Source organism: Pseudoalteromonas sp. SG43-5, assembly GCF_014164345.1.
Taxonomy (GTDB): domain Bacteria; phylum Pseudomonadota; class Gammaproteobacteria; order Enterobacterales; family Alteromonadaceae; genus Pseudoalteromonas; species Pseudoalteromonas distincta.
Genome location: NZ_JACJFA010000019.1, coordinates 1 through 57671 on the forward strand (window position 1 = coordinate 1; position 57671 = coordinate 57671).

At 37.0% G+C, this 57671-nt stretch carries 47 protein-coding genes (1 of these 47 running past the window's edge); 33 read left to right on the forward strand and 14 right to left on the reverse strand.

What is annotated here, in order from left to right:
- The first annotated feature begins 48 nt into the window (after nucleotides 1-48).
- The 8 genes from H5161_RS16565 (at nucleotide 49) to wecA (ending at nucleotide 8860) form a co-directional block, all read left to right on the forward strand.
- The gene (locus H5161_RS16565; protein WP_182769686.1) at nucleotides 49-1014 is read left to right on the forward strand and encodes a Wzz/FepE/Etk N-terminal domain-containing protein; all 966 of its coding nucleotides are present in this window, start codon (nucleotides 49-51) and stop codon (nucleotides 1012-1014) included.
- Nucleotides 1015-1101: 87 nt separating this feature from the next.
- On the forward strand, nucleotides 1102-2532 hold the full coding sequence (locus H5161_RS16570; RefSeq protein ID WP_182769687.1) for a lipopolysaccharide biosynthesis protein: 1431 nt from the start codon (nucleotides 1102-1104) through the stop codon (nucleotides 2530-2532).
- Nucleotides 2529-3428 carry a glycosyl transferase gene (locus H5161_RS16575; RefSeq protein ID WP_182769688.1) on the forward strand — a complete coding sequence of 300 codons (900 nt, stop codon included), beginning with the start codon at nucleotides 2529-2531 and terminating at the stop codon, nucleotides 3426-3428. The genes H5161_RS16570 and H5161_RS16575 overlap by 4 nt, the downstream gene beginning before the upstream one ends.
- Before the next feature lie 378 nt (nucleotides 3429-3806).
- A complete protein-coding gene (locus H5161_RS16580) occupies nucleotides 3807-4610 on the forward strand; it encodes a hypothetical protein (RefSeq protein WP_182769689.1) in 804 nt (267 codons plus the stop codon).
- Nucleotides 4611-4623: 13 nt separating this feature from the next.
- Complete coding sequence (locus tag H5161_RS16585; protein WP_259398714.1) at nucleotides 4624-5697, forward strand: EpsG family protein; 1074 nt, start codon at nucleotides 4624-4626, stop codon at nucleotides 5695-5697.
- A gap of 13 nt (nucleotides 5698-5710) precedes the next feature.
- Nucleotides 5711-6484, forward strand: coding sequence for a glycosyltransferase (locus tag H5161_RS16590; RefSeq protein WP_182769691.1), 774 nt, complete (start codon nucleotides 5711-5713; stop codon nucleotides 6482-6484).
- A gap of 119 nt (nucleotides 6485-6603) precedes the next feature.
- Entirely contained in the window at nucleotides 6604-7356 is a 753-nt protein-coding gene (locus H5161_RS16595) for a glycosyltransferase family 2 protein (RefSeq protein WP_182769692.1), read from the forward strand.
- Nucleotides 7357-7789: 433 nt separating this feature from the next.
- Nucleotides 7790-8860, forward strand: a complete 1071-nt coding sequence (wecA, locus tag H5161_RS16600) for a UDP-N-acetylglucosamine--undecaprenyl-phosphate N-acetylglucosaminephosphotransferase (protein WP_182769693.1) — start codon at nucleotides 7790-7792, stop codon at nucleotides 8858-8860.
- A 137-nt stretch (nucleotides 8861-8997) separates the two neighbouring features.
- Here wecA and H5161_RS16605 read toward each other — a convergent pair whose 3' ends face one another.
- The gene (locus tag H5161_RS16605) at nucleotides 8998-10371 is read right to left on the reverse strand and encodes an MBL fold metallo-hydrolase RNA specificity domain-containing protein (RefSeq protein ID WP_182769694.1); all 1374 of its coding nucleotides are present in this window, start codon (nucleotides 10369-10371) and stop codon (nucleotides 8998-9000) included.
- 582 nt (nucleotides 10372-10953) lie between these two features.
- Here H5161_RS16605 and rfaH point away from each other — a divergent pair.
- From rfaH to H5161_RS16710, 21 genes are all read left to right on the forward strand, one after another.
- The gene (rfaH, locus tag H5161_RS16610) at nucleotides 10954-11439 is read left to right on the forward strand and encodes a transcription/translation regulatory transformer protein RfaH (protein ID WP_182769695.1); all 486 of its coding nucleotides are present in this window, start codon (nucleotides 10954-10956) and stop codon (nucleotides 11437-11439) included.
- A gap of 529 nt (nucleotides 11440-11968) precedes the next feature.
- Nucleotides 11969-13084 (forward strand): polysaccharide export protein, encoded by a 1116-nt coding sequence (locus H5161_RS16615; RefSeq protein WP_182769696.1) that lies wholly within the window; start codon nucleotides 11969-11971, stop codon nucleotides 13082-13084.
- An 11-nt stretch (nucleotides 13085-13095) separates the two neighbouring features.
- A complete protein-coding gene (locus H5161_RS16620) occupies nucleotides 13096-13530 on the forward strand; it encodes a low molecular weight protein-tyrosine-phosphatase (protein ID WP_007582278.1) in 435 nt (144 codons plus the stop codon).
- A 15-nt stretch (nucleotides 13531-13545) separates the two neighbouring features.
- Nucleotides 13546-15795, forward strand: coding sequence for a polysaccharide biosynthesis tyrosine autokinase (locus tag H5161_RS16625; RefSeq protein ID WP_182769697.1), 2250 nt, complete (start codon nucleotides 13546-13548; stop codon nucleotides 15793-15795).
- Between the two features lie 368 nt (nucleotides 15796-16163).
- Nucleotides 16164-16859: a cytidylyltransferase domain-containing protein gene (locus H5161_RS16630; protein ID WP_182769698.1), complete on the forward strand. Its 696-nt coding sequence runs from the start codon at nucleotides 16164-16166 to the stop codon at nucleotides 16857-16859.
- A complete protein-coding gene (locus H5161_RS16635; RefSeq protein ID WP_182769699.1) occupies nucleotides 16859-19111 on the forward strand; it encodes an N-acetylneuraminate synthase family protein in 2253 nt (750 codons plus the stop codon). Before H5161_RS16630 ends, H5161_RS16635 begins: the two co-directional genes overlap by 1 nt.
- Before the next feature lies 1 nt (nucleotide 19112).
- Entirely contained in the window at nucleotides 19113-20330 is a 1218-nt protein-coding gene (locus tag H5161_RS16640; RefSeq protein WP_182769700.1) for a lipopolysaccharide biosynthesis protein, read from the forward strand.
- Nucleotides 20331-20370: 40 nt separating this feature from the next.
- Nucleotides 20371-20820, forward strand: coding sequence for an acyltransferase (locus H5161_RS16645; RefSeq protein ID WP_310737017.1), 450 nt, complete (start codon nucleotides 20371-20373; stop codon nucleotides 20818-20820).
- 48 nt (nucleotides 20821-20868) lie between these two features.
- The gene (locus H5161_RS16650) at nucleotides 20869-21909 is read left to right on the forward strand and encodes a hypothetical protein (RefSeq protein ID WP_182769702.1); all 1041 of its coding nucleotides are present in this window, start codon (nucleotides 20869-20871) and stop codon (nucleotides 21907-21909) included.
- A gap of 2 nt (nucleotides 21910-21911) precedes the next feature.
- Nucleotides 21912-23081, forward strand: a complete 1170-nt coding sequence (locus H5161_RS16655) for a glycosyltransferase family 4 protein (RefSeq protein ID WP_259398715.1) — start codon at nucleotides 21912-21914, stop codon at nucleotides 23079-23081.
- On the forward strand, nucleotides 23074-24285 hold the full coding sequence (locus H5161_RS16660) for a hypothetical protein (RefSeq protein ID WP_182769704.1): 1212 nt from the start codon (nucleotides 23074-23076) through the stop codon (nucleotides 24283-24285). The genes H5161_RS16655 and H5161_RS16660 overlap by 8 nt, the downstream gene beginning before the upstream one ends.
- The gene (locus H5161_RS16665; protein WP_182769705.1) at nucleotides 24272-25258 is read left to right on the forward strand and encodes a glycosyltransferase family 1 protein; all 987 of its coding nucleotides are present in this window, start codon (nucleotides 24272-24274) and stop codon (nucleotides 25256-25258) included. The genes H5161_RS16660 and H5161_RS16665 overlap by 14 nt, the downstream gene beginning before the upstream one ends.
- A gap of 3 nt (nucleotides 25259-25261) precedes the next feature.
- Nucleotides 25262-26356: a glycosyltransferase family 4 protein gene (locus H5161_RS16670; protein WP_182769706.1), complete on the forward strand. Its 1095-nt coding sequence runs from the start codon at nucleotides 25262-25264 to the stop codon at nucleotides 26354-26356.
- A gap of 36 nt (nucleotides 26357-26392) precedes the next feature.
- Nucleotides 26393-27799 carry a mannose-1-phosphate guanylyltransferase/mannose-6-phosphate isomerase gene (locus H5161_RS16675; protein WP_182769707.1) on the forward strand — a complete coding sequence of 469 codons (1407 nt, stop codon included), beginning with the start codon at nucleotides 26393-26395 and terminating at the stop codon, nucleotides 27797-27799.
- A gap of 307 nt (nucleotides 27800-28106) precedes the next feature.
- Entirely contained in the window at nucleotides 28107-29522 is a 1416-nt protein-coding gene (locus H5161_RS16680; RefSeq protein ID WP_182769708.1) for a phosphomannomutase, read from the forward strand.
- Nucleotides 29523-29620: 98 nt separating this feature from the next.
- The gene (locus tag H5161_RS16685; protein WP_220493558.1) at nucleotides 29621-31033 is read left to right on the forward strand and encodes an undecaprenyl-phosphate glucose phosphotransferase; all 1413 of its coding nucleotides are present in this window, start codon (nucleotides 29621-29623) and stop codon (nucleotides 31031-31033) included.
- Nucleotides 31034-31224: 191 nt separating this feature from the next.
- The gene (gene galU / locus H5161_RS16690) at nucleotides 31225-32145 is read left to right on the forward strand and encodes a UTP--glucose-1-phosphate uridylyltransferase GalU (protein ID WP_182769709.1); all 921 of its coding nucleotides are present in this window, start codon (nucleotides 31225-31227) and stop codon (nucleotides 32143-32145) included.
- 522 nt (nucleotides 32146-32667) lie between these two features.
- Nucleotides 32668-34119 (forward strand): capsule assembly Wzi family protein, encoded by a 1452-nt coding sequence (locus H5161_RS16695; RefSeq protein ID WP_182769710.1) that lies wholly within the window; start codon nucleotides 32668-32670, stop codon nucleotides 34117-34119.
- 104 nt (nucleotides 34120-34223) lie between these two features.
- Nucleotides 34224-35078, forward strand: coding sequence for a 3-deoxy-8-phosphooctulonate synthase (gene kdsA, locus H5161_RS16700; RefSeq protein WP_182769711.1), 855 nt, complete (start codon nucleotides 34224-34226; stop codon nucleotides 35076-35078).
- 190 nt (nucleotides 35079-35268) lie between these two features.
- The gene (locus H5161_RS16705; protein WP_182769712.1) at nucleotides 35269-36435 is read left to right on the forward strand and encodes a nucleotide sugar dehydrogenase; all 1167 of its coding nucleotides are present in this window, start codon (nucleotides 35269-35271) and stop codon (nucleotides 36433-36435) included.
- 499 nt (nucleotides 36436-36934) lie between these two features.
- Entirely contained in the window at nucleotides 36935-38176 is a 1242-nt protein-coding gene (locus H5161_RS16710) for a hypothetical protein (protein ID WP_182769713.1), read from the forward strand.
- Nucleotides 38177-38472: 296 nt separating this feature from the next.
- On the opposite strand, the gene H5161_RS16715 is transcribed toward H5161_RS16710, so the two are convergent.
- The 9 genes from H5161_RS16715 to lptD form a co-directional block, all read right to left on the reverse strand.
- Nucleotides 38473-39747, reverse strand: coding sequence for a PrsW family intramembrane metalloprotease (locus H5161_RS16715; RefSeq protein ID WP_182752382.1), 1275 nt, complete (start codon nucleotides 39745-39747; stop codon nucleotides 38473-38475).
- Nucleotide 39748: 1 nt separating this feature from the next.
- Entirely contained in the window at nucleotides 39749-40948 is a 1200-nt protein-coding gene (locus H5161_RS16720; RefSeq protein WP_182769714.1) for an RDD family protein, read from the reverse strand.
- Nucleotides 40949-41992: 1044 nt separating this feature from the next.
- The gene (locus tag H5161_RS16725) at nucleotides 41993-44008 is read right to left on the reverse strand and encodes a methyl-accepting chemotaxis protein (protein ID WP_182769715.1); all 2016 of its coding nucleotides are present in this window, start codon (nucleotides 44006-44008) and stop codon (nucleotides 41993-41995) included.
- A gap of 137 nt (nucleotides 44009-44145) precedes the next feature.
- Nucleotides 44146-44964, reverse strand: coding sequence for a symmetrical bis(5'-nucleosyl)-tetraphosphatase (locus H5161_RS16730; protein ID WP_182769716.1), 819 nt, complete (start codon nucleotides 44962-44964; stop codon nucleotides 44146-44148).
- 8 nt (nucleotides 44965-44972) lie between these two features.
- Complete coding sequence (gene apaG / locus H5161_RS16735) at nucleotides 44973-45362, reverse strand: Co2+/Mg2+ efflux protein ApaG (protein ID WP_002960839.1); 390 nt, start codon at nucleotides 45360-45362, stop codon at nucleotides 44973-44975.
- A complete protein-coding gene (gene rsmA, locus H5161_RS16740) occupies nucleotides 45346-46152 on the reverse strand; it encodes a 16S rRNA (adenine(1518)-N(6)/adenine(1519)-N(6))-dimethyltransferase RsmA (RefSeq protein WP_002960838.1) in 807 nt (268 codons plus the stop codon). The genes apaG and rsmA overlap by 17 nt, the downstream gene beginning before the upstream one ends.
- Nucleotides 46149-47141 carry a 4-hydroxythreonine-4-phosphate dehydrogenase PdxA gene (gene pdxA, locus H5161_RS16745; protein WP_024589800.1) on the reverse strand — a complete coding sequence of 331 codons (993 nt, stop codon included), beginning with the start codon at nucleotides 47139-47141 and terminating at the stop codon, nucleotides 46149-46151. The genes rsmA and pdxA overlap by 4 nt, the downstream gene beginning before the upstream one ends.
- A gap of 2 nt (nucleotides 47142-47143) precedes the next feature.
- Nucleotides 47144-48439: a peptidylprolyl isomerase SurA gene (surA, locus tag H5161_RS16750; RefSeq protein WP_182769717.1), complete on the reverse strand. Its 1296-nt coding sequence runs from the start codon at nucleotides 48437-48439 to the stop codon at nucleotides 47144-47146.
- Nucleotides 48440-48469: 30 nt separating this feature from the next.
- Nucleotides 48470-50722 (reverse strand): LPS assembly protein LptD, encoded by a 2253-nt coding sequence (gene lptD, locus H5161_RS16755; protein ID WP_182769718.1) that lies wholly within the window; start codon nucleotides 50720-50722, stop codon nucleotides 48470-48472.
- A gap of 100 nt (nucleotides 50723-50822) precedes the next feature.
- On the opposite strand from lptD, the gene H5161_RS16760 reads away from it, so the two are divergent.
- Genes H5161_RS16760 through djlA form a run of 3 tightly spaced genes read left to right on the forward strand, consistent with a single transcriptional unit; the run spans nucleotide 50823 to nucleotide 53375 of the window.
- The gene (locus H5161_RS16760) at nucleotides 50823-51824 is read left to right on the forward strand and encodes an aminoglycoside phosphotransferase family protein (RefSeq protein WP_182769719.1); all 1002 of its coding nucleotides are present in this window, start codon (nucleotides 50823-50825) and stop codon (nucleotides 51822-51824) included.
- A complete protein-coding gene (gene murU, locus H5161_RS16765) occupies nucleotides 51821-52477 on the forward strand; it encodes an N-acetylmuramate alpha-1-phosphate uridylyltransferase MurU (RefSeq protein ID WP_182769720.1) in 657 nt (218 codons plus the stop codon). Before H5161_RS16760 ends, murU begins: the two co-directional genes overlap by 4 nt.
- Nucleotides 52478-52508: 31 nt before the next feature.
- Nucleotides 52509-53375, forward strand: coding sequence for a co-chaperone DjlA (djlA, locus tag H5161_RS16770; protein ID WP_165724335.1), 867 nt, complete (start codon nucleotides 52509-52511; stop codon nucleotides 53373-53375).
- Here the strand turns inward: djlA and H5161_RS16775 are convergent.
- From H5161_RS16775 to rsuA, 3 genes are all read right to left on the reverse strand, one after another.
- A complete protein-coding gene (locus tag H5161_RS16775; RefSeq protein WP_182769721.1) occupies nucleotides 53358-54308 on the reverse strand; it encodes a DUF3530 family protein in 951 nt (316 codons plus the stop codon). The genes djlA and H5161_RS16775 overlap by 18 nt on opposite strands.
- Nucleotides 54309-54389: 81 nt before the next feature.
- The gene (gene rluA / locus H5161_RS16780) at nucleotides 54390-55043 is read right to left on the reverse strand and encodes a bifunctional tRNA pseudouridine(32) synthase/23S rRNA pseudouridine(746) synthase RluA (RefSeq protein WP_182769722.1); all 654 of its coding nucleotides are present in this window, start codon (nucleotides 55041-55043) and stop codon (nucleotides 54390-54392) included.
- Between the two features lie 383 nt (nucleotides 55044-55426).
- Complete coding sequence (gene rsuA, locus H5161_RS16785) at nucleotides 55427-56125, reverse strand: 16S rRNA pseudouridine(516) synthase RsuA (RefSeq protein WP_138488517.1); 699 nt, start codon at nucleotides 56123-56125, stop codon at nucleotides 55427-55429.
- Between the two features lie 59 nt (nucleotides 56126-56184).
- Here rsuA and zapE point away from each other — a divergent pair, with 59 nt between their 5' ends.
- On the forward strand, nucleotides 56185-57294 hold the full coding sequence (gene zapE, locus H5161_RS16790; RefSeq protein WP_182769723.1) for a cell division protein ZapE: 1110 nt from the start codon (nucleotides 56185-56187) through the stop codon (nucleotides 57292-57294).
- Between the two features lie 211 nt (nucleotides 57295-57505).
- Here zapE and H5161_RS16795 read toward each other — a convergent pair whose 3' ends face one another.
- Nucleotides 57506-57671 carry the final stretch of a lipopolysaccharide assembly protein LapB gene (locus H5161_RS16795; RefSeq protein WP_182769724.1) on the reverse strand. 1262 nt of this gene lie beyond the right edge of the window, so the window shows 166 of its 1428 coding nt (coding positions 1263-1428); its start codon lies off the right edge, out of view — the gene reads right to left on this strand; it ends in the stop codon at nucleotides 57506-57508.

A 57671-nucleotide genomic window follows, 5' to 3' on the forward strand; every position in this document is an offset into this window, starting at 1 on the left:
TTTGATAGCTGATAGCTGATAGCTGATAGCTGAACTTATGAGATCTAAATGGAAAACAACTCAAATAACCTAAAGCAAGTAAATGCTCCAGTGGCTAATAACATTGCCGACGACGAAATAGACCTACGCGAACTATTTACCGTTATTTGGCAAGGCAAGTTGATAGTTATTGCTTTAACCACTTTATTTTCTGTGGCATCAGTTTTTTACGCTATTAGTCTTCCGAATATTTATAAATCTGAAGCATTACTAGCACCTGCAGAGCAAGATAAGCAAAGTGGTTTAGGTGCACTAGCGGGCCAGTTTGGTGGGTTTGCTAGTTTAGCTGGTGTTAACTTAGGTGCCGGTGGTGGGGTTGATAAAACTCAATTGGCGCTAGAGGTACTAAAATCACGCAAGTTTACTAGCGAGTTTATTCAAAAGTATAATATTTTGCCAAATTTAATGGCTGCTAAAACTTGGGACCGTGAAACTAATACCGTTGTTTATGATGAAGAACTTTATCTTGCTGATCAAGATAAGTGGATACGTGAAGTTAAAGCCCCTTTTAAAGCAGAGCCCTCAATGCAAGAAGCTTATAAAGAATTTAAAAAAGCTATTTTTACAAATGTTGATACAGAAACGGGAATGATAACAATTGCAGTCGAGCATGTATCGCCTTATATTGCAAAGCAATGGGTAAAATGGTTAATTCAAGATATAAATGAAACCATGAAAGCGCGTGATGTGTTAGAGGCAAATAAAAGCACTGAATTTTTAACCCAGCAATTAGAGCAAACTAAAATTGCTGATATACGTGCGGTGTTATATAAACTAGTGGAAGAGCAAACAAAGACCATTATGTTCGCAAATGTGCGAGATGAATATGTATTTAAAACGATAGATCCTGCACTAGTGTCGGAGGAAAAGTTCAAACCTAAACGTGCGCTTATTAGTATATTTGGTGCTTTATTAGGATGTTTTATCGGTGTTACAATCGTGCTTATTAGGCTTTACATTCCTAAAGGCAAATAAAACAATTCAATGTAATGAATCTCTTAATTAAAATTTATTTTAATTATTATTCTATAACGTTAAAGCGAAACACTAGAGAAAATAATATTGTTTAAAGTTAAAGATTTATTACATTATACAACTGGTCCAGTGACGAGTGCATTTCTAGGCTTACTAATAACTCCTTTGCTAGCATGGACTTTTTCTATGGAGGATGTAGGCAGGGTATCTATTTATCACTTGATTAGTAATTTAGTTGTAATGGTTTTAACTCTTGGATTAGATCAATACTACATGAGAAAGTATTACAAAGCTGAAAAGGCAAACTTGCTAATTACCTGTATTACACCGAGTATCATTGCCCTTTGCATATTCTCTTATGTCTTTTATATGTATAGAGTCAGTATTCTACAGTATCTTTTTGAAATGAAGAATGATGCTATTGCAATCATACTTGTTTCGTCATTTATGGTTACTCTACTTAATCGGTATCTTTCACTGAACCTAAGGATGGAGGGTAAGGCACTCAAGTTTTCTTTTTCACAAATAATACCAAAGTTAGTTATTTCATTAGCCCTTATAAGTATATTTTACTTAGAAGATATTATGTTTGATGACCTTTTATATATATATCTTTTATCTAATGTTGTATTACTGGTTTATCTACTTATAGAAAATATTAAAGTCTATAATTTTTTAAATTTATTTGAAATATATAAATTAAGTTTTAAAAATTTAAAGGATGCTTTTAGCTTCGGACTACCACTGATTTTAAGCGGCTTAGCATTTTGGGGGTTGACAAGCATAGATAAATTAATGATTAAAGACTTATCATCCTTAAACGAGTTGGCTCTATATAGTGTTGCTGTTAGTTTTGCATCGGCTGTTGTTATAATAAGATCTGTTTTTAGTACTATATGGGCACCTGCTGTTTATAAAAATGAAGACCACCCAGATATAGAGAAAAATATTAGATCGGTTGTTAGTTTAATGGGAGTGGTTATATTTTATCTATTTTGTATTGTAGGTATTTTCTCTCCATTAGTTTCAATTATACTGCCTGATAATTATGAATTGGTATCAAGTATAATTATTTGTTGTGTTGGATACCCCCTTTTTTACACGATGTCAGAAGCTACATCAATGGGTATCAATGTAAAGAAAAAAACGTATTATTCTATGCTTATATCAATACTAACTTTAGGTGTTAATTTTGTTTTAAATTACCTTTTAATACCTTATTTAGGTTCGGGCGGGGCTGCAGTAGCTACGTTGATCTCGTTTTATATTTATTATGTATTGAGAAGCGAAATTTCTTCAAGAATTTGGGTTTCATTCCCTAGATTTAGGCAATATTTTGAATTTTTAATTGTAATCTCACTATGTACATTACAGGTGGTTTTTCATGACTTTTCACCTTTTTTGAAAGTCTTAGTGTGGTTGACACTATTAATTTTTTATACTTTTTTTTATCGCAGCTATTTATACTTACAATACTCTAAGCTAATTAAATTATTAAATAAGAGGGTAAAAGTGTGAGTGCTTTTTTTAAACACCTTCGTGCATTGCTGAAAATGCCATTTTTAGTTAATAACATGGATAATGTTATTAAACTCGAAGCCAGAAAAGTCCAACTAGACTTAGCTGACTTCAAAGAATATAAAAAGTTTGCAGACATAAGGGATAAAAGTGTAATTGTATCATTCACTACATATGGGGAACAAATTCATGAAGTTCACTATGTAATAAAGTCAATATTATCACAGACGATTAGACCTAATAAGATTGTTTTATGGTTAGATGAATCTGAGTTTTCAGAGAGTGATATACCATTAACACTATCGAATTTATATGAATTTGAGTTGGAAATTGAGTTTGTTTCTAATATTAAATCGTACAAAAAGTATATTCCAACTGCAAAGAAATACCCAAATGACATTATTATAACTATCGATGATGACTTTATTTACCCACGAGACATGATTGAGAGTCTTCTGCGCGAGCATTTAGTATTACCTAACGTAATACTGGGGACTAGAGCGCATAGAGTGAAGTACAATAAAAAAGGAAAAATACTTCCGTATAACAAATGGGAGTATGAGGCTAATTGCTTCTCTTTAAAGGAAGATGTATTTTTGACTTCTGGTGCTGGCATGCTTTTCCCTCCTGGCCTGCTGAGCAACGAAGTTTTTAATGAAAAAATATTTATGGGGCTGGCTGATAGCGCTGATGATATATGGTTTAAAATAATAGCCCACATTAGTGGAGTAGACTGTAAAAAAATTAATGATAAGCGAGATTGGCCCACCAGATACCTTCAATTAAGCACTGGCTACAACCAATCACTAAGCTCTTTGAATGTAGGAAGGTCTAGAAATGATACACAGTTGTCTGCTCTATTAAATTTCTACAATTTACATTCACTAAGACGATAAAGTCTATTGTATTAATCTTATTTATTGTTTTATATATTTTCGATAGAGAAGTTAAATCAATCCTCTTTTTATCTCTAAATTATATAACGAGTATGTGGGACTAACTATATTAAGTGAATTGAAATGTGTTACTGAGCATCAGTTTTATTTAAAAAGAAATAAAAAAATCAGGCCTTTTATATTAAGTGTCATTATTATTGCGAGGCTTGAATGCTTATTACGCATAGTAAGTAGAGTCTAGTATAATTATAGTGAGGTTACATATGCAATCATGCTCTAATTATTTAAAAAGAGAATGTTTTAGCTTTTCATATAATAAAACTCACTGTAATTATATTTAGATATTAAGAATTAATAGTATAGAAAAATGGGTATTAAATGTTGGCAGAAATAAGATCGTTATGGATTGGTGGTGCTTTATCTAGATTAGAGAGGGTTTGTTTAACCTCTTTTTTGCGTGCAGGGCATAAGGTGTATTTATATACCTACGATAAAGTATTAAACATACCAGAAGGTGTAGAGGTGTTAGATGCTAATGTCATACTGCCAAAAAATAAAATTTTTACTTATGGTTCTGTGACTGGTAAAGGTAAAGGTAGTTACGCTGGATTTGCTAACCACTTTAGGTACGAAATGCTTTTAAAGTGTAGCAATACCTATTGGGTTGATATGGACGTTATCTGTCTATCTCCATTTTACATTGAGAACGAGCTCGATTTTGGCTTTGAGAATGATACTTATATAAATAATGCCGTAATTGGAACTCAGGAATCTGGTAACAAGCTTTTCTCTAACCTAAGCGATTATTGCGATAATCCTTTCCAATTTACAAGCTGGGATACATTTAAATTTCTAATAAGAAAATTTATTGGAAGAACATGGGGGCGAGGAGACTTTTCATATTTGCCGTGGGGTATTACCGGGCCCAAAGCTCTTACCGGTTTTGTAAAGAAAGGCAAGCTATTAAACTTCGCAGCACCTGTACAAAAATACTACCCTATTTCATCAGCGGACTGGAAGAAAATTTTCTTTGCCAGCGATGAACACATTAATCTTGAAGGAGCCCAGGCAGTCCATCTGTGGAACGAGCAACTACGAAGAGATAATTTAGATAAAAACACTGTATTCGATAAAGAGTCCTTATATGAAAGGCTTATTTCAGAGCTGAAGCTTGATGAATAGTGTTTTCTGAGAAATGATTTATCTTATACTTGTTGTCGTACTTACACTTTTTTCGTACTCATCTATAGCAAAAAAAGACTACAGCTTTTTAGGCTATTTTTTAGTGCTGATACTTGCCTTGTTTGCGGGTTTGAGACATGAAGTTGGTGCTAAGCCTGATTGGGAAGTGTACCATCAGGTATTTTATGATGCTCCAGAGTATATTTCTAACTTATTTATCTATTTTTCTGATAATAATCGCTTAGAAAAAGGTTACTTAACTTATAATTTTATTATTCATTCTATTACTGATGATTTTAATTTTTTTCTCGTTGTTACAGCTTTAATCACAATAGGTCTGACCTACAAGAGTGTATCTATTTACACTCCTATGACTATCTTCGCACTGCTAATTTATATGCGTTATGGTTATTTTCAATTTAATATGATGTTTCTAAGGCAAGGTTTAGCTGTCGCAATATTCCTTTATTCAATACAGTTTATAAAGTCTAGAAACGCTTATGCTTATTTTTTATTAAATTTAATAGCTATTACTTTTCATGTGAGCTTGATTGTAGTTTTCCCCCTGTACTTTTTTATAAATAAAAAATTTAAACCGCGCGTTTTTATATTTATTTTAATTAGCACGCTATTTTTGCAAGGTGTTAATATAATTAAATTAATAGCGGATTTTTTACCTAACTCAAATGTTATTTTTTACGCGTTTAAGTCTTATGTCTCTGCTGGGGAACCAAAACCTTTTTCTTTCTCATTTATAGAAAAACCGTTAATGTTTTTTATTTTACTTTATTATTATGAGAGATTAGCAAAAAGGTTCGAGTATTTTGATCTATTCTTTAACCTAAGCTTTGTTGGGCTTATTTTAAGTATTTTGTTTATGCAGTTTGAAGACTTAAGTGATAGATTTGTGATTATTTTCAATATATCTAATATTGTGCTTTTAACATATTTAATGCGAGTGTTTAAAGGTGGGGGGAAGTTAACTTACCTAATTATCGTATCCTTAATAATTATGTTCTTTGTTTTCAAAATGACAAATTCAGAGCAATACATACCCTATAATATATTAGGGAAAATTAATCTTTAATAGTAAGGCCTTTATGTTAACAATTGCTATATCAACAGTTGCAGCTTCTTTAAATAAGTTGACAGAATATCTTCATAAAAATATTGATAAAATAGACCATAGAATCGATTTTTTAATATGTTCACAAAGAGAACCTACTAATACTGTAACCCACCTATCAGATAGGGTTAAAGTAATAAAAACGACTGAATCTGGATTAAGTCGCAGCCGTAATATGTTGCTTATGAATAGCCAGAGTAAGTGGTTGTGGGTACAAGATGATGATATTGAATTAGAATTTGACGCCCTACAACAGTTAGTCAATATACTTCAAAATTCCAATGCTGAACTTCACTTTATAAAAGTTAAGTCATTAGAGAGTCACAATGAATTTTATAAGAATTATGCTTTTCATCGCTCTCATAAGCTAACAAATTCTTTAAAGATATCTTCTATTGAAATCATTGTAAGACGAGAGTTTGTCAATGCTAAAAATATTAAGTTCGATACTAACCTGGGTTTAGGGACACAGCTTCCTTGCTGTGAAGAAAATAAATTTGTATTAGATTTATTTAAGGTTAATGCAAAAGTAAGTTATTTAGATCTAGCTACTTGTTACCACACGACTAATATAGAAAGTCGAGATATAGATCATGCGGGTCGATTCTGTGCTAGAGGTTACTTATTGCGCTTTTACCCTTTTTATATTCGGTTTGCACTAATGCTACGGTGGGCAATAAAAATTCCTGCAGAGTTATCTTTCTACGAAAAAATGAAGCTAATGTTAAAAAACTACATTAGAAAATGATTATTTCATTTCTAAAGCTTTAATCTAAGTTTTATCTCTATATACTATGCAGGATTTTTTAAACAGATATATCTTAGCAAAATTCACTATAAAAGTGTTTTTCAAACGAAGAGTTAAATATGTACCTTATTTCAATTATTACGGCAACTTATAATTCTTGTTCAGAATTGCTCGAAACTTATAAGTCTCTATCCTCACAAACGCTAGATAATTGGGAATGGCTAGTAACTGATGACTGCTCATCTGATTCAACATATCAATTGCTGCAAGAGATATCAGAAAAAGATCAAAGAGTAAAAGTTTTTAAAAATGCCGTTAATTCAGGTGCTGCTGTCGCCCGTAATAGTTCATTGAGTCATGCTAAAGGTGAATTTATCGCGTTTATTGATAGTGATGATTGTTGGCTTCCTAATAAACTTGAAAAGCAAGTTGCCTTCATGCGGGATAGCATCGACTTTTCCTTTACTGCCTATACCTTAATAGACCATTGCGGAGAGTCAATAAATAAAACTGTAGATGCAACTCAAACTGGCTTTTTTACATATGAAGACATGCTAAGAAAAAAAGCAACCTTAGGTTGCTCTACTGTGATGTTAAGGCGTAATGCTTTTTCTGATATTACTATGCCATTACTAAGAACAGGGCAAGATTATGCAACATGGCTAAAGTTATTAAAATCGGGGAAAAACGCTTACCTATTAAATGAGATACTAACGTGTTACAGAATAATGCCTAACTCAATTTCAAGAAACAAATTAAAAAAGGCTAAGCGGCAGTGGCAAATTTATCGTGAAGTAGAAAAGCTACCTTTTATAAAAGCAGTTACTTGCTTTGCCTATTATGCATGGAGAGCTGTGTTTCGTAAGTCGTGATACCTATAAAAGCCTAAGTGTTTAAATCTTACTCTCGGAATAGATCTTTAGTTTATATGTGTATTCAATGCGCGTTCAGAGTTCAGCCATAGAATAATGGACTAGCGTATTGCTAATCAAAAAAATGAATAATAAAATATATCTATTGTGTATTTGTATAATACAAAACTATTTAATTTACTCATTGTTGTTTAGAAAGGCTCTAAATAACCCAAAATACTTAGATGCTTTACTAGCTCATTAAACTTTGAGTTTTTTTATAGGCAAGTGTTATATTGTTTTCGCCAAGGAGTACATGAGTGTGTTTAGGGAAATTCTTACTTTAGCTGTAATTATTTACAAATTCAGAAAGCACACATTAAATTTTTAAGTGCTTTAAATCAACTGAAACAACCAGATTAAGTTAACTTAGCTAGTTAACACGGAACTTTATATGATTTTAGATCTTCTATTTACCTTTGTTATTGCCTTCGCAATGCTATTCCTAATGCGAAAAGTAGCACACAATATTGGACTTGTAGACATTCCCTCAGGCAGAAAAGCTCATACAGGTAATATTCCCCTAGTTGGCGGCGTGGCAATATGTATCACAATAGTTCATTACATTTATTCTCACCCAGGTATGATTAATCACGAAAACCTATTTATGCTTTGCATAACTGCGCTTACAGCAATCGGTGTTCTTGATGATAAATATGATTTAAGCGTTAAGTTTAGGATCATCATACAAACGGCTATCTCTATAGTTATGATTTACTTTGCAGGTGCTCAAATGCAGTCTTTGGGTAATATGTTCGGTATTGGAGAAATTTTTCTCACATGGCTTGGTCCTGTGATTACCGTGTTTGCAGTGATCGGCTGTATTAATGCTTTTAATATGGTTGATGGTATCGATGGGCTTCTTGGTGGTTTATCAATTGTTACATTTGGCAGCATAGCTATTTTATTATCTTTGTCGGGTGAGCAAAAACTTAGCTATTTATGTATATTGTTGGTAATTACTATGATCCCTTATATTATAATGAACTTGGGTTTATTCGGTCGTGCTAGAAAAGTATTTATGGGTGATGCAGGTAGTATGATGATAGGCTTTACTGTAATTTGGCTTTTAATTGGCGCTAGCCAAAATCCAGGTAGCCCAATGATCCGTCCTGTAACAGCATTATGGTTAATCGCAGTCCCTTTAATGGATATGGTTGCAATAATGATACGTAGAATTAAACAAAAAAAATCACCATTTAAGCCTGATAGAGAGCATTTACATCATATCTGCCAAAGAATTGGCTGCTCTCCGATGCAAACATTGGCGTTAATTTGTTTTATAGCCTCGGTGTTTGCTTCGGTGGGGATGCTGGGAGAAGTGTATAATATCCCAGAGTACTATATGTTTTATTGCTTTCTAGTAGTATTTAGTCTTTATTTATATGCACTTGCAAACTATTGTAAAGTAATTAACTACATAAGGTGTAAGCTTGGGTTCCCTGAACTTGCAGTACAAGAATAACTTGATTGTTGTATTATAGAACAAAATAAAGTTACATAAATACCTTCAAATCCAAATGGCACTTAAAGCAGAGTGTCATTTGGACATACTTTTACAACAGGTGCTGTGGATTTATTTACACTTCACTACGTGGCTCATTAACAGCTTCCAATCTCGATTTTAACTTCATTACCTAATACCTCTTTGTACTTTTTGGCCAATGCACTTTTTGCATCATCATCGCCATGCACAATTTTTATATGGCTTGGCTTTTTATGCATACCTGTTACAAACTTAACTAATCCTTTTTGATCGGCGTGGGCGCTATAGCCGCTAATTGTATGTACTTTGGCGTTTATAGTAATGCGAGCATCGTTTATAAAAACATACCCATTACGTGGGCCATATTTTTGAATTTCGCGACCTAACGTTTTATTACCTTGGTAACCTACAAACAATACATCGGTGGTTTTGTCACTTAAAAATCGCTCAAGATAATTAACTATTCGCCCACCAGTACACATACCGCTTGCCGCTAATATTATTGCTGGTGATTGCCGCGTACTTAAATAGTTGATAACAGCCATGTGCTCTTTGTGTGAATCAACCGTAGTTAGGTTTTTAAAATCGAGCGGATGCCTACCGTTTGCAATTTTGCGTTTAGCTTCGCTGTCCCATAAGTGTTTAAAGTTTTTGTATTGCTCAGTAAAATTGGCTGCCATAGGGGAGTCGAGTATTACGTGAATGTCTCGCCACTTAGACTTTTTAGATGAGCTATGTATGAGTTGCTCAAGCTCATATAATAGCTCTTGTGTGCGGCCAATACTAAAAGCAGGAACTAAAACAACGCCGTTGTCGGCTACGGCGCGTTCAATAATGTTTTTTAGCGTTTTTGTACGCTCTTTACGGCCTTGATGATTTTTATCACCGTAGGTTGATTCAATAACTAGGGTGTCGGCTTTATAAGGCGCTTTAGGTGAAGGGAGTAGTGGGGTATACGGCGCGCCTAAGTCTCCTGAAAATACAACGCGATGTTTGTTGTTATCATTATTTGTAATATCAATTTCAACGTAGGCAGAACCCAATATATGCCCTGCACGCTGAAACCTCGCCTTAGCTTTGCCGGGCGCTTTGCAAGGCAGTTCAAACCACGTTTTATAATCAACAGCAATTATGCGTTTATTTAATAAGCTTAAGCAGGCAGCTATAATTTTAGGGTCGCGGGTTACACCTACTTTTAAAGCATCTTCAATTACCAAAGGTAATAAACTGGCCGATGCAATACTTGTAAAAATAGGGCCTTTAAAACCGGCTGCTAACAAGTAAGGAATTCGACCAACATGGTCAATATGGCAATGGGTAACAATAAGCGCAGTAACATGGGTAATATCAAATTCAATTGAAAGATCTGCTTTAGAATCCTCACCCTGAAATAACCCGCAATCAACAAGCACACTCGTTTGCTCGTTAACTACCAGCTCGTGGCACGAACCAGTAACGCCGTTAACCGCTCCGTGGTGAAGTATTTGCATTGCGCTTCCTTGTCATCAATTTGTTACATTGAATTTTAAGGTAGAAGTAAAGCCATAATTATTCAAGGTTCTAACGCTTGAGCTAAATTAATAACCTCACCTTTAAATATCACTCTGTAGGTGCGAATTTACATCGCGCTCATGCTTTAACTCCAAAAAAGCGAGGTATAAAACCTCATCTACAAATATGTACCAACCTGTATGTGCGAATTTACTTCGCGCTCAAGCTTTAACTTCTTAAAAAGTGAGGTATAAAACCTCACCTACAAACATGCACCAACCTGTAGGTGCGAATTTACTTCGCGCTCTTATTTATATATTTATTAAAAAATATTAATTAAATTTTTTAATAAATTTTCGCGGCTAAACTTTTGTTTAACCCGATCTAAACATGGCTTTATAGGTACTAAACTAGCGTTAAAGCCTTTACTCCCTTTAAACTCAATAACAATATTTATTAAAGCGAGTAGCTATTAACCACTAAGGCATATTTACATAGGCGCTCTATGCTGGTTATAATGCAGCGCGTAAATAGTTTAGTGTTGTATTTATTGCAATTTTAGTGATGTATTAAGGACTACTATGGAAAGTTGGTATTTAGTCGTATGCAAACCTAAGCAAGAAGAGCGAGCTAAAACTAACTTGCAAAATCAAGGGATTGAAGCGTTTTACCCCAAATTAACTACCGAAAGGTTAGTTAAAGGTCGTCGTACCGTCAAACAAACTGCTTTATTCCCTAATTATTTATTTGTATGCCTTGATTCAAAAAATGGTAACTTTTCTGCTGTAAAAAATACACGTGGAATAGGTGGCTTTGTTTCTTATGGAGCAAATTATCAGTTGGTTTCTAAGCACATAATTGACCAGTTAAAAAATGAACGTGCACACACTATAGAATCAAAAATACCAAAAACGGGTGATGTAGTTAGCGTAAATAACTATTCATTTAATAATATTAAAGCTATTTACAAAGAGCCTGACGGCGATATGCGCAGTATTTTGCTAATTAATCTACTTAATAAACAAGTAGAAATGAGTGTAGATAACAAAGATATAAACCAATACTAGTTATAAAGCGCAACTTAGGCTTTATGCCATAAAAAATTAAGTAAGTATCAGTACGTAGGAACTGCAACCTAGGGGCGGAAGCGTGCCCGAAGGGCTAGACAAGCAAAAAGTTTTGCTTTCAAGTTGGAGCGAGAGGAGCTCTGCGACGAACTGGAACGTGAAGCGTGCCCGAAGGGCTAGACAAGCAAAAAGTTTTGCTTTCAAGCTGGAGCGAGAGGAGCTCTGCGACGAACTGGAACGTGGAGCGTGCCCGAAGGGCTAGACAAGCAAAAAGTTTTGCTTTCAAGCTGGAGCGAGAGGAGCTCTGCGACGAACTGGAACGTGGGGCGTGCCCGAAGGGCTAAACTCATTACCAGTAGGTTAGAATATATTTTTACTTTTGCTAGCTTATGGCTTTTAACCAGTACGTATAAAATGATTCGCGCTTGCGCGTAGTTAGCCCTCATGCTTTAATTACAGCGCTAAAAAAATAAGTACTCACCAAGGTTGGTGATTAAGAACAATTTTAAAATAATTTTGGGATTCTACAATGGCGTTAAGCTGTAAATCACTCGTTACCTCACTCGCATTATTATCACTTACAGGTTGTACAATAATTCCGGGTAGCCATTTTGAAGGTGTTTCTCCAGGTGAGCAAACTCAAAACCTAGAGCAAGACCTAGAAAAAGTAAACATTCAAATTATTGACTCATCATTAATAAATGAACAGAAAAAAGCACGTAAGGCTGCAAGGCCTATATCTAGTTTGGCTGGTATAGATACCAACAATTATCAATACAAATTAGGTGTTGGCGACGTACTAACAATAGGCGTATGGGATCATCCTGAGCTAACAATCCCCGCAGCAGTACAACGTACCGCAGAGTTTGACGGCTTTCGAGTACAACGAGATGGCACAATTACTTACGCCTACGCACCAAATATACCAGCTGCAGGTAAAACAATAAGCCAAGTACGTAACGAGCTTGTTAAACGCCTAAGCCGAGTAATAGAAGACCCACAAGTAGATGTAAAAGTAGTCGGCTTTAGAAGCCAAAAAACCTACGTTACCGGTGAAGTAAACAAGCCTGGTGTATACCCTGTAACAGAAATACCACTTACCCTCATTGATGCCCTAAACCAAGCCGGCGGCTTAACTGATGCAGCCGATTGGCGCACAGTAACATTTACCCGAGGCGACAAAACAGAAATTATTAAACTTGATGACTTTTATGCCCATGGTGATATTTCGCAAAACCGCTTATTGCAACATGGCGACATTGTGCACGTAAATCGTAACGATGCACAAAAAATATTTGTATTGGGTGATGTTAAAAAAGCTGGTTCAGTAACGCTTAACCGTTATGGTTTAAACTTGGCCGAAGCGCTAAGCGACTCGGGCGGCTTAAACGAGGCAACAGCAGACGCTAACGGCGTATTTGTACTGCGTAAAAGTGACGTAGAGCAAACTGGGGTTATGGCAAACGTATACCAATTACACGCTAAAAATATAGCGGCAATGGTATTAGCTGAGCAGTTTGAACTACAACCGCGTGATATTGTATATGTAACATCGGCACCGATTGCCCGTTGGAACCGCGTAATTAGCTTACTGTTACCGTCAATTGCTACTGTAGATAGTATTGATGATATAACTGCAAACTAAGGGTTTTTAAAATGTTTGATTCAGTTTTAGTGGTGTGTGCAGGTAACATTTGCCGCAGCCCAACAGGTGAGTATGTTTTAAAGCAAAAGCTTGAAGGCAAAAATATTAAAGTATCGTCTGCTGGGTTAACAGCACTTGAAGGCAAACCAGCAGATGCAAAAGCAAAACAAATAGCACTCGCACATGGCGTTAATATGGATGCTCACCAAGGCCAGCAGCTTACATCAAGCTTAGTAGCGCAAAACAGCGTAATACTCGTAATGGAAGAACGCCATTTAAACGACGTACATGCTCGCTACCCCGAGGCGCGCGGTAAAACGTTTTTACTCGGTAAGTGGATTAATAACGCCGAAATACCAGATCCGTACCGTCAAAGCCAAGAGGCTTTTGAACACGTTTATACATTAATCGACAGCGCGTGTAGCGCTTGGCAAAAGTATTTATAAGGAATGGCTAATTTAATGAATACCCAGCCGAATAACAGCGCTAATAACGCTAATAGTAAAAGCACTAATAATACACAACCAACGCAAGAAATTGATTTAATGGCGCTACTAGGCGCATTGCTCGATCGCAAATATTTTATAGTAGCCGTAACCGCGCTGTTTATGTTTGTGGGTGTTATTTATGCAGTATTAAGTACCCCTGTTTATCAAGCAACAGCCATGATACAAGTTGAAGACGGCGGCGCATCAGTTCCTGGATTTGACGATATGGCAGGTATGTTCGAAAGTACATCGGCTGCAGTAACCGAAATAGAGCTACTAAAGTCGCGCAGTATAATAGGTGAGGCAGTAGATACTTTAAATCTTGATGTGATAGCAGAGCCTAAGCTATTCCCGTTTATAGGTAGCCGCGCTTCCCGCACTTTTACCCCAATAGAAGATGGCGACTTAGCCGAGCCAAGTTTTGGCGCAAGTAGCTACGCATGGGGCGGTGAAAGCATAAATGTATTTAGATTTGACGTACCACGCTTTGCAATCAATAAAGAGTTCACAGTTGTAGCACAAGCTAACAATAGCCTTGCACTTTTAAATGAAGACGGTGAGCAAATATTATCGGGTAAAGTGGGCGAGGAGCTCACAAACGGTAAGTTTAACTTAACCATTCGTACTTTAAATGCCCGCCCTGGTACAGAGTTTACAATTACCCGTAAAGATCGTCTTAATACTATTTTAGATTTGCAAACTGCTATTGGCGCAAGCGAAAAAGGCAAAGACTCAGGCATAATTAACTTAAGTTTACAAAGCACTAAACCAAGCTACGCTGAAAAAGTACTTGATAAAGTGGCCGCTATTTATGTACGCCGCAATGTTGAACGTAATAGCGCTGAGGCGCAAAAGTCGCTGGAGTTTTTAGAAGTACAATTACCTGAAATAAAAAAACAGCTTGAATACGCAGAGCAACGCTTTAACGACTACCAAATTAAACGCCAATCAATAAACATAACACTCGAGACTCAGGGAGTGCTTGAACAAGTTGTAAAGCTTGAAACTAAATTACAAGAGCTAAACCTAAAACGTTTAGATATTGGCCGTAAGTTTAAAAAAGATCACCCTGCATACCAAGGTATACTTGAGCAAATAGAAGCGGTTGAAAGCCAAAAGCAAGAGCTAGTTGGTGAGGTAGGTAACCTACCAGAAACTCAACAAGAGCTACTACGTTTAAAGCGCGATGTTGAGGTAAGCAACCAAATTTACACATTGTTACTTAGCAAAACACAAGAGCTTGATATCGTTCGCGCAGGTACTGTAGGTAACGTACGTATTATTGACTACGCCGAGGTAAATACCAGTAAGCCAGTTAAACCTAAAAAAGCATTAATAGTGGTAATGGCCACTATGCTAGGCGGCATGTTAGCTGTGGCTATAGCGCTTATACAAAAAGCAATGCATAAAGGGGTGGAAGACCCAGCAGAAATTGAAGCACTAGGCTTACCTGTATACGCCAGCGTACCGCACTCTGATTATCAAGATAAACTAAGTGGCTTTGCCGAGCGAGCCCGTAAAAACAAAGTTAATAAACCTAAAAGTATATTAGCGCTCGATAACCCAGCCGACCTAGCTATAGAGGCATTACGTAGTTTGCGTACGAGCCTGCACTTTGCGATGATGGAAGCTAAAAACAACATTATTGCTATATCGGGCCCAAGCCCAAGTGTGGGTAAATCGTTTATATCGGTTAACTTAGCAACTGTGCTTGCACAAAGCGGTAAAAAAGTACTGATTATTGATGCCGATATGCGTAAAGGCTACTTACAAACTCAGTTTGATTTAAAGTGGGGCGATGGCTTAAGTGACTACCTATCAGGTCGTTTGAACCTAGAACAAGTTACTAAACCTACCAAAGTTGAAGGTTTAAGTGTTATTACGCGCGGACAAATACCGCCAAACCCTTCAGAGCTATTAATGCATAGCAACTTTAGTAAATTAGTTGAAGAAGTAAGCGCTGCCTACGACATTATTATTGTTGATACTCCACCAATATTAGCAGTAACCGATCCTGCAATTGTAAGTGCGCATTCAGGTACCACATTGCTTGTTACACGTTTTGGTCAAAACCATGTACGCGAAATAGAGCTTACTCGTAATCGGTTTGAGCAAAATGGCATTGATGTAAAAGGCGTAGTGTTTAACGGTGTTGTTAAAAAAGCAAGTAATGCATATGGATATTACGGTTACTACAACTACGAATACAAAAGCGATAAATAATTTATTAATAGGGTCTATTGTGCTCCTTTTAATAAAAGTACAAAAACAAGGTATTACAATAAGATAGTCTAAACTGGCTGTCTAAATTTAGAAAAAGTGTCTCAATTGGGTGTAATAAAGCTGAGATACTAAATTGTCGATTAGGAGCTATCTTCTCTGGGATTACTCATTTTATTTTCAATTAAATGAAAAGAATAATCAGGAAACAAATGTATTTAAAATTTATGTATATATTAACTTCTTACACGAGCTGATTAAGCTTTAGTTTTTACTAAAGAGGAAACCGCTCTAGCCAGATTCAACTAATGGGTTGAATGATCGAAGAATTAATATAAGAACAGTTTCAAAATTGATAAATTGGATGGATAATGTCAACAATTGCATTTATACCTGCTCGTGGTGGCTCAAAGGGTGTGCCGCAAAAAAATATAAAACTCTTGGCTGGAAAGCCATTAATTGCTTGGAGTATTCAGCAAGCTAAAGAGTCCGAACTCATAGATCGTGTTATTGTATCAACAGATTGCTCTGAAATAGCTGAAATAGCTAAAAAATTTGGTGCAGAAGTGCCGTATTTGAGGCCAAGTGACATTTCTGGCGATACTGCTTCTACAGAAAGTGCAATGCTCCATTGTTGTGAGTTTCTGAAATCTGAGAATTGTCTCCCAGAAATATTCATATTAGTTCAGTGTACATCACCACTTCGAAAAATGGGAATCTTTGATAAGGCGATAGAAGAGTTCAATAAAGAACGATATGACAGCATGTTAAGCGTTTCATTATCACACCGGTTTACATGGAAAAACCAAGAGCAACCAATCGCTTCATATGACTTTCGAAATAGGCCTAGAAGGCAAGATATTAGAAAAGAAGATCAGGATTATTTAGAAACAGGCTCATTTTATATTACTAAGACAGCTAAATTAATCGAATCTAAGAATAGACTTGTAGGCAAGATTGGTATGTTTATTACACCTGAGGTAGAAAGTTTCGAAATAGACTCTGAAGTTGACTTCGTTATTTGTGAAGAGCTCATGAAACACAGAAATTTAAATAAGGGAAAATAATGTTTTTAACTAAAAACATACAAGAATATATTTGTTTTTCAGAGGCGTCGTTATCGGATGCTTTAGCGAAAATGAATGAAAATAAGGCAAGGCTTGTATTTATTGTAACCGAGCATGGTAAGCTATTAGGCAGCTTATCGGATGGTGATGTTCGAAGATGGCTTACGCAGAGTAATAAAATAGATCTAACCGTTCAGGTTAAAGAAGTAATGAATTGCAATGTGAAAGCAGTAAACTTTAATACTGCGAAATCTATTATTGAAGATAAATTTATAAATGGTGTCGATTGCATACCATTAGTCGATGATGCACAGCATCTGATTCAATTAGCATTTCAAAAACAAGATGGCTTTTTTGTTGGCGATCGTGAAATTTCAGAAACTAGCCCTAGTTTTATAATTGCTGAAATCGGTAACAATCATCAAGGTGACATAAACTTAGCAAAAGAGTTAGTAGATCATGCAGTAAATGCTAACGTTGATTGTGTTAAATTTCAAATGCGTAGCATGAAGCAGCTTTATAAAAGCGAAGGCGAAAATGATGATAGTGCTGATTTAGGTGCTCAATACACACTTGACTTACTTTCACGCTTTCAGCTAAAAAATGAAGAGTTGATAGAAGTATTTGATTATGCAAAATCTAAAGGGATACTACCTTTATGTACACCATGGGATTTAGATTCTTTAAAAGAGTTAGAAGCTTATGGTATGCTTGCTTACAAAGTAGCATCTGCAGATTTCACTAATTTTGAATTATTAGAAGCGGTAGCGAATACAGGTAAGCCATTCTTTTGCTCAACAGGGATGTCCTCTGAAGCTGAGATAAAAGAAACAGTTAATTTCCTCAATAATTTAGGCGCAAATTACGTGCTGCTCCATTGTAACTCAACTTACCCAACACCTTTTAAAGATGTAAATCTTAAATATTTGAATAGGTTACGTAAAATAACAGGTCAACTTGTTGGTTACTCTGGGCATGAGCGAGGAATTTGTGTACCAGTTGCTTCAATTACGTTAGGCGCGTGTGTGATTGAAAAGCACTTGACTGTAGATCAAACGTTAGAAGGTACTGACCATAAAGTAAGCTTGTTACCAAATGAACTTAAAGAAATGGTTACGCAAATACGTAATGTAGAAGAAGCTCTTGGTAGTGATGAAGCGCCGCGTGAGATAACTCAAGGCGAACTAATTAATCGTGAGAACTTGGCAAAAAGCCTAGTAGCTAAGGAAGGAATTGAAAAAGGCACATTAATTACTCGTGATTTAGTTGAAATAAAGAGTCCAGGGCAAGGTTTACAACCTAATCGACTTGAAGATTTAGTTGGGACTGTAGCGAACCGCGATATAGAAGCAGGCTCATTCTTTTATATGACAGACATAACTGGGCAAATTGAAAAGCGTAATTATTCATTTAACCGACCGTTTGGTGTTCCAGTACGCTACCATGACTATAGAGCTATTAAAGAAGGGACTAATTTAGATTTCGTTGAGTTTCACTTGTCTTACCAGGATTTAGAAGTAGACCTTAAAAAGTATTTTAGCGGCCCAGAGGATATTGGTTTCGCAGTACACAGCCCTGAGTTATTTGCAAACGATCACATACTAGACTTATGTTCAGACAACCTAGAATATAGAGCTCAATCAATCGATCTTTTGACTCGAGTTGTTGAAATTACAAAAAAATTAAATACTTATTTTCCAAAAACGACTGACCCTGTAATTGTAGTAAATGCTGGTGGATGGAATCATAATGGCTTTATTGATGAATCACTAAAGCAAGCAAAGTACAACCTGATTGCTGATGCCTTAAATCAAATCGATTTAACAGGTGTTACTATTGCAATACAAACAATGCCCCCTTTTCCTTGGCATTTTGGTGGCCAGAGTTACCATAATTTATTTGTAGATGCAGACGAAATTGTCGACTTTTGTCAAAATAATCAAAAGATAAAAGTTTGTTATGATGTGTCTCACACAATGATGTCTTGTAACTATTATGGTTGGGAGTTAAGTGAGTTTACAAAAAAAATTGGTAAATACACAGTTCACATGCATATTGTAGATGCGCTTGGTATAGACGGCGAAGGTATTGAAATAGGAAAAGGTGATGTAGACTTTTCTAAGCTTGCAGAAGATCTAGAAGAAGTAGCTTTTGGGTGTCAGTTTATACCTGAAGTTTGGCAAGGGCATAAAAATAAAGGGGAGGGATTCTGGAAAGCGTTACAGTTTTTAGAAAACTACTTTAGGACCTAATATGAATATAAGGTTGCCTTTATATGTTTTTGCGGATGTGGTCAGTAAAGCATCCGCAATTCTTGTGGTCCCAATTGTTTCGAATACACTAGGCGCTGAGCAATACTCTATATTGAGTGTTTTACAATCGTTAATACAAATATTTATTGTCTTCTTCGCATTTAGTGGAAACGGCTTAATACCTATTAAATTTATAAGAGAGAATGAAAGTGCTGCATCAGAAGTGCATTCCGCATTTGTTCATCTAGGGTTGTTGGTATTATTATTTTTTTTACTTATCAGCCCTTTAATTATTTATATTAAAGGTATTGATATATCGCATTATTTATTAATTGTTTTTATTGGGTTGTTTACTGCTTTTAGTGTTCAGTTCTTATCATTGTTTCGTATAAAAGAACGGTTTTTACTTTTAGCCACGGTGTTAATTGCAACGACGCTAATTTCGCAATTAGGCACCTATATCTATTTTAGTGAGAGTGGTGGAGACATAGAGACTCGCTTACTGTTTACTTTAGTAGGAGTAATGCTTCAAACTGTTATTTTGTTATTATGTGCAGAAACACCTTTTGTAGCTTTTCTTAAAAAAAAGAGGGTTAATATATATAAAGAGTGTATAGGTTATGGTGTTTCTTTGTGGCTTCATCATTTATCATACTGGGTCAGAGCATTCGCAGATCGATTAATTGTTGCTTTTATGTTTGGGGCGTCGCTTGCCGGAAACTATGCTCTTGCTGTAACGATTGCAAGTGCGGCTTATATGGGGTTTAGCGCATTATCACAAGCATTACAGTCGTTCTTTTATAAAAGAATTACGCAAATGGGAGTGCAAGCTCATATAAGTTTAGTCGTAAGGCTTAGTTTAGGTATATTTTTAGCTTTTCTTGCTTTTTGTGTCATTGCATATTACCTTTGGTTTTTTATATTCAAAAATGAATTTGAATTAGCACGGAATTTATTTGTTTTTGCTTTAATACCCGTTTTTTTACAAGTCATCTACACATTCCTTTCCCATGGGCTTTTTTACTATAAACAGAATAAAATAATTAGTAAAATATCCATAACGAGCGCATTTATTTATTGTTTTATAATAGGGATATGCTGGGTGGTTTTTAACAATATATACGGAGTGATTTTAGCTTCAACAGCTGCTTCAGCTTATCAATTAGTGACAACAACCCAAATGATTAGAAAAATTGAGGAGTCATACATTGCTAAATAGTTTAAAAAAGAAGGTTAAGTGCTGGTTCTACGGGAGAAAAGTGATTAAAAGAGCTTCAGTAGTTGGTAAAGGCGCAAAAATTAATGCCAAAACAATTATAAATACTAATACCTCTTTAGGCTCTAATTTTAACTCAAATGGCTTAACTGTTATTGGTAAAGGAAATGTTAATATCGGAGATAATTTTCACTGTGGGTTTGGCTGTGTACTGATAACTGAAAACCATCGCTATAAAAACTCTGATGCTATTCCTTATGACTCTAATTATGAAGTTTACGATACAGCGATTGGATCTAATGTATGGTTAGGTATACGAGTTACTGTTTTGCCAGGCGTTTCGATCGGTGAAGGTGCAATAATTCAAGCTGGCAGTGTAGTTACAAAAAATGTACCTCCATTGGCTATAGCCGGTGGCTCGCCAGCTAAAATATTTAGTAGCAGAGATAGTGAACATTATTTTAGATTAAAGAACCAGAAAAAGTTTCATTAACATAAATATCAATAAATTTATATTGATACGATAACGGCCAAATAATTTATGGATAATAAAGCAGTAGCTATAGTTGAGTCACCTTTACAAGCTATGAGCCTACTTGAGTTTTGTTTTTTAAAAAGTATACCACCTTCAGATTTAACTTTGATATTGAACCTAAATACTAAGATATCAGGGCATAATAAAAAACTAATAGATACTGTTTTCGATTTTTACAAATTTGAAACAGCAGAGCTTTATTCATATTACGAGTATGATATTACAGAGTCTTTTCTACAATTAGTATTTAATGCAGGTCAAATTAACGATATTGAAAAGCAGCTTCAAGAAAATCAGTTTGAGTATATGCTTATTGGAGAGTTTCGTTCATATATAGCAAGACATCTCGTAAATAAGCTTACAGTAAAACATTGTGTTTTTCTAGATGATGGAAATGCAATAAAGCGAGCTCCAAAAATGAGAGCTGAGCCTGAAAGTATAAAAGTTAAATGTAAAAATATATTTTTAAATCTATTTGGTTATGATCTTAAAATTTTAAATAAAATAACTTACTTCAGTGCATTTTTAAAAAAAAGACAATTTGTTAGCACTAAAGATAGACTTACCAAAAATGAATTTAATAAGCTAGCTTCTCTGCAAAAAGAGGCTGAAGAGAGTGATAGTATACTTGGGATTGTAGGCTCTCCACTTTTTACGGCTGGTGTCTGTACACTTGAAAATGAGCTAAAGAGTAACCAAATATTAGTCGATTACATACGAGAATTATTAATCGTAGGTAAAAAAGTTGTCTACTTTCCTCATCGGCGAGAAAGTAAAGAAAAGCTAAATTATTTTGAAAACTACGGGATTGAAATAAATAAACAGCAGGCACCAATAGAGCTAAAGCTATTAATTTACCAAAATATTAAATTAATTGGTTTTTATTCAAGCTGCTTCGAGACACTACCGTTAGTGTATCCCAATATAGAAATAACAAGTTTAACTCTTCCTTTAGAACTGGTTGAAGAGTCTTGGAAAAGCTTCGTGAATACACAATACGAAACTTATTTGGGGATTAATAATATAACAACAATAAATAGGTCCTAAAATTGAGAGTCTTAATACTAAATACGCTTTACTATCCATATAGAGTCGGTGGAGCTGAAGTTTCGGTGCAACTTTTAGCTGAAAAGCTTGCTGAAAAAGGTCACGAAGTACATATTGCTTGTACAGTTCCTAAAGATTCAAAAAACGCGAAGACATGCAGTGTTATCAATGGAGTTAAAGTACACTATATCCCACTAGTTAATTTTTATTGGCCGTTTGATGAAAAGCATAGGGGGCCTTCTATAAAGTTAGCATGGCATCTTCTGGACACATATAACCCATTTATGATGAGGCAGATCAGAGCGTTGGTCAAAAATATAATGCCTGATGTTATTCATACTAATAATTTATCTGGCTTTTCTGCAGGTGTATTATCATGCCTCGGTGGGAATGGAACAAAACTGGTTCATACTGCCCGCGATTACTATTTTTTGCATCCAAATTGCACCTTAATGAAAGGTAAGCAGCAATTGAATGGTAATAGTTTCAGTATCAAATTTTGGTCTTACTTAAGAGGTCGTTTTTTAAAAAACGTTGACTCTTTTATCTCCATATCGACCTTTGTTAAAAAGTTGCATTGTTCCCACTTTGATTTTCTAACTTTGAAATCTAAAGTTGTATTCAATCCTACAGGAACTCTTAACTTATTAAAAAAAAACAGAGAAGGCAAAAGTATACCAAAATATGGATTTATTGGGCGACTGTCTGAGGAAAAAGGTTTTGAAGACTTTGTGAAGCTGGCTGAACACTTTGCAATTATAAAAAGTGGTGCTAAGTTTGTTGCCGCAGGTAAAGGAGATAATGAATATGTTGAAAAGCTCTTAACATCATACCCTGATTCAAATATAGATTTTTTAGGTTTTGTTGACCCCTCTTCCTTTTACGAAAGTGTAGACATTTTAGTTTCACCAACAGTTTGGCCTGAACCGTTTGGCAGAACAATAATTGAAGCAAGAAGTGCTGGGGTTCTTGTGATTGCTTATCCAGTGGGAGGAATAAGTGAAATATTCCACATATTGAATGAGTCTGAATTTTTAGTTGAAAATTATAAAGAGTTATTAGAACTAACCCTAAGCTTAAGTTTTGGGGAGTTAAATATTAAAGAAAAAACTCATCAAGAATTTTCTATTGTAACGCACTGTAATATGATGGAATGTATATACAATGCTTAAGTATTATCGAATTGATACAAAGATGTTACTTAGGTTGCCATACTTTATTGTTATTCTTTTTTTTGTATTTGATGGCGTCAGAGACAATGTAAGCTTTTCGTCTCAACTAACGGTCTTAAGAGAATTAGCTATATTATTAATTTCTTTTGTTACTGCTTACTCAATATTTTCTGGAGGACTTAAAGTAAAAGCATACTTTAAGTCCTATTTATTCATTTCTTTTACTTTGTTTTTAAGTATGTTTATTTCCTATTACGCAACGATGTTTCCTGTGTTTGAAGGCCTGCGAACGGTATCAACTCCATTTTCAATAATAACTAAACAGATTCAGTTTTTTTTGTTGATAGTAGCTTTTTATAAATATGAAAGCGTAACTGGAGGTGAAATCGAACGTTTAGTTTTATTTTTTATCTATACAGCTTGCTTATATGCCCTGATAACACCTTTAATATATTTTTACCCGCCTCCTTTCTTTGAAGATTATAAATCTTGGGGTCGATTCGGTGTAGGTTATCCTACAATGGATGCTCAAATGTTTCTTTTTGCTTTTGTCTTTTCTGCTTTTTATTGTAATTTTTCAAAGGCTAAATTTTTTCTTATTGCATCTGTTTTGGTTGTAGGCACGTTACTACAAGTTACAGGGACTGGGTTTGCAACTATCGCTGCATTAGTCCTATCTTTAATTATTTTCCCCTCTAAGCAACCAAGAAGCCTGATGATAACCTTGATATTCCTCGCTACTTTATTCGTTTTTTCTTTGTATTTTTCTTATGCAGATAAATTTGAAAATGTAGTATATTTGTTTCAAAGCAAAGCTTTGCAAATATTTGGAGCAGAAGAGAGTATCTCTCTCGATATTCGACAAGAACAATTTGAACAATTAATGGTTCTAGCTAAGAATGATTTTGTTACGAACTTGTTTGGGATTGGTGGAAGTATATACGTTGAGAATCAATTTTCATTTTTTAGATTATCCTCTGGAGTAATTGGTTTTAGTCTCTTTATTATTTGGATGTTTTTGTTCGGGTCGAGAAGTTTTTCTAAATTTCAGCTTGATAATGGAGTTCTATTTTTTTCACTAATGACCTTTGTTTTGTCAAGCTATAGCCTAGTTAGTTTTTATTTGCTGCCATTGTACGGTTTACTCGCCTTGGCAACCGCTTTACATCTTATAAAAGTGAAGCATTACTATGAAAAAAATTGATTCTAGATGGTGCGCTAATCATGGGATCGGACGTTTCGCGTCAGAAATGCGGTTAGATAAGCACGGAGAAACTATTGAAGGTAGCTTTTCTGATATTTTTTCTCCATTAGATCCTTTAAGATTGTTTCTAAATTGTAGAATAGATAATGCTTGGTTTATTTCTCCTTCATATAATTGCCCTATTTTTTGGCATCGCAGATCTATTATAACTATTCACGACTTAATGCATATATATTTTCCTGATTATGCCGGTTTGAAAAATAAAGTGTATTATGATTACTTAGTAAAACCTGTGTGCAAAAAAACACCATTAATATTCACTGTGTCAGAATACACAAAGCACGAAATAGCTAAATGGGCAAATATAAACCCAGATAAAATAGTTGTTGTTTATAATGGGGTTGATGAGAATTATACTGTAAGTGTTAACCCGCATAAGCACTTAAAACCTTATGTATTGTATGTAGGTGACAAAAAGCCTCATAAAAATATTAAGCGTTTAATGGAAGCTTTTTCTAAGTCGGTGGTTAGTAATACGCATGATTTAATGCTTTCAGGCAACAGTAATGATGAAATATTAGCTTGGGCTTCAGAATTTAATATTATAGACAAAGTAGTTTTTGCAGGGTTTATTCCTGAAAATGATTTGCCCAGTTATTACAAAGGAGCAAGTTTACTGGCTTTACCTAGCTTATATGAAGGTTTTGGGTTACCCATAATCGAAGCTATGGCTGTTGGTACGCCTGTTTTAACTTCTAATGTTACGGCAATGCCCGAAATTGCTGGTGATGCTGCAATTTTAATTAATCCAGTAAATGTAAATGAAATAACGAAAGGGCTTAATGATTTAATTTCGGACATTAATTTAAGAAATTCGTTAATTATTAAAGGTCTTGAACGTGTTAAGGCCTTTAACTGGGATGCTAGTCGTATAATTTGGAATGACTCAATAAACAAAGTGGTAGGAAATTAAAAAGTGAAAGTAGCCATAATACATTACTGGTTAATAAATTGCAGAGGGGGTGAAAAAGTACTTGAGGCGTTATGTGAGCTTTACCCACAGGCTGATATTTACACCCATGTTTATGATGAATCAGCGTTTAAAAATAGCATTATAAGTAAACACAAAGTAACTACTACGTTTATTAGTAAATTGCCGAAAGCTATTAAAGCTTATCAGAGCTATTTACCATTGATGCCTTTAGCGTTAGAAGAACTTGATTTAAATGGCTACGATTTAGTTATTTCAAGTGAATCAGGTCCTGCTAAAGGTGTAATTCCTCCTCCTGGAGTCCCTCATATATGCTATTGCCATTCACCAATGCGGTATGCATGGGATATGTATAACGAATACAAAAATAGGGCTGGGTGGTTAAAGCGTAAATTAATGCCGCCTTTACTGCATTATTTAAGGCGATGGGATCAACAAAACTCAACACAAGTGAGTCATTTTGTTGCAAATAGTAGCTTTGTTGCCAAACGTATTAATTCGTATTACCGCCGTAAGGCGAGTGTTATTTACCCACCGGTTTCATTTGATGAATTTAATATAAGCGAAACACAAGGTGATTATTATCTACTTTTAGGACAGCTCGTTTCTTATAAGCGCGCAGATATTGCAGTAAAAGCATTTAATAAATCAGGAAAAAAATTAATTGTAGTTGGTGAAGGCGAGCAGTTTAATGAGCTTAAAGAAATAGCTAAGCCCAATGTTCAATTATTAGGTCGTCAACCATTTAATGAAATAAAACGATTATTGAGCGACTGCCAGGCGTTAGTTTTTCCTGGCGTCGAAGATTTTGGGATTGTCCCCTTAGAAGCAATGGCATCAGGTCGCCCTGTAATAGCATATAAAAAAGGCGGCGCTTTAGAGACTGTGGCTGAAGGTATTTCGGGTATGTTTTTCAATGAGCAATCCGAGCAAAGCTTACAAGCCGCGATTAATGAATTCGAAAATAACAAACACAATTTTAAACCTGAAGTAATAAGAGCTTATGTAAAGAAATTTGATCAAACTCGGTTTAAACAAGAATTTAAAATTTTAGTAGATGAAGTTTTATCAGAATATTGATTTAGCGTAAAAGTGTAATAATTAAAGGAATTTAACATGATCTTACCAGTAGTAATGGCGGGCGGCTCAGGCACACGCTTATGGCCTCTATCGCGCGGTAATTACCCCAAGCAATTTTTAACATTAAGCGGTGATTATACGATGCTGCAAAGCACGTTAAATCGCTTAGATGGATTAGACCATTCACCGGCTATGCTAATTTGCAATGAAGAGCATCGTTTTATAGCGGCAGAGCAAGTACGTCAATTAGGTGTTGGGCACAGTGGTATACTTTTAGAGCCCGTAGGGCGTAACACAGCCCCAGCCATTGCGCTGTCTGCTTTCAAAGCATTAGAAAACGGCGAAGACCCGTTGTTACTCGTACTTGCTGCAGACCATGTTATTAATGATACGAGTGCGTTTCAGCAAAGCGTTAGCCAAGCGGCAACGCTTGCTGAGCAGGGTAAGTTAGTGACCTTTGGTATTGTAGGTAATAAACCAGAAACAGGTTATGGCTATATTAAGCGCGGTGAGCAGTATCAGGCAGGGTTTGTGGTAGAGCGTTTTGTAGAAAAACCGAATGAAGCTACAGCACAAGACTATATTAAAAGCGGTGATTATTACTGGAATAGCGGTATGTTTTTGTTTAAAGCAAGCCGTTACCTAGACGAGCTAAAAGCATTCCGCCCAGATATATATGCTGCGTGTGAAAAAGCCATGCAAGTGCAAAATGATGATATGGATTTTGTGCGTGTAGATAAAGCGGCGTTTGAAGCATGCCCAGACGAATCAATAGATTATGCGGTAATGGAACACACTAAAGATGCTGTTGTTGTGCCTATGGATGCAGGCTGGAGTGATGTGGGTGGTTTTGCTGCATTGTGGGAAGTATCACCGCAAGATGAAAATGGTAATGCATTTAGTGGTGACGTAAAAGCCGTTGATACAAAAAACACCTTGGTGTTTGGCGAAGATAAACTAGTTGCTACCGTTGGCGTTGAAAATTTGGTCATAGTAAACACCAAAGATGCGGTGCTCGTTGCGCATAAAGATAAGTCACAGCATGTTAAAGCAATAGTACAACAATTAAAAGATGAACAACGTTCAGAAGCTACGCTACACAGAGAAGTATACCGTCCTTGGGGTAAGTATGACTCTGTTGATAATGGTGAGCGTTTTCAAGTTAAGCGTATAACTGTAAAACCTGGAGCTAAGCTGAGTGTACAAATGCATCACCACCGTGCAGAGCACTGGATTGTAGTATCTGGCACGGCCAAAGTACAAATTGACGATACAGAGCAGTATGTAACAGAGAACGAGTCGGTTTATATTCCTATCACCGCGGTTCATGCTTTAGAAAACCCGGGTAAAGTTGATTTAGAATTGATTGAAGTGCAATCAGGCTCCTATCTTGGTGAAGACGATATAGTGCGTTTTGAAGACCGCTATGGTCGTGTTAAATAATCTATGCTTTTTGACATGAGCCACTAAGTGCGAATAGATATATTAGTTCTCTTGGTGGTTCATCTGCTTGTAGGTGAAACTTACTTTCTCAAGTTTATAGTCCCCAACCCCGAAGTAAATTCGAACCTATATTATAAAAATATTCCCTAGGCTAAGTTTTACCCTTCGTTTATAAGTCTTGTATTGCCCAAGTACGAAACGAATGTGAACAGGTACCTGAATCATACTTCTATTTATGAAGCGCAAAATGTCTCATAGCTTTAGGTATCGTAAAACTTAAATAAAATTAAAATAATTCGGAAATATAATGAATAAATTAATTAGTTCTCAAGTTATTGCTAATAGTAGCGTTGCTTTCGGTACAAGTGGTGCTCGTGGGTTAGTAAGCGATTTTACTCCTGATGTATGTGCTGCTTTTGCCGTTGCTTTTGTCAAATCAATCGACAATGAGTTTAGCTTTGATACAGTCGCGATCGCGATTGATAATCGTCCAAGCAGCTACGTAATTGCACAAGCCTGTGTAGAGGGGCTAAAGCAACTGAATATAAACATCGTTTATTATGGTGTTATCCCTACGCCGGCACTTGCATATAAAGCTATGCAGGACGGTATGCCAAGTATTATGGTCACAGGTAGTCACATTCCATTTGACCGTAACGGCCTTAAATTTTACCGCCCTGATGGCGAAATAACTAAAGCTGATGAGCAAGCTATTTTAAATAGCGATACAACATTAAGGCAGGTTAAACACCTAACCGATATTTTCGTATGTAAATCAGCAGAGCAAGCTTATATAAAACGTTATGCAGAGCTGTTTAGTAGTAATGCTCTTGTGGGAAAAAAAATCGGTATATATGAACATTCAAGTGCAGGACGAGATATATACAAAACTTTTTTTGAAAGCTTGGGAGCAGATGTTACTTGTTTAGAAAGAAGTAATACGTTTGTTCCTATCGACACGGAAGCTGTTTCGGATGAAGATAAACAAAAAGCACTGGATTGGTCAAGTAAATATGGATTTGATGCGATATTCTCTACTGATGGAGATGGTGACCGACCATTAGTTGCTGATGAAAATGGGCTATGGCTCAATGGTGATACGCTTGGGTTAATAACGAGTCAATTATTAAATATAGAAGCATTGGCTGTACCTGTGAGTTGTAATACCTCGATAGAAAAATCACATCGCTTTAAGCAAGTCGTACGCACAAAAATTGGTTCACCATATGTAATTGCCGAGTTTGAAAGTTTAAAAGCAGACTTTACACGTGTTGCTGGTTTTGAAGCTAATGGTGGTTATTTATTAGGCTCTGATATTGATGTAAACGGAAAAATACTTACGGCACTGCCTACGCGTGATGCTTTATTGCCGGTACTACTGTTATTATCACAAAAAAAGAGCATTGCAGAAATGCTTGTCGGACTACCTCAGCGCTTTGTAGCAAGTGACAGAGTAAAAGAGTTTCCAACACAAAAAAGTAAAGAACTATTAAAGCAACTAACGAGTAATTTAGCGCTTCTTACATCTGCGCTTAACTTACCACCGCACATTGCTGTAAATACAACAGATGGCCTGCGTATTACATTGGAGAATAATGATATATTACATTTTAGACCATCAGGTAATGCGCCAGAACTACGTTGCTATGCTGAAGCATCAAGTAGTAGTGCTGCACAGAGTTTAGTTGTTAAAGGATTGAGCTTTTCACAAAGTTACAAATAGAGTATTAAATTATATCTGCCTTTCAGAATGCATTATGTGACTGAAGTGCCATTGTCTAACAAATAATTAAACATAAAAATATTTTGTCCGAACTTTAAGTGTTCGTTATTGAATTAATAAAAGAGAGAATTATGTCTAAAGGATTTGCAAAAGATCATAGCTTATTGGTTGCAACCTTACACCGCGGCTCTGACCTATTTGCTATATTTATCGGTTTTTCAGTATCAATGTGGCTAATAAATGGCGATATATGGCCCCAAAAGAGTTTTATTCTTACGCTGTTTTTAAGCATTGCTATTGCTTTTTGGCTATACCCATATCTAGGCATGTACAGAACATGGAGAGGGGAATCTAAAGTAAAAGAAATTGGTGTAGCGACAACATGTTGGACATTAAACCAAGTTATTTTAGGGGCTATTTATTATATCTCTGATAACTCATTGAATTACGATAATAAATTGTTTATATATTGGTTTTTTGTCGGTGGGCTTGCTCTTATAGTTATACGTTTTAGTATTCGTTTAATGCTTAACAAGTACCGCTCTATAGGTGGTAATCAGCGTAGAGTCTTAGTAATTGGTGATGGTGAAATTGCGATTCGCCTAGTTAATAAAATTTTTAGCTCACCATGGACAGGTTATAAAGTATTGGGATCTTTTGGTGATGCACATGTTGAAGGCTGTTCGCATTTGGGCGACTTCAACAAAATTGAGGCTTATATGGATAAATACAGCCAATTAATTGATCAGGTTTGGATTGCTTTACCACTATCTGATGAGCTATTGGTTGAGCAAATTTTGCATAGCCTGCGTAATGCAACTCAAACGATTCGATATATACCTGATATGCGTGGTTTTAGGTTAATAAACCATTCTGTAAGTGATATTGCCGGTTTACCTGTTATTAACTTAAGTATGTCACCCATTAGTGGCGGAAATCAGCTTCTTAAAGTTATGGAAGATAAATTTTTATCCGGGGTGATCTTATTGATGATTAGTCCCATTCTTCTAATTTTGGCTATTGGTGTTAAAGTCACTTCACCTGGACCTGTTTTTTATAGGCAAGAACGGGTTAGTTGGAATAATAAGACATTTATGATGCTTAAATTTAGAAGTATGCCTCAAAATAGTGAAAAGGACGGCGTACAATGGGGGGGAGCCAAAGGTAAAACAAACACTAAATTTGGTCAGTTTATTCGTAAAACTAGTCTCGACGAATTACCACAGTTTATAAACGTTTTAAAGGGTGATATGTCGATAGTAGGTCCGCGTCCGGAGCGTACTGTTTTTGTTGAGCAGTTCAAAGATGAAATTCCTGGTTATATGCAAAAGCACATGGTAAAAGCAGGAATAACAGGTTGGGCACAGATTAATGGTTGGCGCGGCGATACTGACTTACAAAAGAGAATAGACTGTGACCTATATTACATAGATAATTGGAGTTTATGGTTAGATATTAAAATTATATTTTTGACTATTTTTAAAGGTTTTATAAATAAAAACGCTTATTAATAACTTGGTTGTGGTTGTTAAGTTTTCTTGTTAGCAACTTACTATCTCATTGAGCTGAGGTGTACATTTTATTTTGTGTTTTTTTGGAACCTAATCTTAATATTTATTATCCTAAAATTTATTCAGGCTATTAGTTTAGTACTGTTAGGGTAAATTTAACGTGTAAATTATTTTCAAATAAAGGACTATCTATGAAAGCTGTTATTCCAGTTGCCGGTTTGGGCACTCGCATGTTACCAATGACTAAAGCAATTCCTAAAGAAATGCTACCAATAGTTGATAAACCACTTATTCAGTACATTGTGAATGAATGTGTTGCGGCGGGTATTAAAGAAATTGTTTTAGTAACGCATAGCTCTAAAAATGCGATAGAAAACCACTTTGATACTAGCTTTGAGCTTGAAGCAACTCTTGAGAAACGTGTTAAGCGAACGTTACTTGAGGAAGTTCGATCAATATGCCCACCTGATGTCACTGTTATGAGTGTACGCCAAGGTGAAGCTAAAGGTTTAGGCCATGCCATTTTATGTGCTAAACCTATCGTTGGTAATAATGATTTTGTTGTGCTACTTCCTGATGTAATACTTGATGCACATACGGCTGATCAAAAAACAGAAAATTTAGCCGCGATGATCAAACGCTTTAATACTGCTCAAGCAAGCCAAATTATGCTAGAGCCTGTTGCACTAGAAGATGTGAGCAAATATGGTATTGCCGATATTAACGGTGTTCAATTAATGCCAGGTAAAAGTGCTGCAATTAAAACTATGGTCGAAAAGCCTGCTGCCGATGACGCGCCTTCAAACCTTGCTGTTGTAGGGCGTTACGTATTAAGTAAAAATATTTGGCCTTTACTGGCTAAAACTCATGTAGGCGCAGGTGGTGAAATACAGCTTACAGATGCTATTGATGCATTAATGATGCAAGAAGCTGTAGAGGCGTTCCACATGAGTGGGCGTGCTCATGACTGTGGAGATAAGCTAGGTTATTTAAAAGCCGTTGTTGAATATACGATACGTGATGAAAGGCTAGGTAAGGAGTTTACTCAACATTTAAAAGCATTAGTTAATGGCGAAAGTGCGTCAACACTTAACAATGTGGTTAATTTGTAAGATATAACCTGTGTTGATTATAAAATTATAAACCGTGTTTAATTTAAATACGGTTTTTTTGTTTTTAGATTAGGTTTGTATATTACCAAGCTCAGTATTTAAAGCGACATCAACATTCTATGAAATTAAACTCTTTGTAGGCGTGAAGCTTGGTCACGCAAAGGGTTGTTAATTAACTATGTGTGAATTAAACGCGCTAGCAAGCAAAGCGCCTACAAAAAATAGACATCGGTGCGCCCGATGGTAATTAAATCTTTGAAATCGTCTCAACGTAGGCGTGAAGCTTGGTCACGCAAAGGGTTGTTAATTAACTATGTGTAAATTAAACACGCTAGGCAGCAAAGCGCTTACAATAGACTGGCTTAGGTTTTCTATGTGGTAGAGTTGGTTAGTATGGTGTAATCGATTAAGTACTGTATATTTAACAGAGATAGTAAATTAATACAGATCGTTGTTGTTAACCCATCAGCGATTTTTTATTATGTAAATATTACCTAGAACATAACAATAAATGGAAGAACAATGCTAAAAAAATTACCTGTATTAATTGGATTAATGTTTAGTTCTCAGGTTTTTGCAAGTGGGGTCTCACCTTACTTACCTTTAAAACAAAACCCACAGTTAGAGCAACTAGTTGAAAAGCTCCTTGTTGTTGGCGACAACGCTCATATGATGAGCAAGCCTTATAAAACAACAGAAGTGCTAAAGGTATTAAAATCTATTGAGCATAGTTACCCCAGTTTGTATCAAAAACTGTTTAACGAACTCGCTCTATATAAGCAAACCGATGCAATGACTTATGCTAAAGCTACAATAGCTTATGGTAATGGATCTAAATCCATACCTAATCAGCGCGGACAAAGCGTTGATACTTATTTAAAATTAGAAGCCGGTGGCTTTGCTAATTTTGGTAATCATTTTGGTGTAAGTGTGGGCGGTATTGCCAACGAAGATAATTTGCTCCCAACTCAAAGCTTTGTTTATTTTGGTAACGAGTATGCACAAGTAGATATAGGCTATAGGGAACGTTGGTATTCACCATTTAACGATAGTACAATGATTTTAAGTACAAATGCTAAAACCCTTCCTTCTATTGGCATTAGCAATGTGGAGCCTATTACCGACTTTGATATACGTTACGATTTGTTTTACATGAAAATGAAAACAGACCCTGCGATCAATTCAGGCAAAGAGCTTGGCTTAAAAGTTGAAGGTAAACCTCACTTAGCGGGGGTGCATTTAAGTTTTTCTCCTTTTGATGATTTAACCTTAAGTGCTAACCGTTTATTGCAATTTGGTGGTGGAGATCGCTCTGTTGGCATTAGTGATTTTGCCGAAGCATTCTTCTTACCCGGTAATAACGATAATGTGAATGGTGAAGAGCTTTCTGAGTTTGGCCCAAATTATGAAGTAGGTGACCAACTTGCCTCTGTTAGTTTTGACTATAAAGCGACCTGGTTTGATGTGCCTTTTAGTTTTTATGGTGACGTTGGTTTTGAAGATACCTTTGGCGGTGGTAAAAAGAATAATGCTTATAGCTTTGGACTATTTTTACCATATTTACACGAAGATCATAGTTTAAGGCTTGAAAATAGCCGTTGGCAAGAGGGTTGGTACATAGCTCATTTATACTCTTTGGGTAATACAATTAGTGGCCAAGTTTTAGGGCATTGGGCAGGTAATGAGCGTGGTGAAAACCATCAGCCGGCGGCTGAAAGTCAATCTATTAACTGGGTATGGCAATATAGTTCAACACAAAATATAGATACTACATTTCGTCGTATCGAAAATGGTTTAGAGCAAGGCGATAATGGTGCAGGGCGTTTACCTGATGAGCCTTACACAATAGGCTTTGAACTAGAAACCCGATACACCCAACAAATACAAAATGGTTATTGGGGTATTGAACTTTATACTGGTAAAACTGTTTTTGACGATAATTTTTTCAGGATAGGTGCTTTTTATGGCTGGTAGTAAATAAAGTAATCGGATCATTTTTTTGCTCTATTAGAGTAAAGTTAAATTTTAAGTTTAGTGAATACTTAAAATATATAAATATTGAATTATGAAGGGTAAATATGAAAGACCAAATTATAAAAATTAATGAAATAGAACTAGCAAACAACAAACCGTTTGTATTGTTTGGTGGTATTAACGTATTAGAATCTCGTGATTTAGCTATGCGTGTTGCAGAGCATTACGTAGAAGTAACGACTAAATTAAATATTCCTTATATATTTAAAGCGTCATTTGATAAGGCTAACCGTTCTTCAATCAATTCGTACCGTGGTCCTGGTATGGAAGAAGGTTTAAAAATATTTGAAGAGATTAAAAACACGTTTAAAATTCCACTTATTACTGATGTACATGAACCGCATCAAGCAGCGCCTGTTGCTGAAGTTGTTGATGTAATTCAGTTACCCGCTTTTTTAGCACGTCAAACGGATTTAGTTGTGGCGATGGCTAAAACAGGTGCAATTATTAACGTGAAAAAACCACAGTTTTTAGCGCCACATGAAATGCGCCATATCATTACTAAATTTAATGAAGCGGGTAATAATAACATCGCACTTTGTGAGCGTGGCTCTAGCTTTGGTTATAACAACCTAGTGGTTGATATGCTGGGTATGGATGACATGAAAGCAATGGCGCCTGTTATTTTTGATGCAACACATGCACTTCAACGCCCTGGTGGCCGAGCTGATTCTGCTGATGGTCGTCGTGCACAAGCAGCAGAGCTTGCACGCAGCGGTATGGCGCTAGGTATTGCAGGTTTATTTATTGAGGCGCATCCAAATCCTAACGAAGCTAAATGTGATGGCCCATGTGCGCTAGCGCTTAGTAAGTTAGAGGGGTACTTAACGCAAATGAAAGCGGTTGATGATTTAATTAAAAGCTTTGCTCCACTTGATACAAGTGCAAGCGATTTGTAATTGTAGCTTCATAAAAACCATTTAAAGCAAGTTGCTTATAATGAAATTGTTTAAGCTCATGCAACAAATAATAGTTATATATTTTATTGTAGAGGAAACTCTCTTCTTAGGTATATAAAGTGTCATTATTACTTATTTCAGAACATCTGATATTATGCTCTTGGATATTAACTAATCTTAAAGGATTAATATGAAAATTGCTGTAGTTGGTACGGGCTATGTAGGCCTTTCTAACGCTATGTTGCTAGCACAACACAATGAAGTGGTTGCCTTAGATATAGACGAACACAAAATCGCACTTTTAAATGATAAAAATTCACCAATAGTTGATACCGAAATTAGTGAGTTTTTAACACGTAGCGACTTAAATTTCACCGCAACTACTGACAAAGTAGCAGCTTATAAAAATGCTGATTTTGTAATTATTGCTACACCCACTGATTATGATGTTGAAAATAACTACTTTAATACCAGCTCAGTAGAGGCTGTAATTAAAGATGCGATAGCGCACAACGCAGGTGCAGTTATGGTGATTAAATCAACTATACCTGTTGGGTTTACACATAGTATTAAAGAAAAACTTGGTATTAATAACTTAATATTTTCGCCTGAGTTTTTACGTGAAGGTAAAGCGCTACACGATAACCTATACCCATCACGTATTGTAGTCGGTGAGCAAAGTGACCGCGCAACAGTGTTTGCTAACTTACTTAAGCAAGGCGCTATAAAAGAAGATATTGAAGTACTGTTTACTGACTCAACTGAAGCTGAGGCTATTAAACTTTTCTCAAATACTTACTTAGCAATGCGCGTCGCTTATTTTAATGAGCTTGATAGCTACGCTGAAGCACATGGCTTAAACTCTAAGCAAATTATACAAGGTGTTAGCTTAGATCCGCGTATTGGTAGCCATTACAATAACCCATCGTTTGGATATGGCGGCTATTGCTTACCAAAAGACACTAAGCAACTACGTGCAAACTATGCAAATGTACCAAACAATATTATTGGTGCCATTGTTGATGCTAATACGACACGTAAAGACTTTATTGCGGATTCAATACTTAAACGTAACCCTAAAGTGGTTGGTGTATATAGGTTAGTAATGAAAAGCGGATCTGATAATTTTAGAGCTTCGTCTATTCAAGGTATTATGAAGCGTATTAAAGCCAAAGGTATTGAGGTAGTAGTTTACGAACCAGTACTTAAAGAAAATGAATTTTATCACTCGCGTGTAATTAAAGATTTAAGTGAGTTTAAACAAATATCTGACGTTGTTGTATCTAACCGCATGGTTGAAGAGCTTAGCGATATTGCTGATAAGGTTTATACACGTGATTTATTTGGTAGTGACTAGTATATAATTTTATATAGCGTCCATTTATTATGGGCGCTTACATTTATTTTCTGTATTTTAAACATAGATAGTTATTAAAGAAGCGAGCAGTCATTTCTCTTTTTTATATTAATACTGAAATGAAACAGATTTCTAAACATTACCTTTATTAATTTAATAACAAGTATAAACCATTCATTTAAATTGCTTACATAACCTTACCAATACCTTTCTCTCTTATTTTTCCTTACCTTGAATCAGCATATTACTGGCTAGATTTCTTTAGTTGTCAGGTAAAACCTTAATATGTTAATTCCTCTTTATTATTAATTCTATAAAAAAGGTTAATAAAACTATGGATATAGAAATTAAAATTTACTAATATTTAACATGTGTGTCTTTGAGTTTTATAATATATAAAGTTCAAAGAGAGCAGTGCTAAATATATTGAGTAGCAACTGTTGTTGCTCAATATTGAATTAAGAATAGTAGAATTAAATTAGTAAAAATAAGGAATAATATGAAACGGAATGTTAATTATGTATGGGTACTCATTTTAACTTTACTTCTAACTGCGTGTGGCGGAGGTGGGGGCTCAGATCCATCTGAGAGTACTAATACATCAACAGGAGGTGGAGGCTCGACCGGCAGTGTAACCACTGAAGCCCCAAAAGTTGTTAGTTTTACAGTAGATAATGAACTGAGTTGCACAGCAACAGTAAAATGTGAAAATATTATCACTGTAGAAGTGGATGCAGAGATTACGGGGGCTAAATTTCAGTTAAATGGCGCCCAAGGAGACATAGTTTTCTCAGATAGTTTTTTGACTTTACCTGATAGCGGTGAAATAACGTTTGATAGCACTAAGACTTTTAAGCTGAATGTAACCTCACAAACAGCGGGTGAAGTTAGTATTGAGTTAGTGGCTATTACTGATGCTAATGGCACTTATGATATTGACAACGCTACAGCTGTGATTATGTTTGCAGAACAGCCTGTCCAATCGCAACTAGGTACAAGTATAATATATTTCAACCCACTTAATGATGCAGAACTTTCATCAACGGGTGAGCAAGATGAAAATACGGTGATTGCCACAAGTATTACAGTGACACGTTATAAACGTAATGAGGATGGCGAGTATGTTCAAGAGTCACAAGATGTGGTTATACTTGATAGTGAAAATAAGTTTGAACAATCGCTTGCAGTAGGTGATTACTATGAGCACATAGCAGTCAGTACGAGCTTTGCTGAACTTGAAACAAGTCGACAGTTTTCGATAAGTCGCGGTGGCCTAGCAAATAATTTCATGATGCTCTACCCTGTAGGAGTAACTGCAGAAGAGGTCGCAGCTCAAAAAGAAGCGCATGAGCTAGGTGAACATAATTTATTCACTTATTATATTAATGACTTCACTTATAATTGGGTCGATAGAAAGCCACTGAGTGTTAAGTATAATGCAGAGCTTGAATTTATCGTAAACTCATTCTCTCTTGTAGATAGCAGTACTTCGAGTGTGGAAATTTTGTCTAATTTAAACTTCAACCTAAAAGTAAAAGACACTAACTTTAATGTAGATATAACCCCAGATACCCAACTTTATGATTTTGTTCCATTGTCGGCTGGAACAGTATCAATAGAGTTTGCCCTGTCTAATTTTACTGCAGGTAATCAAACGCTTGAACTTGATATGCGAATCGCAGGGTCACAAACCATTGGTGGTTTTAGCGAGACCGCAGTGGAAATTGAAATTCTTGAGTAACGAAGTAAATTCTAAACACTGAATATTTATATCTATTTTTAAGAAAAGCAGTTTTACTTTTAAAGCCCTATGACAATAGCCCTAATTATTTCCATAGGGCTATTTCAAAAAACTTGAATCACATTACTTGGTCATGTTTTTATTTCCTACTTTATTAAAATGGCAGTTACAGACTCACCGCTAAATACATAAGATTATACTTAATAAATGTAAGTTAGACTGCGCTGTCTTATTGCCTCGTATAAACTCTGCGTATGTTTACTTCAATTTTGGTCTGTTATTGATCAGCATTCTTATCACACACTCTCTTCGGAAGTCGCGTTATTTTTTAATGACTTTAGCTCTAATACGCCTTCATTAATGTAAGAAAATATAACTATCCAACCAACGACTGAAATAAAAGAGGCTTTAATGATCCAAGGCAAAAGCCAGTCTCCACTATTCCATAGCATATGTGAAAGTGTTGCTATTAGAAAAACCCGTACAAAAGTATACTCAAATAGCATACTTATCATAAAGGGTCTGCCTTGCTTAACTTTCCATAATGCAGCACCTATCATACCGGTCCAAATTATATGCCCAAAGGGAGACAAGACACCTCGTAAATTAATGTTATCTATCATTGAGGTATAGTTCTGACTCAACAGAATTTCAAATGCATACCCAGCACTTTCAAATGAACCAAAACCACAGCCAACAGCAGCCCCAAACAATAAACCGTTTAAAATATATGGGTATCTGACTGCATTTGCTATTAATAGAAGTGCGATTAATTTACCAGGCTCTTCAGCTAAACCTGCAACAGGTGGGCCTAGCCAGTTTAAGTCAGAAGTTAATTGAAACATGAGCAATGAAAAAATGAGCGACAGTATCCCGCCTTGTAGAACGAGTTTAAATACTTTTATTAATGATACATTTCTTGGCACGTTTGTCTCGAAAAAGAAAACGAGTACACTCAAAGGCATTGCAAACGTGCCCACAAAAATTAAGCCGGGCAATAGTTTAATATTTTCCCAATATTCAAATGAGTAAATAAAGCCAAAATAGGTTAGTAGCATCAATCCAAAAAGCCGAATAAATAACCAAGGTCTTGGGAATTCGGATGTTATTTCATTGATATCAGGTGTTGTTGTCATCGTTCCAACCGAATAATACTCTTCAAGCTCTTCATCATTTCTTTTCTTAAACACATCTGAAAAAAGTAGCTTGATGTTGAAGTCCGCCAGATCTGTAGTGCCCGCAAAGGAGGTGACATGCTGACTTAATGTCGCTCGGTTTTGGAACAACGTTTTTTTAGCTATTACATCTCCTTTTGATGAAAAACGATTACTTGCATTCTCATTACCCATTACATAGCAGATAATGCCAGCTTCTAGCATCATCTCAGACATGTACTGGGCTTTTTCGTGACTTAGACCCTTCTTTAATACATAGCTTCTGCCATTAAAATATTGCTCAGCTTTAGCGATTGAAATATTAAAGAGCGAAGCAAACTCATTTACTGCTTTCCCTCGGTTTTTATCCGGGGCAATATCCCCTTTAAAAACGAGCTTATAAGTACACGCCATCATACTACCTCGTAAATAATAGTTTTACAGATGGTGTTACGGCGAGGCTGATTTCCATACCTACACTTTTCATACTTCTGATGTTAACTTTTCTTTGTAAATCAGCACTCATTTTGATTGCGCGAACTAACATTGCCACGATCGGTTTATCTTTAACTTTCTCTTCAAGCTCTTCCATTGATAGCGTCGTTTCACTGTTCATTTTAATAATGACATTAACCTTTGGTGATACACCGACTTCCATCTCAAGATCTTCAATAATGTAGCCCGCATTCTCTAGATAAGGTATTGATGAATTTATTTGTACTACAGATTCTTGTAGTTTTACCATACCAATTGTTTGCGCTCTTTTGAGTTGCTCAAATGCCATTTTTTGTGCTTTTACAGTAAAAGCATTAGAGCTAATAAAGCTACTTGATTCCTCTTCAACAACATAAGCCCCCGACATTAAATCATGGAATCCTCGACGCTTAGGGTTGAAGAAAATACTTATCGCTGATATAAAGAAAAAGGCGAAGCCTACTAAGAATACAATGGATCTTATGAAGGCGTTAAGTAAGTTTAATGGGGCCGAGCTTTCATCTATAACTTTTATTTTTAATAACCTTGCGCCAATTGTTTTTCCGCCTGATAAATTGCCGGTCATCAGCGTGAAATAAACAAGACTTAACACAAATCCAAGGTACTTTAAGCTTTCAAGTGTGGCTGGAAAAAAGGTCAGTATCAAATACGTAATAATAAACGTAAAAACTATCGTTATTAGTTGGTCAATGCACACGGCCGCGACACGTTTCCACGGTTTTGCTATTAGAAAGGTGTCTACTTTTATTGTGTCATTTTCATTGGCAGGTTCTTGTGCTGCATCCGCTTCTATTGTCGAAATGTCTTCAACGACGGCAACAGTTTCAATTTCTTCTTCTGCGGCCAAGTCATCGACTTCTTCAATGTCTTCAAAATTAAAAAGATCTTCATTATTATGTTTAAATTGAAGCTCAACTTTTCCACCAAACTTAATGATAGCCTGTTCGATTTTATTGGCTTTTTCTTCGTCCAAATCGGTAAAAAGCACGAGATTATCTTGCTTTAAATAGCCGATGACATCTGCTTTAGATGCGCTTGGGAAACAACGCTTAATTACGCCAGCAAGGTTAGCGATATTATTTTTATTACTGATCCCTCTGTAGATAACATCACACTTCATCATAATATATTTCAGTCCCTTTAATATTTAAGTTCGCAATAGAATTTTATTAGCTTTATTTTGGTTATGAACAGGCGCTCATAAACGGGTGTCTTCAATCAACGGTTGCGCTAAGGTGAAGTCACTTGGACTCTTAAGTGGTTTGCTTTGCTCTTACCTATAGCCATCATCTTAAAACGATATTTTTCGCATTTAGTTTTAGATGAAACTCAAATAGCACAGAGCCAAACTTACTTGATCCTATCTGTATTGGCGTGCACGGCGAAGCATGACAATCTGCCTGTTAACAAATGTGAGAGTGCGCTAGTTGTGTCTTTAAATTTGATAACGCTCTAGCGTTTAATACTTTTCAAAACAGTGGGTACATATTGGATAGGGATAATGGGAAATGAATACGTTTTACTTTCATGTCAACTCATCGTCCAATTTGATAAGTACTACAACTGACTAGCCGGGAATAGTATACATTCCTGCCATGCATATCAAATAAAAATTTATAGTGCATACAATGAACTAAAAACATTTTTTCTTTGCATGACGGTTAATAATATTACTAATACCCACGATATCTCGGTTTGTAAGGAAGTATTTTAATATTTACCTATGCCATAGCTTCATCGGTAATCCCCACAAAAAATAATAGAAGCCAAATGTAGAATTTTCTCCGATTGCCATCCCGATTTACAGTGATATTTTTTTAGCATAATTATTCCATCAGCAGTACATACTTAAGTAAGGAAGAAAAAAGCGATATATTAGTAGTTAGTAATTGGTGTATATAAGTTGTAGGTGAGGTTTTATACCTCGCTTTGGTAAAGTTAGGTTAGATGAGAGCGAAGTAAATTCGCACCTACAGGGTGTGTATGTTGTAGGTGAGGTTTTATACCTCGCTTTGGTAAAGTTAAATTAGATGAGCGCGAACTAAATGCGCACTTACAGGGTGTGTGTATGTTGTAGGTAAAGTTTTACATCTCGCTTTAAAGGTCTCATAAACAAAAAAACCGGTGGTGCATAGTACCATCGGTTTTTTTAATCGTTTTAGTAAACTTAAACTTTAAATTCGTCTACCGATAAGCGAAGCTCTTCAGCAAGTTTTGCTACTTCTGAACTTGAGATATTAGTTTGATTTGCGCCTTCGGCTGTTTGCTCTGCGATGGCTACAATCGACTCAAGGCGTTCGCTAATTTCTTGTGCTACTTGTTGTTGCTCAAGTGCGGCAGTCGAAATCTCTTCACTTACGTCGTGGGCTTGCGAAACCGCAAATGTAATCGAATCAAGTGCGCTACTTGCTAGGTCGGTTTGTTCAACACACGATACCGCACGTTGCTTACCTTTGCTCATTGCCGTTACGGCAGCTTCAGCGCCTGTTTGTAGCGATTCAATCATTGATTGTATCTCTTGGGTTGACTCTTGAGTTTTACTTGCTAGAGAGCGTACTTCGTCAGCTACAACAGCAAAGCCTCGGCCATATTCGCCTGCACGTGCAGCTTCAATTGCGGCATTTAGTGCAAGTAGGTTAGTTTGATCCGCTATTCCGCGTATTACATCTAAAATGCTGCCTATTGATGCGCTATCTTGATGCAGTTTATTAATGACTTGTGAGGCGTCGTCTACTTCACGTGCTAGCTGTTCAATCGTTGCTTTATTGTTATTCGAAATGCCTTTAACGCGTTCAGCTTCTTTATCAGCATTTTTAATTTCGCTAAGCGCTTGTTGAGCGCTGTTACTAACTGTTTGCGATGTACTGCTCATTTCGGTTGTTGCAGTAGCTGCTTGTTCAACTTGTGCTTGCTGGTTACGAATTGCTTGGCTTGATTCTGAGGTAATGGCCGATGTTTGCTCTGATGCTGCTGCAAGCTGAGTAGAGCGCGAAATAATACCTTTAATTAGGCTGCGTAGGCTGTCAATTAGTGTATTACAACTTTTAGATAGTTCGCCAAACTCGTCTTGAGCACTGTCGTCTAAACGTTGTGTCATGTCGCCACTGGCAACAATATCTAAAATGCGATTAACTTCGGCAAGTGGTTTAGTAATGCGGCTAACAGTAATAATGGCAATCACAATTGCTAAAAGAGTGGCTATAACCATGCCAACCCACGTCCATAAATTAGCTGAGTCAACGTCGCTGCGCACACCTTGTTGTAATTTAAACGCAACGTCACTCGCTTGATTAACTAGTTCGTCAATTTGGTTAAGTGCCATTTTGGTGGCTTGCTCTGACTGCGCAAGCTCTGATTGCGTAAGCGTAATCGAATCAATTAAACGTTTTTTGTTTGCTGCTAAGCTATTACTGCCCTTTATGTTATTTTCTAAAATATCAACATATTCTTTTAGGCTTGAATATAAGTCGCTATGCGTTTGCTCTATTGCTGGCTTAATTAAATCAACGGTGCGTACTACTTCTTCAAGGTAATACGTTTGCTCGTTTTTAACAATATCGAGAGTGTTAAGCGTTTTAACAGTTAGCATGTCGGTGCTGTTACTAACTACCGACATAAAGTTGTTTTCTAAATTATTTGCAGCTTGATAAGCGCGAGGGTGGTTTTGTTCAAATCCGTCAATGTCGGTAATGTCGAGTACAACAGAGTTAGCATCTTCTGCACTTAGTTCTATGTTTTCTAATTGTGCTTTTAATGCTTTATTTAATGCTAGTTGCTTGCCTTTATCTGCTAATAAATTTTCAACGGTGCTTAAAAAGCTTAAATAGGTTTTTTCTACGTTTTGGCTGCTTTGATTAAGTGCAGCATCGTTTTTTACTACATCTTGAAGCTCACGGTGCAGCGTGTTGAATTGCTGTTTTTGCTCAAGGACTTGTGCTTTTATTGGTGCAAGCTCATTGGCTGATGTAGTGTAAAAGCTCGCTTGTGCGGCTTTACTCATTAAAATAAATTCGGCTTGTAGCTCAGAGCTTTTATTTAATGCTGGGAGTGATAGTTGGTTCACTTTTTGAGTGGAACGGTCAATATTTGCAATTTTTATTAAGGAATTACCACCAATTATTAATAATAATAGTGTGATAAATATAAAACCACCCCAAATACGCTGGCTTACTGTCAGGTTCATAAGATTTCCACTCAAAAAGTACTTCAATTAAGACTTATCGGCGTTTGTACCAATAAGTTAAGTAATTAAAATCAATTACTTTAATTAATTTTAACTATTAATTGATAAATCTAACAGATGTATTGTTTTTTTTCAGTTTATTTAGACGAAAGGTGGGAATTTTCTACAATTACTTTTTTAGTACTCAGCTCCATTAGGCTCATGGTGTTACCCCATACGCAGCCTGTATCTAGGGCGTGAACCCGTGAATTACCTGTTCTACCTTCAAGTGCGGCCCAGTGGCCAAAAATAATATCGTGTTTAGATTTAGCTATATTGGGGTGGTTAAACCAAGGAGTGAGAGTTTCGCTGTTGGTTATTGCACCCTTTGCATTAAGCTCGAGTGTGTTATCACTTGTTAAAAAACGCATGCGGGTAAAGTAATTAACTATGTATCTAAACTTTGCAAAGTCATCAAGGGTGTTAGACCACCTAGCGGGGTGAGCCTGGTACATGTGTTCAAAAAACGCTTTTGCGTTACTTGATTGATAACAGCTTTGTGCAAATTGAGCTTGTTTTAGCGCATCTTCAACAGACCAATCAGGGTTTAACCCCGCGTGAGATATAAAGCAGTTATGTTTTATAAGCTCTAATGCCAATGGCTGGGTTTGTAAAAAAGCGATGTAGTTAGCCAATTTAGGGCTTTCAAATATTGGGTTTAATTTATCTTTTGGATTAGTGGGTTTGTTAAGAAAGTAGCAGGCAACCATGTGAAGGTCGTGATTGCCTAAAGTGATGGTCATGCTATTTTGATGTTGATAAATATAGTCTAAGCAGGCTAGGGAGTCTGGCCCGCGAGCAACTATGTCGCCAACTAAATATAGGTGATCTTTACTTGGGTTAAAATCAACCCGTTGTAAAAGGGTATTAAATTCACTAAAACACCCTTGTAAATCACCTATCGCATAATCTGCCATCTAAGTGCTTAATGCAAAATGTTAGGGCAAGCCAAACGAAACACATTAATAGGCGCCTGAAACTCAGAGCCAAACTCGTTGCGTAACGTGTAATGGCCTTGCATAGTGCCTACAGGTGTATCTAAAATTGCACCGCTGGTGTATTTATAGCTTTCGCCTGGGCCAATATCTGGCATTTCGCCAACAACGCCTTCGCCTTCAACTTCTACTTGTTTGCCATTTGCGTCGGTAATTAACCAATAGCGGCTCAGTAATTTTGCACTGCATAAACTATGGTTTTTAATTGTTACCGAGTAAGCAAATACATATTTTTCAAGCTCAGGTTGAGATTGGCCTTCTACGTAAAATGTTTCTACAGATACCTTTACAGGCGATCCAATGTTACTGCTTGTTGTCATAAATCCAGTTAGCTATATCAATAAATTGTTGTAAAGATAAGCGCTCAGCACGCAGCGTTATATCAATGCCAATGCTAGTTAGTTCTTCTGCGGTAAGTAAGTTACCTAAACTATTTCGTAGCGTTTTACGGCGCTGGTTAAATGCTTCTAAACACACGGTGTTTAAAATTTTAACGCTTTTTGCTGTACGTTGCTCTGGCTTTTTAGGTATTAAACGAATAACAGCAGAGTCAACTTTTGGCGCTGGTTTAAAGCACTCAGGTGGTACTTCAACAACCGGCATTGCATTACAGTAGTATTGAGTCATTACGCTTAAGCGACCAAATGTTTTACTACCTGGGCCTGCTACCATGCGTTTTACTACTTCTTTTTGAAGCATAAAGTGCATGTGCTCAATATGATCTGAAAATTCAAAAAGGTGAAACAATAACGGTGTCGAAATATTGTAAGGTAAGTTACCAAACACTTTTAATTTTTTGTCATCGCGAACCAAGCTTGCAAAGTCAAACGTCATTGCATCGCCTTGGTTAACGGTTAATTTAGGACCCAAAAATGGGTGTTCAATTAATCGTTGTGCTAAGTCTTTATCTAATTCAACAACCGTTAAATGGCCGCTTAAGTCGGCTACTGGCTCAGTAATTGCGCCAAGGCCTGGGCCAATTTCTACTAAGTTGTCTTCTGGTTTAGGATCAATCGCAGAGACTATTTTATCGATGATAGATTCATCAAATAAAAAGTTTTGCCCAAAACGCTTACGAGCGCGGTGTCCTAAATGTACTTTATCGGTCATTGATTTTGTGCTTTTTCTTGGGCGAGCTTAATTGCTTCGCGGATCGCTAATTCAAAACTGCCAACGTCAGCTGTACCAGTCCCTGCTAAATCGAGAGCAGTACCGTGGTCAACTGAGGTGCGGATAAATGGTAAGCCAAGGGTAATATTTACCGATTTACCAAATCCTTTGTATTTTAGCACAGGTAATCCCTGATCGTGATACATAGCAAGTACTGCATCTGCTTCAGATAGGTATTTATGTTGAAATAAGGTATCGGCCGGTAGTGGGCCAATTAAATTCATCCCTTCGCTTCTAAGTATTTCAAGCGTTGGGGTGATTGTTTCTATTTCTTCACGGCCTAAATGGCCATCTTCACCTGCATGTGGGTTTAAGCCACACACTAAAATACGTGGTTTTTCTATCCCAAACTTAGTTTGTAAGTCGTGATTTAAAATACCCGCTACTTTAGTTAAGCGCTCAGGAGTAATGGCACGCGATACATACGCAAGAGGAATATGCGTGGTTACAAGTGCAACACGTAAACCTTCAGTTGCAAGCATCATAACTACATCTGCAGTATTTGATTGCTGCGCAAAATACTCAGTGTGTCCGCTAAATGAAATGCCCGCTTTGTTAATAATGCCTTTGTGAACAGGGCCCGTAACAACCGCATCGAACGTGCCATCCATGTTTTTTTCACTTGCTATACGCAAGGTATCTAACACGTATTGGCCGTTACCGTCGTTTAGTACGCCAAGCTCTACATCCGCACCTAAATCAACCTGATGAATATACAAACTGCCCGCAGGTGCTGCTATGGCGGGGGCATTATCATCAAATTCAATTAAGTTTATTGTTAAGCCTAAATGCTTTGCACGCTCTTTTAATAGTTTGCCATCAGCAATCGCTATAAGTTGAGCGTCCCACGCTTGCTGAGCAAGCGTGAGTAGCAAATCTGGGCCAATACCGGCTGGTTCACCCGGTGTAATAGCAATTCTTAGAGTCATATTTATTGGTCTATAGGGAAAATTTCAACGTGAGCTTGCTCGCGCATTTCTTGCTGCCAGTTAAAACTTTCTTCCTTAAATTTACGGTTAAACAACATGCCATGAGCACGGTTACGTTTAGCTAGTTCAGTTTTATCAGCTACACGTTTGCTAAGTAACTGCACAATATGCCAACCAAACTGTGTTCTAAACGGTTCGCTTATTTCATTTTCTTTAAGAGAAAGTAATGTATCTTTAAACGCAGGTACGTAGGTAGTTGGATCTGTCCAATCGTACTCGCCACCTTTAAGTGCAGAGCCAGGATCTTCTGAGTACTCTTTAGCAAGTTCACCAAAGTCGGCTGTTCCTGCACGTAAGTCTTTCGCAAAGCCTGCAAGCATTGAGCGTGCTTTTTCTTCACTTAAAATAATTGAAGGTTTAATAAGTATATGGCGTGAACGTACTTCAGTTGTTTCTACAACTTGTAGACCACGAACGTCTTGTACTTTAATGATATGAAAACCAGCACCAGAGCGAAGTGGGCCAACAATAGCGCCTTTCTTTTGGCCTTTTACTGCTTCAGCAAAAAGCGATGGCATTTCGTTAATGCCCATGTAACCAAGTTGTCCACCTTCAAGTGCCTTAGAGCCGCTTGATGATGAAATAGCAATACGCTTAAATTCTTGGCCATCGTTTAATAGCTCAATAACTTTATCGGCACGTGTTTTTGCATCAGCAATTTCGTCAGCTGTCGCATCGTTAGGGATATCTATTAAAATATGACCAATGTCGTACTCTTCAGCACTTTGACCTTGGGTTTCCATAATTTTTAAAAGGTTATCAACTTCTTGTTCGCTAATATAAATACGACGATCAACGCTTGCACGTGTTACTTGCTGCGTTGTGATTTCTTTACGAATTTCTTCACGGTAAGCTTGAAAGCTTTCGCCCGAACCTTCAATAGTGCGGCGTAAGTCGGCGATTGTTCCGCCTTGCTCTTTTGCCATGTTAGCGAGAGTTTGATCGAGTTGGCTGTCTGAGATTTGTAACCCCATACGCTCAGCCATTTGCATCATAAGCGCTTGATTAACTAAACGCTCTACAGCTTGTACACGAAGTGTTTCATCTTTTGGTAATTGCTGGCCTTGTTCTTGTGCTTGCTTTTTAACACGATCAATTATGGTGTCTACTTCGCTTTTTAAAATTACGCCTTGGTTTACAACGCCAATAACTTTATCTATTTCTACTGGTGCAGCCATTACACTTTGACAAAGGCTGGCACTTAAAACTGCTGATGTTAATAATTTTTTTAAATTCATATTCTTTTTACTACTCTTGCTGATAGTACTCTAGTTACTAAGAAAATACGGTCTACGATAGCCAAAAATACCTTGTTGTAATAATTTTTGTGCATCATAACGGCTTTTACTGCCAAGTCCTTTTAATACAAAATTCAAACTAATACCTGAATCAAAAGTTGCTTGTTCTTGTCCTATTGACTGATTTAAATCAGTTTCAATTTGGCGATGGCCAGTAATTTGGATAGCCCAACAGCATGATTCATACTGTAATCCGCTCAATACTTCGATACTTCTGTTGTTTTCAAGATCTCGATGATAGCTCGCAATAAATTGCCATTCGTCGCTAATAGGAATACTTGTAAATACACCTGCTTGCTCGATTGTATTTCCTGAGACATCATTTGCATAGCGATGGTTCAATTGTACTAGCTGATTATTATCACCTTTATAATCAAGCGTTACATTTGACTGTACCATTTGCTTGCCATCTGTATCATATTGAATACCTCCAGCGAGGTACCAACGGCGGTGCCAATGTAACATGGTTTGAGCTGCAAATAGTGCATTATAATTAGTGTCTGAGTTTAAGCCTTGCTCTGTTGGCTTGGCATCGTCACTTAAATAAAATATTTGGCCCGCACTAAAGTTAAACACTTCTTCTTGTTTTTTATCAAATAAGCGCGTTGTAGCACCTAAAGTAAACTGATTAGCAGCTGCTATACGGTCAACACCCGAAAAGCGCACGTCTCTAAATAAACCGTAATAATCATCTTGCAGTTTGGTTGTATCAAACAAGCCAATGTCTGACTGATCTTTATTAGGTGTATATAAATACTGAATTTGCGGCTCTAGTGTTTGTATACCATCTTCAAAAAAGTAAGATGCGTCACGCTCAAAATTAAGCTGAGAGTACAAACGTACTTTTGGGATAGTACGCGATACGGTATCGCTGTATTGCGTGCCGGTTAAGTTTCCGCTTTGATTATAATTAGTTTGTAATAAGCTTACTTCAGATAAAAATGACCACGCATGCGTAGCGTAGTTGTAGCGTGCTTTTGGCTCTACGTGTACACGAGTTGCGCTGTCTATGGCCACTTCTGATGAATCATTAGTAAAATGGCTAATCTCGCCCGACACACTAAAGTCAAAATTATCAAAACGCCAAGGCGCTGTTTGCGTAAAATTAACTTGTGGTATTGCAGTGTATGACTCTAAGTGATCGCCGAGTACTTCAAAGTTTTGCACTTTAATATCAGTGCGCCATGTATCACCTAAATGCGTAAGTGAACCAGTACGATACAATTGAGTATCGGTTTTACTTGCGTAGTTTGAAGTTAAGTCGGTGATGTAGTTATCATCGCTCACATTGGTTACATCAACGTTTGCGCGCCAGTTTTCACCTAGGTAGCTTTGCTGTTGCCAATGAAACATGTAGCGTTCATTCAAATCAGGCTCAGAATCATCACTATCTAAGTATTCAATCCCTACTAAGCCTTCGTGTTGCTCTGTTAGGTATCTAAATTCTGTTTGTAATTGCAGCCCTTTGTTAGACATATAACGAGGCGTAATTGTGGCATCAAAATTAGGTGCAATATTTAAATAATAAGGCGTAATTGTTTCAAGGCCGTATTTGTCAGAGCTTGAAATAGTCGGGGTAAGTAAACCCGATTTACGGCGTTCATCCAGCGGGAATGTAAAATAAGGTAAATATAAAACCGGTGTATCGAGAATACGTAATACGGCGTTATATGTTTCGCCCCAGCCTTCTTCGCGTGAAAGGTTTATTTCGTCAGCTTCAATTTCCCACACTGGGGTGTCACTTGGGCAAGTAGTAAAGCTTGCATTCATGAGTAATAGGCCAGACTGATTAACAGTGAGCTTTTCAGCGCCGCCTTTACCTTGTTGTTCGGTTAGGCTGTAGTCGGCGCCTAACAAACTGACTTCTGAATTATTTAAATCGGCATTTAATCCGGTGCTGTTTACTTTACTTACGTAGTCTTGATAAGTAATTGGCCCCGTTGCATTTAATAAACCACGCTGTTTGTCTATCAACGCAGTTTGTGCGGACAAACTCATCTTAAGGGTGTTAATATCAACATTGCCGGTAAATTCAGCGCTTTGAGTGCCAAGTAGCTCAACATCATCAGCTTGGATATCAACTTCACCAAGGTTAAGGCCTTCAAGTGGTTGCCAAGCTCTGGTTTGCATTGAAATGCCACAAAGGTTGTGTGCCAGTTCAGTTTCGGCAAGCGATGGTGCGCTAACTACGCTTAGCATCAATATGCCCCAGGTTTTGCTCATTTATCGACCTTAATACTTTGTGTTTAATATAATATACACATAATAAAGGAAAATAATGGCAATTACAGTAATTGACCTATAAAAATAGATATCTAATAAAATGACACGCTTTGAGAATTTACAACAATTTATAAACACACACCTTAATGCCAAGTCGCATACTTTAAACGCGATCACGGGGGATGCTAGCTTTCGCCGTTATTATCGTTTAAATCACGATAATAAACATTTAATAGTGATGGACTCAGATCCAAAAAAAGTGAATAACGAACCTTACATTTTGCTAAACCAGGTGTTTGTTGAGCAAGGTTTTTTACTTCCCACTATTATTGCAAGCGATGAGAAACAGGGCTTTTTTATCCTCAGTGATTTAGGCAGTACGCACCTAGCTGACATGCTTGATGATGCAAACCGCACCGAGCATTACCAAGCATTAATTAGTTTAAGTGCTCAGTGGGCAAAAACGCCCACAGCTTCTGCTATGCAAGCGTATAACAAAGATTTTATAAATCTAGAGCTTGATATATTTAGCCAGTGGTTAGTAAGCGACTTTATTAATGAGTCACTCAGTGCCGAACAAAAAATAATGTGGCAAACAAGTTCAGAGCTATTAATAAAGGCCATGCTTGAGCAACCAACGGTTACCGTTCATCGTGATTACCATAGCCGTAATATTATGAATAGTGACGGCCAGTGGGCCATTATAGATTATCAAGATGCTGTACGCGGGCCGCTTTGCTACGATTTAGTATCGCTACTGCGCGATTGCTACTTTAAATTGCCAGAGCAAGAATTAACAAGTTTACTTGATTTTGCTTATCAAGAATTTACAGTTCAAAATTTACTGACTAACACTTCATTCGATGAGTTTAAATATTGGTTTGATTTAACCGGATTACAGCGCCACTTAAAGGCTGCGGGTATATTTTGTCGATTGTATTTACGCGATGGTAAAACAGGTTATTTAGATAATATTTTACCGACGCTTGATTACATTATTGAAGTAGCAGCAAATTACCCAGAGCTTAAAGCATTGAGTAAGTGGACAAAAAATACCATAGTGCCAAAAGTGACTGAAAAGTTAGCAAAGGAGCACTCATGAAAGCGATGATTTTAGCTGCAGGGCGCGGGCAAAGAATGATGCCGCTTACGCAAAATATGCCAAAGCCAATGTTAAAAGTGGCAGAAAAACCACTTATTGAGCACCATATAAATAACCTTAAAGCAGCCGGCATTACCGATATTGTAATAAACCTTGCGTGGCAGGGGGATAAAATAAAAGACTACTTTAAGGATGGCAGTCAATTTGGCGTAAATATACTTTATAGCCAAGAAGTTGAAGGTGGCCTTGAAACAGCCGGCGGTATTATTGATGCGTTACCGTTGTTGGGCGACTCGTTCATTGTAATAAATGGCGATGTATACACCGACTACGATGTAAGCGCTCTAATGCAACTTCATTTACAACCCGGTGAGGCGCACATAGTGCTTATAGAAAACCCGCCACACAACCCAGATGGCGACTTTGCATTAAGCCATTTGCCGGGCGAGAGTCAAAAATATACCTTTTCGGGGATTGGCCGCTATCAGGCTGATTTTTTTAAAGGATTAACGCAAGGTATTCGCCCTTTAGGGCCTATTTTACGTGAAAAGCTAAATGAACATTTAGTCTCTACTGAGCTCTATATAGGGCAGTGGGATGACATTGGTACACCAGAGCGTTTAAACCAATTAAACACGCGCCTTGAGGCGTAACAACTCAATTTTTAAGAAGGCAGTATTATAGATGTGGGGAAAAATTCTCGGTTTTTGTTTTGGCTTTATGTTTGGCAAAATATTTGGTGCTATTTTAGGTTTATACCTAGGTCATTTATTTGATAAAAGCTTAAAAAATAACTTTGATAAAGCAGGCGGTTTTTCTAGCTTATTTAGTGGTGACGATGTTCACGAGCGCCAAGCTTTATTCTTTTCAAGTTGCTTTGCTGTCATGGGGCACATTGCAAAATCGAATGGCCGAGTGAGCGAAATACACATAAAAGCGGCTAACTTGTTCATGGACGAAATGGGCTTAAAGGGCGAAGAACGCCGCGAAGCACAACATGCATTTCAGTCAGGTAAAGAGGGCGACTTTTCACTTAAAGAAACCGTACACGATTTTAAAGAACGCTTTGCTAAACGAAACGATCTAATACAGTTGTTTTTAGAAATACAAATACAAATGGCGTTTTCTGACGGGGTATTAGCCGAACAAGAAAAGCAATTATTAGCAGAAGTAAGTAAACAGCTAGGCATTTCTAAAACACACTTTGCATTTGTATTAAAACGTTATCAAGCTGAGTTTAACTTTAGAAAGCAACAACAGCGCTTTAATCAGCAGCAACAAAGCCAAGGTCAAAGCAGTAGCTACCGTGAGGGTTCTGGCCATCATGTACCGCCAAATAATAATATGAATCGTGCGCAAGCATTGGCGTTATTAGGCTTAAATAGCGATGCAACGCAGCGTGATATAAAAGTAGCTTACCGTAAACTTATGTCGCAACATCATCCAGATAAATTAGTATCGCAAGGTTTACCAAAGCACATGATGGAATTGGCTGTTAAAAAGAGCCAAGATATTCAAGCCGCTTATGAGTATTTAAAAAAGTCGGCGTAAAAAACCGTCTATTTCTTTTGTTAGGCGTGCGTGTTGACCAGGTTGATCGCGCAGGCCAAACAATTGGCGTTGGCGGTAATCAAACTTTGCATTTCGCTCAACCCAGCGCTGACGATTTTTAAGGCTCATTAAAATGTCTGTGCTGTCATTTGCGTAGTAAATATCAAGCAAGGCGGGTGTAACAAGTGACGCTGTTTGGCTCAAATTTTCGTTACGCTTAGTATTAGGTAAGTAACTGCTTAAACTTATAAACGCATCTAGTTTCTCATCTGGAAAATCTGCATAGTACTCCAACAACACACCCGCACTTGTACCTTGTGCAATAACCACTATATTACTCGAATCTTCCATAGCGGTTTGATACAGCGCATTAAACCGAGAAATGAGATTTATTTTATAGTCATCAAGTATGTCGTCAGTTACTTTTTCAATTGCATTAACGTAATGAGGTTCTTCTTTTATTTTTGCAGGCTGTGATTGTGAGTTTGTTGCTGTGTCGGGTGATGCAGGTTCATCGGCTTTACTAGGCGCTGTATCTTCTTCGTTAGGCGTAGCTTTGGCCATTTTACTTGCTTGCCAATCAATGTCGGGCACTGTCATTGCGTAGGTGCTGTAGCCTAAATTATTAAGCTCTTTACGCAAGTAGCCCATACCGGAGTTATTGGTAGGTGAAGAATGCCAGTCGGGTATAAGTATTACGATACCTCTAAAATTACTACTCATATATTCGCTGTAAAGGCTTAAAAATTCCGTTTCACCCGCTAATATTGGCTTTATTTCATCACTTGGAAGTAGTCGCTCAATATCGCTATTTTCAATACTTGATAGACTAGGTGGGGCAATATGTTCAGCCGCGCAGGCAGGGTTAGCTAAAAGTAGCGCACAGCTGAGCTGTATATAAAAAGTTGCCTTTAAAAACCGTGAAAATAGCATAACGCACCTAACTAATGACAATTAGTTAGGTATCGGCAAGGTTATCTAAAAGTTTAATAATTTACGAAGTATTTGCGCCGGTTAAAATTCTGGCTCAGCTTCAAAAGTAAGTACTTGCTCAGTTTTAGGGTGCTTTAATTGCAGCATTTGTGCATGTAACTGTAAGCGAGGAGCAGCAGCAAGCGCCTCTTTATGGGCGTAAAGCCTGTCACCTAAGATAGGATGACCCAGGCTTAACATATGCACACGTAGTTGATGCGAGCGACCAGTGATGGGGGTTAGCTCTACACGGGTTGCATTTTCTTCACGCTCAAGTATTTTAAAATGCGTAAGTGAAGGTTTACCTCTGTCGTGATCAACCATTTGTTTAGGGCGATTAGGCCAATCACAAATAAGGGGTAAATCTACTGATCCTGTTTCAGCTTCAAGGTGTCCGTATATACGTGCTATGTAACGTTTCGCTGTTTCGCGCTCTTGAAACTGCATACTTAAATGTCTGTGCGCTGCTTTATTCATGGCAAGGCACAGTATGCCAGAAGTCGCCATATCTAAGCGGTGCACTATTCTCGCTGTTGGAAAAACACGATTAACACGATTAATTAAGCTGTCGGCATGTTTAGGATCTTTACCTGGGACAGTTAATAACTCACTTGGTTTATTAACTATCAGTAAGTCGTCATCCTGAAAAAGTATCGTTAAATACGGACTCATAGGGGGATTGTAGTTAACTAACACGGCCGACCTTAGTAATTTTGAAGGGCGCTATTTTAGTAGAGCAAGCCAACAGGCTCAAGTAAAAGTTTGGCTATATTGTTTTAGTTAGGGCGTGTTGAACGTTGGTGGTTGAATTTGCAGTAGTATGTTTGGTTTTTAGGCAAGGCAGAGCCTATGTAGTGTTATTCCCCATAATTAGGCGATAACGCAGCATAAATGCCAAACATGCTATGCCCTTTGGGTTCTTTCTAGGGGCGATTAACTCTTTGTTGCTCGATTTTTACTTAGCCCACTAGGTTACAAACCTCGCGCCGCGATTAAATCGCCCCTAGATTGAACAAATTTCAATCCACAAAGTTCAACACGCCCTAGTATATCCAAACTTAGGCTCCTTTGAAGCGCTTTTATAACTTAATTTCTTCGGGTGTTAATAATCGATATTCACCACTGGCCAAGTTTTCATCTAGGGTAATCCCCGCAATCTGCTCGCGATGTAACTCAACCACTTTGTTATCTACCGCGTAAAGCATACGCTTAACTTGATGATACTTTCCTTCACTTATTGATAAACGCAGTCCGTAATTAGCAAGTCGTTCGGCAATAGCTGGGCGGGTTAAATCTTTTTCGTTATGCAGCATGACACCTGTGCGTAATTGCTCAAGTGCTTCATCGGTAATAGGCTCTTGAGTTTCTACTAGGTAGGTTTTAAATTTATTGCTTTTAGGCGACGTAATTTTATGTGACCAATCGCCATCATTAGTGATAATAACTAACCCTGTGGTATCTATATCAAGGCGGCCTGCCACGTGAAAGTCGCTCATATTTGGCTCATCAAGTAAGTCAAAAACGGTTTTATGTAGCTCGTCACTGTTAGCACATACATAGCCAACAGGTTTATTTAGCATGTAATAGCGCTTACCTAAAAATACCAAAGGCGTACCTTGGTGCAGTACTTCATCTTGCTGGGCTAGCTGAAAATTATGTGATGTGATTACTTCGCCATTAACGCTTACTTCTTTTCGCTTAATACTAGCGCGAGCTTGCGTGCGCGGTATTTCAGCTAAGTGGCTAATAAATTTATCTAAGCGGCAAGGGAATTTCATTTTGGTTCACATTTTTAGTCGGCTACAATGGGCGCGATTATAGCCGATAGTGAAATACCATGACAGTGCACAGCACACAAATTTTAAGCCTTTACCAAGCAAAAATAGACACAGGTGAACTGTGTTTTGATGCTGCGCAGCAAAATGCGGTGGAAGCTTTAAATACGCTAAGCGAGCAACTTCAAGCTCACACATCATGGTGGCAAAAAGCGCCCTTAATAAAAGGCATTTATTTATACGGACCCGTAGGGCGTGGTAAATCCATGTTAATGGATTTATTTTATAAAAACCTACCTATTGAGCAAAAGCAGCGACTGCATTTTCATCATTTTATAGCACAAGTGCATACCCAACTTTCGCAGCTACAAGGTCAAAAAAATCCACTCATTCTAATTGCAAAACAATGGGCTAAAAATATTCGAGTACTGTGTTTTGACGAGTTTTTTGTGAGCGACATTGGCGATGCCATGATTATGGCCAGATTGTTCAATGCGTTGTTTGAACAAGGTGTTGTGCTGGTGGCCACATCGAATGCAAAGCCAGAGCAGCTTTATTACAACGGCCTGCAACGGGCGCGATTTTTACCTACTATCGATTTAATTAATAACCATTGCCATATAATTAACGTAGCAGGGGAGGACGATCACCGCTTTAGATATGGTAAAAACAGCCGTTACTATTTTATTAATTTACCTAAACGCGATTTTCAAAATGAGTTTTTAGCTTCGTATCCGGCTGTAACATGCAGCAATACAATTACTGTGCATGGGCGCGATTTACATTATTTATTAAGAGCCGATAATGCCTTGATGATTGATTTTATGGCGCTATGCTCCGGCCCGCGTAGTGCTAACGATTATATGTTTTTAGCAACGCAATTTGATGTGTTATATGTATCGAACGTGCCGCAAATGGGTGTTAAAGCAACGGGTAAAGTTATTGTTCACGGTATAGAAGATAGCTACCAACGCGAAAAACAAACGCTTGATGTGCACACATTTGACGACGAAGCACGGCGCTTCATTGCCTTAGTCGATGAATTTTACGATTGCCATAAATTGCTGGTAATAAATGCGCAAACCGACATTGAACATTTGTATAAAGGTAAAAAGTTGAGCTTTGAATATGCGCGCACGCAATCACGCATAGTCGAAATGCAAAATTGGTAACGCTTTAATATATATTGCAAACGAGCTTGCTCACGCGAAAAGCGCAGCGCCTTCTCAACCTCTTTGTGAATAAATCACTTAAGATCTTATTGCACAAAGAGAAGTAAAGGAGGAGTAAATGAGAAAACATCAAAGCATAGAAATTACGAGCTTTGCTCGTCACAGCCAGCAAGCTGTGCTTATACAAGTAAATTTAACCACGGTGTTAAACTTACCCTTCTTGGCGCACTATATTCTCAAGGGCGCGAATATTAGTAATTAAGTCCTGGCGTTGTGGGTTGGCTTGTAATGCTTTTCTAAGATGCTTTAGCGCACTCGGGTAGTCTTTAGAATCGATCGCTATTTGCGATAATCCAAGCCACGCCGATAGTTGGTAA

What these genes read in the sequence shown, in the direction of transcription:
- H5161_RS16760 (WP_182769719.1), top strand. Translation starts at nt 50,823, where the DNA reads ATGACACGCTTTGAGAATTTACAACAATTTATAAACACACACCTTAAT.
- H5161_RS16725 (WP_182769715.1), bottom strand. Translation starts at nt 44,008, where the DNA reads ATGAACCTGACAGTAAGCCAGCGTATTTGGGGTGGTTTTATATTTATC.
- H5161_RS16635 (WP_182769699.1), top strand. Translation starts at nt 16,859, where the DNA reads ATGTTTTTAACTAAAAACATACAAGAATATATTTGTTTTTCAGAGGCG.
- rsmA (WP_002960838.1), bottom strand. Translation starts at nt 46,152, where the DNA reads ATGACCGATAAAGTACATTTAGGACACCGCGCTCGTAAGCGTTTTGGG.
- H5161_RS16705 (WP_182769712.1), top strand. Translation starts at nt 35,269, where the DNA reads ATGAAAATTGCTGTAGTTGGTACGGGCTATGTAGGCCTTTCTAACGCT.
- H5161_RS16660 (WP_182769704.1), top strand. Translation starts at nt 23,074, where the DNA reads ATGCTTAAGTATTATCGAATTGATACAAAGATGTTACTTAGGTTGCCA.
- surA (WP_182769717.1), bottom strand. Translation starts at nt 48,439, where the DNA reads ATGAATTTAAAAAAATTATTAACATCAGCAGTTTTAAGTGCCAGCCTT.
- djlA (WP_165724335.1), top strand. Translation starts at nt 52,509, where the DNA reads ATGTGGGGAAAAATTCTCGGTTTTTGTTTTGGCTTTATGTTTGGCAAA.
- rsuA (WP_138488517.1), bottom strand. Translation starts at nt 56,125, where the DNA reads ATGAAATTCCCTTGCCGCTTAGATAAATTTATTAGCCACTTAGCTGAA.
- kdsA (WP_182769711.1), top strand. Translation starts at nt 34,224, where the DNA reads ATGAAAGACCAAATTATAAAAATTAATGAAATAGAACTAGCAAACAAC.
- H5161_RS16625 (WP_182769697.1), top strand. Translation starts at nt 13,546, where the DNA reads ATGAATACCCAGCCGAATAACAGCGCTAATAACGCTAATAGTAAAAGC.
- H5161_RS16695 (WP_182769710.1), top strand. Translation starts at nt 32,668, where the DNA reads ATGCTAAAAAAATTACCTGTATTAATTGGATTAATGTTTAGTTCTCAG.
- apaG (WP_002960839.1), bottom strand. Translation starts at nt 45,362, where the DNA reads ATGACAACAAGCAGTAACATTGGATCGCCTGTAAAGGTATCTGTAGAA.
- H5161_RS16775 (WP_182769721.1), bottom strand. Translation starts at nt 54,308, where the DNA reads ATGCTATTTTCACGGTTTTTAAAGGCAACTTTTTATATACAGCTCAGC.
- H5161_RS16665 (WP_182769705.1), top strand. Translation starts at nt 24,272, where the DNA reads ATGAAAAAAATTGATTCTAGATGGTGCGCTAATCATGGGATCGGACGT.
- lptD (WP_182769718.1), bottom strand. Translation starts at nt 50,722, where the DNA reads ATGAGCAAAACCTGGGGCATATTGATGCTAAGCGTAGTTAGCGCACCA.
- pdxA (WP_024589800.1), bottom strand. Translation starts at nt 47,141, where the DNA reads ATGACTCTAAGAATTGCTATTACACCGGGTGAACCAGCCGGTATTGGC.
- H5161_RS16630 (WP_182769698.1), top strand. Translation starts at nt 16,164, where the DNA reads ATGTCAACAATTGCATTTATACCTGCTCGTGGTGGCTCAAAGGGTGTG.
- wecA (WP_182769693.1), top strand. Translation starts at nt 7,790, where the DNA reads ATGATTTTAGATCTTCTATTTACCTTTGTTATTGCCTTCGCAATGCTA.
- H5161_RS16580 (WP_182769689.1), top strand. Translation starts at nt 3,807, where the DNA reads ATGTTGGCAGAAATAAGATCGTTATGGATTGGTGGTGCTTTATCTAGA.
- H5161_RS16565 (WP_182769686.1), top strand. Translation starts at nt 49, where the DNA reads ATGGAAAACAACTCAAATAACCTAAAGCAAGTAAATGCTCCAGTGGCT.
- H5161_RS16605 (WP_182769694.1), bottom strand. Translation starts at nt 10,371, where the DNA reads ATGCAAATACTTCACCACGGAGCGGTTAACGGCGTTACTGGTTCGTGC.
- H5161_RS16710 (WP_182769713.1), top strand. Translation starts at nt 36,935, where the DNA reads ATGAAACGGAATGTTAATTATGTATGGGTACTCATTTTAACTTTACTT.
- galU (WP_182769709.1), top strand. Translation starts at nt 31,225, where the DNA reads ATGAAAGCTGTTATTCCAGTTGCCGGTTTGGGCACTCGCATGTTACCA.
- H5161_RS16590 (WP_182769691.1), top strand. Translation starts at nt 5,711, where the DNA reads ATGTTAACAATTGCTATATCAACAGTTGCAGCTTCTTTAAATAAGTTG.
- H5161_RS16720 (WP_182769714.1), bottom strand. Translation starts at nt 40,948, where the DNA reads ATGATGAAGTGTGATGTTATCTACAGAGGGATCAGTAATAAAAATAAT.
- H5161_RS16640 (WP_182769700.1), top strand. Translation starts at nt 19,113, where the DNA reads ATGAATATAAGGTTGCCTTTATATGTTTTTGCGGATGTGGTCAGTAAA.
- H5161_RS16650 (WP_182769702.1), top strand. Translation starts at nt 20,869, where the DNA reads ATGGATAATAAAGCAGTAGCTATAGTTGAGTCACCTTTACAAGCTATG.
- zapE (WP_182769723.1), top strand. Translation starts at nt 56,185, where the DNA reads ATGACAGTGCACAGCACACAAATTTTAAGCCTTTACCAAGCAAAAATA.
- H5161_RS16680 (WP_182769708.1), top strand. Translation starts at nt 28,107, where the DNA reads ATGAATAAATTAATTAGTTCTCAAGTTATTGCTAATAGTAGCGTTGCT.
- H5161_RS16615 (WP_182769696.1), top strand. Translation starts at nt 11,969, where the DNA reads ATGGCGTTAAGCTGTAAATCACTCGTTACCTCACTCGCATTATTATCA.
- H5161_RS16620 (WP_007582278.1), top strand. Translation starts at nt 13,096, where the DNA reads ATGTTTGATTCAGTTTTAGTGGTGTGTGCAGGTAACATTTGCCGCAGC.
- H5161_RS16675 (WP_182769707.1), top strand. Translation starts at nt 26,393, where the DNA reads ATGATCTTACCAGTAGTAATGGCGGGCGGCTCAGGCACACGCTTATGG.
- H5161_RS16595 (WP_182769692.1), top strand. Translation starts at nt 6,604, where the DNA reads ATGTACCTTATTTCAATTATTACGGCAACTTATAATTCTTGTTCAGAA.
- H5161_RS16715 (WP_182752382.1), bottom strand. Translation starts at nt 39,747, where the DNA reads ATGATGGCGTGTACTTATAAGCTCGTTTTTAAAGGGGATATTGCCCCG.
- H5161_RS16730 (WP_182769716.1), bottom strand. Translation starts at nt 44,964, where the DNA reads ATGGCAGATTATGCGATAGGTGATTTACAAGGGTGTTTTAGTGAATTT.
- murU (WP_182769720.1), top strand. Translation starts at nt 51,821, where the DNA reads ATGAAAGCGATGATTTTAGCTGCAGGGCGCGGGCAAAGAATGATGCCG.
- H5161_RS16585 (WP_259398714.1), top strand. Translation starts at nt 4,624, where the DNA reads ATGATTTATCTTATACTTGTTGTCGTACTTACACTTTTTTCGTACTCA.
- rfaH (WP_182769695.1), top strand. Translation starts at nt 10,954, where the DNA reads ATGGAAAGTTGGTATTTAGTCGTATGCAAACCTAAGCAAGAAGAGCGA.